This is a genomic window from Brevibacterium sp. K72 (assembly GCF_050562175.1).
Lineage (GTDB): Bacteria > Actinomycetota > Actinomycetes > Actinomycetales > Brevibacteriaceae > Brevibacterium > Brevibacterium casei.
On sequence record NZ_CP191582.1, the window covers coordinates 2,950,596 to 3,005,696 of the forward strand.

At 68.7% G+C, this 55,101-nt stretch carries 56 protein-coding genes and 1 tRNA gene (2 of these 57 running past the window's edge); 21 read left to right on the forward strand and 36 right to left on the reverse strand.

The annotated features are described in order from the left end of the window. Window positions 1-1,235: the 5' portion of a M20/M25/M40 family metallo-hydrolase gene (locus ACQ1RG_RS13360; protein WP_009375853.1), read on the reverse strand. Its footprint begins 73 nt before the window's first position; only the first 1,235 of its 1,308 coding nucleotides appear in the window; the start codon lies at window positions 1,233-1,235; its stop codon lies off the left edge, out of view. 197 nt (window positions 1,236-1,432) lie between these two features. Between ACQ1RG_RS13360 and ACQ1RG_RS13365 the strand changes: the two genes are divergently transcribed. After that, window positions 1,433-2,563: an IS1249 family transposase gene (locus tag ACQ1RG_RS13365; protein WP_144589524.1), complete on the forward strand. Its 1,131-nt coding sequence runs from the start codon at window positions 1,433-1,435 to the stop codon at window positions 2,561-2,563. 114 nt (window positions 2,564-2,677) lie between these two features. Here the strand turns inward: ACQ1RG_RS13365 and ACQ1RG_RS13370 are convergent. From ACQ1RG_RS13370 to ACQ1RG_RS13385, 4 genes are all read right to left on the reverse strand, one after another. Then, a tRNA-Leu gene (locus ACQ1RG_RS13370) sits at window positions 2,678-2,765 on the reverse strand. A gap of 181 nt (window positions 2,766-2,946) precedes the next feature. Further along, window positions 2,947-3,792 (reverse strand): MaoC/PaaZ C-terminal domain-containing protein, encoded by an 846-nt coding sequence (locus ACQ1RG_RS13375; protein WP_009375856.1) that lies wholly within the window; start codon window positions 3,790-3,792, stop codon window positions 2,947-2,949. Further along, window positions 3,792-5,147: a 3-oxoacyl-ACP reductase gene (locus ACQ1RG_RS13380; RefSeq protein ID WP_063250905.1), complete on the reverse strand. Its 1,356-nt coding sequence runs from the start codon at window positions 5,145-5,147 to the stop codon at window positions 3,792-3,794. The genes ACQ1RG_RS13375 and ACQ1RG_RS13380 overlap by 1 nt, the downstream gene beginning before the upstream one ends. Next, on the reverse strand, window positions 5,144-6,433 hold the full coding sequence (locus ACQ1RG_RS13385) for an acetyl-CoA C-acetyltransferase (RefSeq protein WP_009375861.1): 1,290 nt from the start codon (window positions 6,431-6,433) through the stop codon (window positions 5,144-5,146). Before ACQ1RG_RS13385 ends, ACQ1RG_RS13380 begins: the two co-directional genes overlap by 4 nt. 58 nt (window positions 6,434-6,491) lie before the next feature. On the opposite strand from ACQ1RG_RS13385, the gene ACQ1RG_RS13390 reads away from it, so the two are divergent. Both ACQ1RG_RS13390 and ACQ1RG_RS13395 read left to right on the forward strand, forming a co-directional pair. Continuing rightward, a complete protein-coding gene (locus ACQ1RG_RS13390; protein WP_101623749.1) occupies window positions 6,492-7,139 on the forward strand; it encodes a TetR/AcrR family transcriptional regulator in 648 nt (215 codons plus the stop codon). Between the two features lie 50 nt (window positions 7,140-7,189). Further along, window positions 7,190-9,223, forward strand: coding sequence for an acyl-CoA dehydrogenase (locus tag ACQ1RG_RS13395; RefSeq protein ID WP_131247655.1), 2,034 nt, complete (start codon window positions 7,190-7,192; stop codon window positions 9,221-9,223). 91 nt (window positions 9,224-9,314) lie between these two features. Here the strand turns inward: ACQ1RG_RS13395 and metX are convergent, their stop codons facing one another. The 8 genes from metX to ACQ1RG_RS13435 all read right to left on the reverse strand — a co-directional run bounded on the left by metX (window position 9,315) and on the right by ACQ1RG_RS13435 (window position 21,580). Then, window positions 9,315-10,349: a homoserine O-acetyltransferase MetX gene (gene metX / locus ACQ1RG_RS13400; RefSeq protein WP_009375871.1), complete on the reverse strand. Its 1,035-nt coding sequence runs from the start codon at window positions 10,347-10,349 to the stop codon at window positions 9,315-9,317. 1 nt (window position 10,350) lies between these two features. Beyond that, entirely contained in the window at window positions 10,351-11,673 is a 1,323-nt protein-coding gene (locus ACQ1RG_RS13405) for a bifunctional o-acetylhomoserine/o-acetylserine sulfhydrylase (protein WP_131247657.1), read from the reverse strand. Between the two features lie 125 nt (window positions 11,674-11,798). Then, complete coding sequence (locus tag ACQ1RG_RS13410) at window positions 11,799-15,218, reverse strand: error-prone DNA polymerase (RefSeq protein WP_430600161.1); 3,420 nt, start codon at window positions 15,216-15,218, stop codon at window positions 11,799-11,801. After that, complete coding sequence (locus ACQ1RG_RS13415) at window positions 15,218-16,861, reverse strand: DNA polymerase Y family protein (RefSeq protein WP_131247661.1); 1,644 nt, start codon at window positions 16,859-16,861, stop codon at window positions 15,218-15,220. The genes ACQ1RG_RS13410 and ACQ1RG_RS13415 overlap by 1 nt, the downstream gene beginning before the upstream one ends. Continuing rightward, window positions 16,851-17,510 (reverse strand): hypothetical protein, encoded by a 660-nt coding sequence (locus tag ACQ1RG_RS13420; protein WP_009375879.1) that lies wholly within the window; start codon window positions 17,508-17,510, stop codon window positions 16,851-16,853. Before ACQ1RG_RS13420 ends, ACQ1RG_RS13415 begins: the two co-directional genes overlap by 11 nt. Before the next feature lie 39 nt (window positions 17,511-17,549). Continuing rightward, window positions 17,550-19,322 carry an HNH endonuclease signature motif containing protein gene (locus tag ACQ1RG_RS13425; protein WP_259800997.1) on the reverse strand — a complete coding sequence of 591 codons (1,773 nt, stop codon included), beginning with the start codon at window positions 19,320-19,322 and terminating at the stop codon, window positions 17,550-17,552. 236 nt (window positions 19,323-19,558) lie between these two features. Next, the gene (locus tag ACQ1RG_RS13430; RefSeq protein ID WP_259800996.1) at window positions 19,559-20,488 is read right to left on the reverse strand and encodes a cation diffusion facilitator family transporter; all 930 of its coding nucleotides are present in this window, start codon (window positions 20,486-20,488) and stop codon (window positions 19,559-19,561) included. A gap of 141 nt (window positions 20,489-20,629) precedes the next feature. Continuing rightward, complete coding sequence (locus ACQ1RG_RS13435; protein ID WP_232252584.1) at window positions 20,630-21,580, reverse strand: SDR family NAD(P)-dependent oxidoreductase; 951 nt, start codon at window positions 21,578-21,580, stop codon at window positions 20,630-20,632. A gap of 84 nt (window positions 21,581-21,664) precedes the next feature. Here ACQ1RG_RS13435 and ACQ1RG_RS13440 point away from each other — a divergent pair, with 84 nt between their 5' ends. The 4 genes from ACQ1RG_RS13440 to ACQ1RG_RS13455 are packed head-to-tail and all read left to right on the forward strand — an operon-like array spanning window position 21,665 to window position 24,161. Then, on the forward strand, window positions 21,665-22,093 hold the full coding sequence (locus ACQ1RG_RS13440; RefSeq protein ID WP_009375887.1) for a MerR family transcriptional regulator: 429 nt from the start codon (window positions 21,665-21,667) through the stop codon (window positions 22,091-22,093). Window positions 22,094-22,102: 9 nt separating this feature from the next. Next, window positions 22,103-22,789 (forward strand): class I SAM-dependent methyltransferase, encoded by a 687-nt coding sequence (locus ACQ1RG_RS13445; RefSeq protein ID WP_009375889.1) that lies wholly within the window; start codon window positions 22,103-22,105, stop codon window positions 22,787-22,789. Between the two features lie 47 nt (window positions 22,790-22,836). Next, window positions 22,837-23,301, forward strand: coding sequence for a tRNA (cytidine(34)-2'-O)-methyltransferase (locus tag ACQ1RG_RS13450; RefSeq protein ID WP_063250289.1), 465 nt, complete (start codon window positions 22,837-22,839; stop codon window positions 23,299-23,301). Window positions 23,302-23,336: 35 nt separating this feature from the next. Further along, complete coding sequence (locus tag ACQ1RG_RS13455; protein WP_131247667.1) at window positions 23,337-24,161, forward strand: PfkB family carbohydrate kinase; 825 nt, start codon at window positions 23,337-23,339, stop codon at window positions 24,159-24,161. 141 nt (window positions 24,162-24,302) lie between these two features. Here ACQ1RG_RS13455 and ACQ1RG_RS13460 read toward each other — a convergent pair whose 3' ends face one another. Next, window positions 24,303-24,557 carry a type B 50S ribosomal protein L31 gene (locus tag ACQ1RG_RS13460; protein ID WP_009375892.1) on the reverse strand — a complete coding sequence of 85 codons (255 nt, stop codon included), beginning with the start codon at window positions 24,555-24,557 and terminating at the stop codon, window positions 24,303-24,305. A 196-nt stretch (window positions 24,558-24,753) separates the two neighbouring features. Here ACQ1RG_RS13460 and ACQ1RG_RS13465 point away from each other — a divergent pair, with 196 nt between their 5' ends. Continuing rightward, entirely contained in the window at window positions 24,754-25,317 is a 564-nt protein-coding gene (locus ACQ1RG_RS13465) for a YbaK/EbsC family protein (RefSeq protein WP_131247669.1), read from the forward strand. Between the two features lie 11 nt (window positions 25,318-25,328). On the opposite strand, the gene ACQ1RG_RS13470 is transcribed toward ACQ1RG_RS13465, so the two are convergent. After that, on the reverse strand, window positions 25,329-26,135 hold the full coding sequence (locus ACQ1RG_RS13470; protein WP_131247671.1) for a phosphatase: 807 nt from the start codon (window positions 26,133-26,135) through the stop codon (window positions 25,329-25,331). A 258-nt stretch (window positions 26,136-26,393) separates the two neighbouring features. On the opposite strand from ACQ1RG_RS13470, the gene ACQ1RG_RS13475 reads away from it, so the two are divergent. Further along, window positions 26,394-26,912, forward strand: a complete 519-nt coding sequence (locus ACQ1RG_RS13475; RefSeq protein WP_131247673.1) for a hypothetical protein — start codon at window positions 26,394-26,396, stop codon at window positions 26,910-26,912. A 3-nt stretch (window positions 26,913-26,915) separates the two neighbouring features. On the opposite strand, the gene ACQ1RG_RS13480 is transcribed toward ACQ1RG_RS13475, so the two are convergent. The 3 genes from ACQ1RG_RS13480 to ACQ1RG_RS13490 are packed head-to-tail and all read right to left on the reverse strand — an operon-like array spanning window position 26,916 to window position 29,434. After that, a complete protein-coding gene (locus tag ACQ1RG_RS13480; protein WP_131247675.1) occupies window positions 26,916-27,815 on the reverse strand; it encodes a TrmH family RNA methyltransferase in 900 nt (299 codons plus the stop codon). Next, window positions 27,812-28,624: a sulfite exporter TauE/SafE family protein gene (locus tag ACQ1RG_RS13485; protein WP_259801175.1), complete on the reverse strand. Its 813-nt coding sequence runs from the start codon at window positions 28,622-28,624 to the stop codon at window positions 27,812-27,814. The genes ACQ1RG_RS13480 and ACQ1RG_RS13485 overlap by 4 nt, the downstream gene beginning before the upstream one ends. A 24-nt stretch (window positions 28,625-28,648) precedes the next feature. Continuing rightward, window positions 28,649-29,434, reverse strand: a complete 786-nt coding sequence (locus ACQ1RG_RS13490) for an ABC transporter ATP-binding protein (protein ID WP_131247679.1) — start codon at window positions 29,432-29,434, stop codon at window positions 28,649-28,651. A 43-nt stretch (window positions 29,435-29,477) separates the two neighbouring features. On the opposite strand from ACQ1RG_RS13490, the gene ACQ1RG_RS13495 reads away from it, so the two are divergent. Both ACQ1RG_RS13495 and serB read left to right on the forward strand, forming a co-directional pair. Then, a complete protein-coding gene (locus tag ACQ1RG_RS13495; RefSeq protein WP_144587557.1) occupies window positions 29,478-30,212 on the forward strand; it encodes a hypothetical protein in 735 nt (244 codons plus the stop codon). Beyond that, entirely contained in the window at window positions 30,209-30,859 is a 651-nt protein-coding gene (gene serB, locus ACQ1RG_RS13500) for a phosphoserine phosphatase SerB (protein ID WP_131247683.1), read from the forward strand. Before ACQ1RG_RS13495 ends, serB begins: the two co-directional genes overlap by 4 nt. 1 nt (window position 30,860) lies before the next feature. On the opposite strand, the gene ACQ1RG_RS13505 is transcribed toward serB, so the two are convergent. From ACQ1RG_RS13505 to ACQ1RG_RS13515, 3 genes are all read right to left on the reverse strand, one after another. Then, window positions 30,861-31,349, reverse strand: a complete 489-nt coding sequence (locus tag ACQ1RG_RS13505; RefSeq protein WP_131247685.1) for a SixA phosphatase family protein — start codon at window positions 31,347-31,349, stop codon at window positions 30,861-30,863. Window positions 31,350-31,359: 10 nt separating this feature from the next. Then, window positions 31,360-32,118: an enoyl-ACP reductase FabI gene (gene fabI, locus ACQ1RG_RS13510; protein WP_131247687.1), complete on the reverse strand. Its 759-nt coding sequence runs from the start codon at window positions 32,116-32,118 to the stop codon at window positions 31,360-31,362. A 65-nt stretch (window positions 32,119-32,183) separates the two neighbouring features. Continuing rightward, window positions 32,184-32,894, reverse strand: coding sequence for a beta-ketoacyl-ACP reductase (locus ACQ1RG_RS13515; RefSeq protein WP_259788489.1), 711 nt, complete (start codon window positions 32,892-32,894; stop codon window positions 32,184-32,186). A gap of 117 nt (window positions 32,895-33,011) precedes the next feature. Here ACQ1RG_RS13515 and ACQ1RG_RS13520 point away from each other — a divergent pair, with 117 nt between their 5' ends. From ACQ1RG_RS13520 to ACQ1RG_RS13530, 3 genes are read left to right on the forward strand one after another with little or no spacing between them, the layout of a single operon-like run. Beyond that, window positions 33,012-33,584, forward strand: a complete 573-nt coding sequence (locus ACQ1RG_RS13520) for a DUF3099 domain-containing protein (RefSeq protein WP_131247691.1) — start codon at window positions 33,012-33,014, stop codon at window positions 33,582-33,584. Then, entirely contained in the window at window positions 33,581-33,793 is a 213-nt protein-coding gene (locus ACQ1RG_RS13525; protein WP_111473056.1) for a hypothetical protein, read from the forward strand. Before ACQ1RG_RS13520 ends, ACQ1RG_RS13525 begins: the two co-directional genes overlap by 4 nt. Further along, window positions 33,793-34,683 (forward strand): SURF1 family cytochrome oxidase biogenesis protein, encoded by an 891-nt coding sequence (locus ACQ1RG_RS13530; RefSeq protein ID WP_009375917.1) that lies wholly within the window; start codon window positions 33,793-33,795, stop codon window positions 34,681-34,683. The genes ACQ1RG_RS13525 and ACQ1RG_RS13530 overlap by 1 nt, the downstream gene beginning before the upstream one ends. 40 nt (window positions 34,684-34,723) lie before the next feature. On the opposite strand, the gene ACQ1RG_RS13535 is transcribed toward ACQ1RG_RS13530, so the two are convergent. From ACQ1RG_RS13535 to ACQ1RG_RS13580, 10 genes are all read right to left on the reverse strand, one after another. Then, a complete protein-coding gene (locus ACQ1RG_RS13535) occupies window positions 34,724-36,322 on the reverse strand; it encodes an ABC-F family ATP-binding cassette domain-containing protein (protein WP_009375919.1) in 1,599 nt (532 codons plus the stop codon). Further along, window positions 36,319-36,966, reverse strand: coding sequence for a ribonuclease H family protein (locus tag ACQ1RG_RS13540; RefSeq protein ID WP_201670956.1), 648 nt, complete (start codon window positions 36,964-36,966; stop codon window positions 36,319-36,321). Before ACQ1RG_RS13540 ends, ACQ1RG_RS13535 begins: the two co-directional genes overlap by 4 nt. A 203-nt stretch (window positions 36,967-37,169) precedes the next feature. Beyond that, the gene (locus ACQ1RG_RS13545) at window positions 37,170-37,505 is read right to left on the reverse strand and encodes a metal-sulfur cluster assembly factor (protein ID WP_063250279.1); all 336 of its coding nucleotides are present in this window, start codon (window positions 37,503-37,505) and stop codon (window positions 37,170-37,172) included. Further along, window positions 37,505-38,023 (reverse strand): Fe-S cluster assembly sulfur transfer protein SufU, encoded by a 519-nt coding sequence (gene sufU, locus ACQ1RG_RS13550; protein ID WP_236586861.1) that lies wholly within the window; start codon window positions 38,021-38,023, stop codon window positions 37,505-37,507. Before sufU ends, ACQ1RG_RS13545 begins: the two co-directional genes overlap by 1 nt. Beyond that, window positions 38,020-39,297: a SufS family cysteine desulfurase gene (locus tag ACQ1RG_RS13555; RefSeq protein WP_201670958.1), complete on the reverse strand. Its 1,278-nt coding sequence runs from the start codon at window positions 39,295-39,297 to the stop codon at window positions 38,020-38,022. Before ACQ1RG_RS13555 ends, sufU begins: the two co-directional genes overlap by 4 nt. Continuing rightward, window positions 39,297-40,055 (reverse strand): Fe-S cluster assembly ATPase SufC, encoded by a 759-nt coding sequence (gene sufC / locus ACQ1RG_RS13560; RefSeq protein ID WP_009377232.1) that lies wholly within the window; start codon window positions 40,053-40,055, stop codon window positions 39,297-39,299. The genes ACQ1RG_RS13555 and sufC overlap by 1 nt, the downstream gene beginning before the upstream one ends. A gap of 11 nt (window positions 40,056-40,066) precedes the next feature. Next, on the reverse strand, window positions 40,067-40,390 hold the full coding sequence (locus tag ACQ1RG_RS13565; protein WP_131247697.1) for a non-heme iron oxygenase ferredoxin subunit: 324 nt from the start codon (window positions 40,388-40,390) through the stop codon (window positions 40,067-40,069). Next, window positions 40,387-41,562: a Fe-S cluster assembly protein SufD gene (gene sufD, locus ACQ1RG_RS13570; RefSeq protein WP_201670961.1), complete on the reverse strand. Its 1,176-nt coding sequence runs from the start codon at window positions 41,560-41,562 to the stop codon at window positions 40,387-40,389. The genes ACQ1RG_RS13565 and sufD overlap by 4 nt, the downstream gene beginning before the upstream one ends. Before the next feature lie 33 nt (window positions 41,563-41,595). Next, window positions 41,596-43,026, reverse strand: a complete 1,431-nt coding sequence (gene sufB, locus ACQ1RG_RS13575; protein ID WP_009377226.1) for a Fe-S cluster assembly protein SufB — start codon at window positions 43,024-43,026, stop codon at window positions 41,596-41,598. Beyond that, window positions 43,023-43,742 carry a helix-turn-helix transcriptional regulator gene (locus ACQ1RG_RS13580; protein ID WP_009377224.1) on the reverse strand — a complete coding sequence of 240 codons (720 nt, stop codon included), beginning with the start codon at window positions 43,740-43,742 and terminating at the stop codon, window positions 43,023-43,025. The genes sufB and ACQ1RG_RS13580 overlap by 4 nt, the downstream gene beginning before the upstream one ends. A gap of 118 nt (window positions 43,743-43,860) precedes the next feature. Here ACQ1RG_RS13580 and ACQ1RG_RS13585 point away from each other — a divergent pair, with 118 nt between their 5' ends. From ACQ1RG_RS13585 to ACQ1RG_RS13600, 4 genes are read left to right on the forward strand one after another with little or no spacing between them, the layout of a single operon-like run. Then, window positions 43,861-44,796 carry an ABC transporter ATP-binding protein gene (locus ACQ1RG_RS13585; RefSeq protein ID WP_009377222.1) on the forward strand — a complete coding sequence of 312 codons (936 nt, stop codon included), beginning with the start codon at window positions 43,861-43,863 and terminating at the stop codon, window positions 44,794-44,796. Continuing rightward, a complete protein-coding gene (locus ACQ1RG_RS13590) occupies window positions 44,793-45,554 on the forward strand; it encodes an ABC transporter permease (RefSeq protein ID WP_009377220.1) in 762 nt (253 codons plus the stop codon). The genes ACQ1RG_RS13585 and ACQ1RG_RS13590 overlap by 4 nt, the downstream gene beginning before the upstream one ends. A gap of 8 nt (window positions 45,555-45,562) precedes the next feature. Beyond that, window positions 45,563-46,456, forward strand: a complete 894-nt coding sequence (locus tag ACQ1RG_RS13595; RefSeq protein ID WP_009377218.1) for a COX15/CtaA family protein — start codon at window positions 45,563-45,565, stop codon at window positions 46,454-46,456. After that, on the forward strand, window positions 46,419-46,883 hold the full coding sequence (locus tag ACQ1RG_RS13600) for a VOC family protein (RefSeq protein ID WP_131247703.1): 465 nt from the start codon (window positions 46,419-46,421) through the stop codon (window positions 46,881-46,883). The genes ACQ1RG_RS13595 and ACQ1RG_RS13600 overlap by 38 nt, the downstream gene beginning before the upstream one ends. Window positions 46,884-46,940: 57 nt before the next feature. Here the strand turns inward: ACQ1RG_RS13600 and ACQ1RG_RS13605 are convergent, their stop codons facing one another. Beyond that, window positions 46,941-47,927: a heme o synthase gene (locus ACQ1RG_RS13605; RefSeq protein WP_131247705.1), complete on the reverse strand. Its 987-nt coding sequence runs from the start codon at window positions 47,925-47,927 to the stop codon at window positions 46,941-46,943. 10 nt (window positions 47,928-47,937) lie between these two features. Further along, window positions 47,938-48,384: a hypothetical protein gene (locus ACQ1RG_RS13610; protein WP_201670963.1), complete on the reverse strand. Its 447-nt coding sequence runs from the start codon at window positions 48,382-48,384 to the stop codon at window positions 47,938-47,940. 243 nt (window positions 48,385-48,627) lie between these two features. Here ACQ1RG_RS13610 and tkt point away from each other — a divergent pair, with 243 nt between their 5' ends. From tkt to ACQ1RG_RS13625, 3 genes are read left to right on the forward strand one after another with little or no spacing between them, the layout of a single operon-like run. Next, entirely contained in the window at window positions 48,628-50,709 is a 2,082-nt protein-coding gene (gene tkt / locus ACQ1RG_RS13615) for a transketolase (protein ID WP_201670965.1), read from the forward strand. Continuing rightward, on the forward strand, window positions 50,706-51,809 hold the full coding sequence (tal, locus tag ACQ1RG_RS13620) for a transaldolase (RefSeq protein WP_430600162.1): 1,104 nt from the start codon (window positions 50,706-50,708) through the stop codon (window positions 51,807-51,809). The genes tkt and tal overlap by 4 nt, the downstream gene beginning before the upstream one ends. Then, the gene (locus ACQ1RG_RS13625; RefSeq protein WP_430600163.1) at window positions 51,806-53,425 is read left to right on the forward strand and encodes a glucose-6-phosphate isomerase; all 1,620 of its coding nucleotides are present in this window, start codon (window positions 51,806-51,808) and stop codon (window positions 53,423-53,425) included. Before tal ends, ACQ1RG_RS13625 begins: the two co-directional genes overlap by 4 nt. A gap of 93 nt (window positions 53,426-53,518) precedes the next feature. Here ACQ1RG_RS13625 and secG read toward each other — a convergent pair whose 3' ends face one another. The 3 genes in view from secG to ACQ1RG_RS13640 are tightly spaced (at most 44 nt apart) and all read right to left on the reverse strand, a layout consistent with a single transcriptional unit that may run on beyond the window. Next, complete coding sequence (secG, locus tag ACQ1RG_RS13630; RefSeq protein WP_009377208.1) at window positions 53,519-53,764, reverse strand: preprotein translocase subunit SecG; 246 nt, start codon at window positions 53,762-53,764, stop codon at window positions 53,519-53,521. A 44-nt stretch (window positions 53,765-53,808) separates the two neighbouring features. Next, window positions 53,809-54,594, reverse strand: coding sequence for a triose-phosphate isomerase (gene tpiA / locus ACQ1RG_RS13635; RefSeq protein ID WP_236586862.1), 786 nt, complete (start codon window positions 54,592-54,594; stop codon window positions 53,809-53,811). Between the two features lie 12 nt (window positions 54,595-54,606). After that, a protein-coding gene (locus ACQ1RG_RS13640; protein ID WP_236586863.1) for a phosphoglycerate kinase crosses the window boundary here: on the reverse strand, window positions 54,607-55,101 show its 3' portion. Its footprint extends 726 nt past the window's final position; only the last 495 of its 1,221 coding nucleotides appear in the window; the start codon falls outside the window, past its right edge; it ends in the stop codon at window positions 54,607-54,609.

Here is a 55,101-nt window from a genome sequence, read left to right on the forward strand (position 1 = left end):
ACCCCGTGGAACATCGCGGGGAAGTCGAGGTCGCCGGTCAGGCGCAGCGGCGCGAAGCCGTAGCCGGCGATGCCGAGCTCGGACAGCGACTTGTTGTCGGTGCCTCCGGAGAGCGTGTACGGCAGGATCGCCGCCTCGGGGTCGGCGCTGCGCAGGCTCGCCTGCATCTGCGCGACGAGGGGAACCTCGAACGGGGCTTCGAGAGCGGGACCCTCCTCGTTGACCTCGATGTCGATGCCCTCCCCCGCGAGCTCCTTGATCGTGAGCATGACGTCCTCGTGCTGACCGGGCAGCGTGCGGCAGTCGACGTAGCCGGTCGCAGTCCCGGGGATGACGTTGTGCTTGTAGCCGGCGTCGAGGTAGGTCGGGTTCGACGTGTTCTGCAGGGTCGGGGCGACGAACTTCTCGACCGAGCCCAGTTCGGCGAGCAGTTCACCGATCGTCTCTGCGGTGAAGGGGATGCCGGTCATCTCGGAGACGCCTTCGAGCAGCTGTCGGGTCGCGATCGGGATCTCCTGCGGCCACTCGTGTTCGCCGATGCGCGCGATCGCCGCGGCGAGACGGGTGACGGGGTTGTCGTCGTTGCGCTGCGACCCGTGCCCGGCGGAGCCGTGGGCGATGAGGTTGAGCCAGGCGAGGCCCTTCTCCGCGGTCTGGATGAGGTAGACCCGCTGACCGCGGATGTCGACGGAGTAGCCGCCGACCTCGGAGACCGCCTCGGTGGCACCGCGGAAGAACTCGGGATGGTTGCGCACGACGTACCGGGCACCGTACTCACCGCCGGCCTCCTCGTCGGCGAAGAACGCGACGATGATGTCACGGCGCGGGGTCAGACCCTGGCGGACCATGTCACGCACGGAGGCGATGATCATCGCGTCCATGTCCTTCATGTCCACGGCGCCGCGGCCCCAGAGGAGCCCGTCCTTGATGGTGCCGGCGAAGGGGTCGACGCTCCAGTCCTCGGCGGCGGCCGGGACGACGTCGGTGTGACCGTGGACGACGAGCGCGGGAGCGGTCGCATCGGCACCGGGGATGCGCGTGACGAGGGACGCCCGGCCGGGAGCGGATTCGACGATCGTCGAGTCCAGCCCCACCTCGGCGAACCAGGACTCGATGAGCTCGGCGGCCGGCCGTTCGGGGTTGGCCTTGTTCCCGCCCCAGTTCTGCGTGTCGATGCGGATGAGCTGCTGGCACAGGGAGGTCACCTCGGCCTCGGCGGTGCTGAAGTCGAACACTGTCGATCCCCTTCGTTGCGGCGTGCTGGACAGGATCCACGTTATCCCACACGCGACCGGACGCGAGGACCGGGGGGCTATAGGACAGAAAGTGTGTCTCGGATCAGGCTCGTGCCCAGCAATCCCAACGGCAATACCCGGTTTGCTTAGCTGATCGGGCTTAGCATCGATGGGGTGCTTGCAATCGACGTACATGCGTGATCTGTCAAACAAGGCTGAAGAAGAACGGCACGACCAGTGCTGGTACACCGAGGTACCGGTGCCCGAACTGCGGGGCCAGCAGCACCGGTACACGGGCCGTATCGACACGAAGAACCGAGCTGCGGGTCTTCCTCGACTGGCTACTCGGTCCCGCACCACAGACGGCTGTCGATCACTTCGGGTCGACCCGAACCTTCCGCCGCCGCACTCAATGGTGCTGGCGAATCGCCCCGACCGTGTCAGCGACTGGGGAGATCCATGACCAGATCATGCTCGATGGCACCTATTTCAACGGGTGGTGCGTCCTCATCGCCTACACCGGGGAGAAGGTCATTCACTGGCAGTGGTGTGATCGGGAGAAGACCGCGTCCTGGACGGCGTTGATCGCCCGTATCCCTGCCCCGAGATACGCCGTCGTCGATGGCAACGGTCCTTTGACCACTGTGATCGAGACGCTGTGGCCAGATACCCGCATCCAACGGTGTTTCTTCCATATCCGGCAGGCCGGACACCGGCACCTGACCCGGAATCCGAGCTTGCCGGCCAACCAGGAACTGTTGCGCCTGTACCAGGCGCTGCCGCGGGTTGACTCCCGCGATCAAGCAGCAGCGTGGTTGGCGGCGTTCGCGTCGTGGGAGGCGAAGTGGTCAAGGTTCCTCAAACACCGCACCAGGGCCAAAGACGCTGGTGCGAGGCCGGCGCATGTCCGTCGTGGACAGTCGTGGTGGTACACGCATCTGCGGACCCGTCGAGCGTATTTCTTCCTCTCACGGATCATCGCGAAAGGACACTTGTTCACCTGGTTGGATGCCGCTGACGAGGGTATCGAGCTCGCGCGGACGACGAACGCGTTAGAAGGCGGGATCAATGCGGGCATCAAAGGACTGCTGCGGGCACACCGCGGGTTGAGTGAGGGGCATGCCCGGCGTGGGGTGGACTGGTTCCTCTTCGAGAGGTCTCATCAGGCCGGGACGGGGTGGTCCTTGGTCGGGCCGGAGCATTGGGCACCGCCGAAGCGTGTGCGTGCTCCTCGTGAGGAGCCGATCGGACCGGTGGAGTACGGGACAGGGTTCTCGTGGGAAGACGGCATCGGCATCCAGAAGGGGTGGGGAGGACGACGCGGGTGACGCGCCCGGAAAAGACACACTTTCTGTCCTATAACCCCCGGGTGCGTGAGGACCGACAGTCCTGTGAATGACGGAAGGCCCTCCCGGATCTCTCCGGAAGGGCCTTCTCTGTTGTGCGCGAAGGGGGACTTGAACCCCCACGTCCGATAAGTTGGACACTAGCACCTCAAGCTAGCGCGTCTACCAATTCCGCCACCCGCGCTGGCAACAGGAATTACTCTACACGCCATCTCCGGCGACGCAAAATCGAATCGGCACTATGTGAGCGACCCCACATGACGAGGCCCCTGACCACGGCGTTCATGCCGTCGTCAGGGGCACGTCATGGGGCGTTCACCGGCGGGCTCACCGGTGCCGGTCACCGACGGGCTCGCCGGTGCCGGTCAGCCCTCGATCGCCTCGACGGAGGAGAGGACGTGCGGCTTGCCCTTGGCCGGGTCGAAGACCGCGAACCGGGCGCTCTCGTGCCGGTGGCCTGCGGTGAAGGCGAACCCGACCGTCGAGGGCAGGAGGATCGGCTTGGCGAACGAGACGTCCCACCGGTAGGCATCGAGCCTCGGGTCGGCGACCGCGAGTGCCCGGGATGCCGTGTACATGCCGTGGGCGATGACGCGGGGGAACCCGAAGCCGCGGGCGGCGAGCCCGTTGAGGTGGATCGGGTTGTAGTCCCCGGAGGCCTTCGCGTAGCGCTGTCCGATGATCGGGTCGAGCCGCCACAGCGCGGTCGGCCGCGGAGCGACGAAGTCCTCGCGCTCGGGCTGCTCCTGGGGTTTCGCCCCGTCGAGGTGCTTGCCCTTCGCGAGGTACGTCGTCGTCTCCGTCACGGCGAGTTCGCCGTCGACCGAGGCGCGCATGACGACGTCGATCGTCGTGCCCGCCGGGTGGGTGAAGGGTCCGGCGAGGGAGACGTTGAGGTCGACGACGTCACCGATGCGCACCGGCCGGTGGACGTCCATCCGGTTGCGCACATGGACCATGCCCACCAGCGGCAGCGGCACCGCCGGGTCGGCGAGGAGCTGCATGCTCAGCGGGAACGCGAGGATGTGGAGGTAGCCGGGGTGGACGGTGTCGGTCAGCGGCGCTTCGACGACCCGGGTGAACCCGGCGTACGCGGTCGCCTCGAGGGCGACGCTGCGCCCGATCTCCCGGTCCGGGAGTGAGGCGCCCGGCTGCGGACCGAACGGCAGGGCCTTGACGAGGGCCTTCGCATAGACGGGAAGCATGCTCATCACGCACCCACCATGTTCTGACCGCACACCCGCAGGGTCTGTCCGTTGATCCCGCGCGCCGAGGCCGAGGCGAGGAACGCGATGGTCTCGGCGACGTCGACGGGCAGTCCGCCCTGCTGGAGGCTCGAGAGGCGACGGGCGACCTGACGGGTGAGCGCGGGCATCGCCGCAGTCATGTCGGTCTCGATGAACCCGGGGGCGACCGCATTGGCCGTGCCCCCGAGTGCCGCGAAGTCCCTCGCCGAGGCGGCCGTGAGTCCGATGACCCCGGCCTTCGACGTCGCGTAGTTCGTCTGCCCGCGGTTGCCCGCGATCCCCGAGGTCGAGGCCAGGGAGACGACCTGCGCCCCCTCGGCGAAGCGGCCCTCATCGAGCAGGCGGGCGTTGATCCGCGCCTGGGAGGCGATATTGACGGCGATGACGGAATCCCACCGGGAGGCGTCCATGTTCGCCAGCAGCTTGTCCCGGGTGATCCCCGCATTGTGGACGAGGATGTCGACGCGACCCCCGGCCGCCTCGGCGATGGCGTCGGCGGCACCGTCTGCGGTGATGTCGAGCTGCAGGGACTTCCCGCCGACGGCGTTGATCACCTGCGCCAGGGCCTGCCCGGCCTGGGGCATGTCGACGCCGATGATGTGGGCGCCGTCGCGGGCGAGGACACGGGCCACCTCGGCGCCGATGCCGCGGGCGGCACCGGTGACCACGGCCGTGCGCCCCGCCAGAGAGCCGTCCGTGCCGGTGGCGAGGAACTGCGCATCGGTGGCCGCGGTACCGGCACCGGATCCGACGGTGAGGAACTGCCCATCGACGTACGCGGACTTGCCCGAGAGGAGGAACCACAGGGCGGCGGTGACCGAAGGGGCGTCGATGCCGACGCCGGGTCCGAGCAGGATGCCGTTGGCCGTCGCACCCCGGCGCATCTCATGGGCGAGCGACCGGGTGAAGCCGGTCAGCCCCTGCGCGGTCGCGGCGAGCTGCGGGTCCTGCTCGTCCGGGTCGAGGGCCGGTGAGATCGTGACGACCCGGCCGCACTTCGCCAGCGAACGCAGCGCGCCGCCGACGGCGAGGACGGTCTCCGAGAGCCCCTCGGGGGTCGCTGCCTCGTCGAGGACGGCGATGATCGCCCGCAGCGATTCGCCCGCTACCGCGTGCCTGCGGACCTCGAAGCCGTTGTCGAGGAGCAGGTCGGCGATCGTCTGTGCTCCTGAGCCCGGACCGAGCACGAGCACGGGCTTGCGCCGGTACGACTCCGGAGTGGAGTCGAAGCGCTGGAGTTCGACGGGCTGGGGCAGCCCGAGGGTCTTGGCGACCTTGCCGAGCGGTCCGCTCATGAGGTCGAGGTAGGTGTCCTTCATGCTGCCTCCACGATCGCGGTGAGTCCCTGTCCGCCTGCGGCGCAGATCGAGACGAGGGAGCGCTTCTTTCCGGTGAGCTTGAGGTACTTCGCCGTCGTCGCGATGATGCGCCCGCCGGTGGCGGCGAAGGGGTGCCCGGCGGCGAGCGACGAGCCGAGCGGGTTGAGCTTCGTCCTGTCGATCGTGCCGAAGGGTCCGTCGAGGCCGAGCTTCTCGCGGCTGAACTCCTCGGACTCCCAGGCCGCGAGGTGGCAGAGGACGGTCGAGGCGAAGGCCTCGTGGATCTCGAAGACATCGAAGTCCTCGAACGTGAGCCCGTTGCGCGCGAGCAGGCGGGGCACCGCGTAGGCCGGGGCCATGAGGAGGCCCTCGGCGCCGTCGACGAAGTCCACGGCGGCGGCCTCGGCGTCGACGATCCGGGCCAGCGGGGTGAAGCCGTGGTCGGCGGCCCACTCCTCGCTGCCGAGCAGGACGGAGGCTGCGCCGTCGGTGAGCGGCGTCGAGTTGCCTGCGGTCATCGTCGCCGGCTCCGGCAGGCGCTTGCCGAAGACCGGGGAGAGCTTCGCGAGGGACTCGAGGCTCGAGTCGGCCCGGAGGTTCGTGTCCCGGCTCACCCCGAGGTAGGGGGTGACGAGGTCGTCGAAGAAGCCCTCGTCCCACGCGCGGGCAAGTCCCTGGTGGGAGGCCAGCGCGAGTTCGTCCTGCGCTTCCCGGCTGATCCCCCAGGCGGCGGTCGTGATCGCCTGGTGCTCACCCATGCTCAGGCCCGTCCGCGGCTCACCGGTCGACGGGGCCTGCGGAGCGAGGTAGGCGGGCCGGATCTGGGCGGCGATGCGCATCCGCTGGGTGAGCGTCTTAGCGCGGGAGAGTTCGAGGAGGATCTCGCGCAGCGAGTCCCCGACGACGATCGGGGCGTCGGAGGCGGAGTCGACGCCCGCGGCGATGCCGGACTCGATCTGTCCGGCGTTGATCTTGTTCGTCAGGCTCACGACGGTCTCGAGTCCGGTCGCACAGGCCTGGCCGATGTCGAAGGCCGGAGTCGTCGGGGACAGTGCCGATCCGAGCACGGCCTCACGGGTGAGGTTGAAGTCCTTCGAGTGCTTGAGCACGGCACCGCCGGCGACTTCGCCCATCGTCTCCCCGGCGAGGCCGAAGCGGGCGACGAGGCCGTCGATCGTCGAGGTGAGCATGTCGAGGTTGCTCGCCTTCGCGTACTGCTTGTTCGAGCGGGCGAAGGGGATGCGGTTGCCGCCGAGGATGACGGCGCGGTGGGTGGGAGCGGACATTGGCACCTCCGTTGAGTGGAATTAGCTGATACCGACAGTACCTGATACCGTCTGTAACATGAAATCGCTCACAGACGGCCGCTCGACGAGGTGGCAGGAGCACCGCGACTCCCGCCGGCGCGAGCTGCTGCGCACCGTCCGCCACGTCGTCGACGAACGCGGCGACGACCTCTCGATGGAGCAGATCTCGGAGTTCTCCGGGACGACGAAAGCCGTGCTCTACCGCTACTTCACCGATCGTGCGGGTCTCCAGGAGGCGATGGGCGACTGGGCGATGCAGGTGATCGCGAACTCCCTCGACGAAGCCAGCACCACCGTCGCCGACTCCGACGACGCACGACCCGTCGACCGCCGGGACACCCTCGAGGCGATGATCCGCGCCTTCGTCGGCCTCGCCGCGGGAGCACCGAACGTCTACCGGTTCTGCGACCAGGCCGTGGGCCGCTTCGATCCCGGCGAGCAGGGCGGTTTCTTCTCCGAGGTCGCCGACCTGCTGGCCGAACGCCTCGACCTCGACGTCACCGACTCTCGGTTCGACGGCGACGACGGCAGGCTCTGGGCGGCCGGCGCCATCGGCTTCGTCCGTGCCGCGACGGAGACCTGGCTCAAGTCACCGGGCTCCCCCGACGCCTTCGCCGCCTCGGTGAGCACGTGGCTCTGGGCCTCGCTGCCGCCCGAAGCCGGGGCGGCACTCCCAGCCCCCTGACCCCCTCAGCCCATCCACTCGTCCGCACCCATCAGATCAGGAGCATCCGCATGAACGACTTCGCCCTCGACCTCGATCCGACAGCCATCCAGACCATCCTCGACGGCGACTGGGCCGACGCCCGGCACCTCGGCAGGCAGCTCGCCCTCGATGAGACCACCCATCTCGACCCGGCCGACGACCTCGAGACGACCCGGGCGACGACGCTCACCGCCGTCGGACTCATGGCCGCCACCGAACTCCCCATGGCCGCGCTTCCCGCCGCCCTCGGCGGGACGAACGAACATGCGCGCACTGTCGCCGGGTTCGAGGAGACGGTGACCGCCTCGCCGAGCCTCCAGATCAAGGCCGGCGTCCAGTTCGGCCTCTTCGGCGGGGCGATCCTTCACCTCGGCAACCCCGACCAGCACGCGCAGTGGCTTGTGCCCGCCCAGAAGGGCCAGCTGCTCGGCTCGTTCGCGATGACCGAGATCGGCCACGGCTCCGACGTCGCGGCGATCGGCACGACCGCGACCTTCGACCCGGAGACCGACGAGTTCGTCATCGACACGCCCTTCACGGCGGCGACGAAGGAGTACATCGGCAACGCCGCGCGCGACGCCCGTGCCGCCGTCGTCTTCGCCCAGCTCATCACCGCAGGCGTCAACCACGGGGTGCATGCGCTCTTCGTACCCGTGCGCACCGAGGCCGGAGAGCCGATGCCGGGCGTGAGCATCTCCGACGACGGCTTCAAGGGCGGACTCAGAGGCGTCGACAACGGACGCTTCGCCTTCGACGCGGTCCGCGTCCCGCGCACGAACCTCCTCGACCGCTACGGCGCTGTCGACGAGACCGGCGCCTACACCTCGCCGATCGACTCCCCCGGACGCCGGTTCTTCACGATGCTCGGCACCCTCGTCCAGGGCCGGGTCTCCCTCGACGGCGCCGCGGTCGTCGCGAGCAAGCTCGCCCTCGACATCGCCGTGCGCTACGGCCTCGAACGCAAGCAGTTCACGACCGTCGACGACTACACCGAGACGACCCTGCTCGACTACCAGCAGCACCAGCGCCGACTCATGCCCGCGCTCGCCGCGACCTACGCTTCGGCACTCGCCCACGAGAAGCTGCTCACCTCGTTCGAGGAGGTCTTCTCCGGGGCCGACGACAGCGAGGAGAACCGTGCCCTGCTCGAGACCCGAGCGGCGGCCTTCAAGGCCGATTCGACGTGGATGGCCCTCGACGTCATCCAGGAGTGCCGCGAGGCCTGCGGCGGGGCCGGCTTCATGGCCGAGAACCGCCTCGTCGGCCTCCGGGCGGACATGGACGTCTACGTCACCTTCGAGGGCGACAACACCGTCCTCCTCCAGCTCGTCGCCAAGCGCATCCTCGGCGACTACGCGAAGGAGTTCGCGCACATCGACGTCGGCGGCGCCGCCCGCTACATCGGCACTCAGGCCGCCGAACACACGCTCTACCGCACGGGTCTCGCCAACGCCGGACTCGCGATCTCCGACGTCTTCACCCCCAATCTCTCAGAGCGGCGGATCCGTTCGGGTCGTCTCCAGCGCACCCTCCTCGAATCCCGCCTCGAGGTCATGGTCTCCGGGCTGGCCGCTGCACTGCGCCCGGCGGCGAGGCTGTCCCCGGAGAAGGCCGCCGAGCTCTTCAACTCCCAGCAGCACGAACTCGTCGAGATGGCCCGCGCGTATGTCGAACTCGAGAAGTGGAAGGCCATCGACGAGGCGATGAAGGAGCAGAAGGACCCCGCGCAGGAGAAGATCTTCCGTCGCCTCCGCGACACCTACGGCCTCAGCCTCATCGAGAAGCACATGGGCTGGCACCTCATGTACGGTCGCCTCCCGATGTCGCGGGCCCGGCAGGTCGGCGAGACCCTCAACCGGCTGTGCGCGAAGCTCGCGGCCAACGCCCTCGACCTCGTCGACGCCTTCGGCTACGGCGATGATCACCGACGCGCGACGATCGCCACGGGCGTCGAGGCCGAACGTCAGGCCGAGGCCGCCGCCTACTACCGTCGCGCCCGCGCCCAGCGGGACTACCCGGTCCCGGAGAAGCAGCTGCGGAAGACCGGTTCCCGCACCGCCTGAACCCGGACGCACCCGCACCCCGGGCTGGGCCCGTCCCGCTGAGTCCGCCCACACTGAGCCCGCCGCACAGCGCTTCTGCGCCGCGGCGGGCTCAACTGGTGAGGAAGTCCCGCAGCGCCGCGGAGACGGCGACCGCCTCGGTGAGGAACCCATCGTGACCGACCGCCGAGTCGATGGTCCGATGCTCGACCCTTCCGGGCAGGTTGGCGGCGAGCTGCGCGACCTGGCTCGGCGGGAAGAGCCGATCGGAGGAGACGGAGATGACGAGGCTGTCGGTGCAGGCCTCGGCCAGGGCCGTCCGGAGGTCGGCGGAGCGTCCGGTGCGCACATCGTGGTCGCGCAGGGCCCGGGTGAGCAGGATGTAGCTGTGGGGGTCGAAGCGAGCGGTGAGCTTCTTCGCCTGATGGTCGAGGTAGGAGGTGACCTCGTAGTAGTCCGCCGACCGCAGCCGGCGGGAGAAGCGGTCGTTGAGGTCGGCGTCGTTGCGATAGGTGAGGTGGGCGATCTGCCGGGCGAGTCCGAGACCGGCGGCCGGGAAGCGCCCGATCGCCTGGTAGTCGCCCGAACAGTAGTCGGGATCGAGCTCGATCGCCCGCTCCTGCATCATCGCCCACGCGATCTGGTCGGCGTCGACGAAGGCCGGGGCGGCGATGATCGCGCACTTCGCGGTCTTGCGCCGATCGAGGAGACCGAACTCGAGGGCCCTGGCCCCTCCCATCGAGCCCCCGATGACGGCGTGCCAGGTCTCGATGCCGAGGATCTGGGTGAGGTTGTGCTCGAGGCGGGCCATGTCCCTGATCGTCACCGTGGGGAACCTCGACCCGTAGGGCAGACCGTCGGAGAAGGGCGACTGCGGGCCCGTCGTGCCCGAACAGCCGCCGAGAGCGTTCGCGCAGACGACGAAGTACTCATCCGTGTCGACGGCCTGACCGGGGCCGACGACCCCGGACCACCAGTCGGTGGCCCGGGTGTCGCCGGTGAGCGCATGCTCGATGAGGATCGCGTTCGACCGGTCGGCGTTGAGCGTACCGAAGGTCTCATACGCGATCTCGACGGTGCCGAACGTGTGCCCGGAGTCGGTGGTGAAGCCGAGGATCCGCTCGACGGAGGTGCTGCGAATGGTCATCTCAGGCGGCGGTGGACTGCGTCGCCGCGGCCGCGGCGAAGCCGGCGTCGAGGTCGGCGATGATGTCGTCGATGCCCTCGAGTCCCACCGACAGGCGCACAAGCGCGGGGTTGACCCCGGCCGCGGCCTGCGCGGCCTCGTCGAGCTGCGAATGGGTCGTCGAGGCCGGATGGATGACGAGCGAGCGGACATCGCCGATGTTGGCCACGAGAGAATGGAGCTCGAGGGCGTCGACGAAGGCGACCGCGGCATCGAAGCCGCCGGCGATGTCGAAGGCGAGGACCGAGCCCACACCCTGGGGCAGGTAGGTCTGTGCGCGCTCGTGCCACGGGCTCGACTCGAGGCCGGCGTAGGCGACGCGGGTGACCTGGTCGTGTCCCTCGAGGTAGGCGGCGACCTTCTCGGCGTTGGCGACGTGGCGTTCGATGCGCAGGCTCAGCGTCTCCAGGCCCTGGGCGATGAGGAAGGCGTTGAACGGGCTGATCGCCGGACCGAGGTCGCGCAGCAGCTGGACGCGCAGCTTGAGCCCGTAGGAGACGTTCGCCCCGAACGGCGAGTCCGCTCCCAGGTCGCGGGCGTAGACGAGTCCGTTGTAGGAGGCGTCCGGGGTGGTGAAGCCGGGGAACCGGTCCGGATGGGCACCGTAGTCGAAGGTGCCGCCGTCGACGACGACCCCGGCGATCGAGGTGCCGTGCCCGCCGAGGTACTTCGTCGCCGAATGGACGACGACGTCGGCGCCGTGCTCGATGGGCCGCACGAGGTACGGGGTGGCGAGCGTGTTGTCGACGACGAGGGGGACGCCGGCGGTGTGGGCGATGTCGGCGACCGCGGTGATGTCGAGGATGTCGGAGCGGGGGTTGGAGACGACCTCGGCGAAGAAGAGCTTCGTGTTCTCCTGCACCGCGTCCCGCCACGCGTCGAGGTCGTCGACGTCGACGAAGGTGGTCTCGATGCCGAGCCTGCGCAGGGTGACGTCGAGGAGGTTGTACGTGCCGCCGTAGAGGCTCTTCGAGGCCACGACGTGGTCGCCTGATTCGGCGATGTTGGCGATGGCGAGGAACTCCGCGGACTGTCCCGAGGCGGTGAGGACGGCGTGGACGCCGCCTTCGAGATCGGCGATGCGGTTCTCGACGACCTCGGTCGTCGGGTTGGTGATGCGGGTGTAGATCGGTCCGAGCTCGGCGAGGGCGAACCGGTTCTTCGCCTGGTCGTTGTCGGCGAAGACGTACGAGGTGGTCTGGTGGATGGGCAGGGCGCGCGCGCCCGTCGCAGGGTCGGGGACCTGTCCGGCGTGGATCTGGCGGGTTTCGAATGACTGGGCCATGGCTTCTCCTTCGCAGCGGGTGGTGATCCCACTCTCACCCGCTCCTGGCGCTCGCCTCGGCGAACTCGTCATGAACCCGTCACCGACCGTCATGTTTCGTCACGGTCACCTGGCTCCCCTCCCGGTCACCGGAAGTTGCGGGCCTTCGTCGGCAGCTGCACCTCGAGGGGGACGAGCTTGTGCGCGTAGAGGCTGACGACGTCTCCCCCGCGCTGGATGAGGCCGGTGACGACGAGGGCGTTGCGAGTCGTCGCCACGGACCGGAACCGCTTCATCAGCCCCGCTGTGGCGACGACATTGAGCATCCCGAACTCGTCCTCGAGATTGATGAACGTGATCCCCGAGGCGGTCGCCGGCCGCTGCCGGTGGGTGACGAGGGCGGCGACGGTGAGCCGCTTGCCGTCCGGGGCAGCCGCCGCATCGGCCGTCGAGGCGTAGCCGCGCTCGGTCAGGGCCTGCCGGAGGATCTCGGTGGGGTAGCCGTCGACGGTGATCCCCGTGGAGAAGAGCTCGGCGAGGGTCGTCTCGAACGCGTCCATCGTCGGCAGCGCGGGAGCGTGGGAGACCGTCCCCGTGCCCGGCAGCACTCCCGGGTGGGCGCCGGCGACTCCCCCGGCCAGCCACAGCGCCTGCCTGCGGTCGAGGTCGAAGCCGGCCAGGGCGCCTGCGGTCGCGAGCGATTCGAGGGCCTGCTTGCCGATCCCGGTGCGTTCGGCGAGGTCGGCCACCGAGGCGAAGGGAGCGTTCGCGCGTTCGGCGACGATCACCTCGGCGAAGGAGCCGACGTGGGAGACCTCGGTGAGCCCGAGACGGATCCCCAGCTCCCCCGTCTCGGTGCGCTCCAAGTCGCTGCCGGAGTTCGAACGCGCGACGTCGACGGGCAGGATCGGCACGCCGTGCCGGCGGGCATCGGCGATGAGCGACTGCGGGGAGTAGAAGCCCATCGGCTGGGCGCGCAGGAGACCGGCGGTGAACGCCGCATGGTGATGGAACTTGAACCACGCCGACTGGTAGACGAGGTTGGCGAAGCTGATCGCATGCGATTCGGGGAACCCGTAGTTGGCGAACGCGGCGATGGTCGAGAAGATCGCCTCCGCGGTCTCGGCTTCGACCCCCTTGGCCCGGGCGCCGGTGCGGAACTTCTCCGCGAGTTCGGCCATCCTCCTCTCCGAGCGGCGTGAGCCCATCGCCTGCCTCAGCCGGTCGGCATCGGCTCCGGTGAAGCCGCCGACGTCGATGGCCATCTGCATGAGCTGCTCCTGGAACAGCGGCACCCCGCACGTCTTCTCCAGGGACTTCTCGAGCAGCGGGTGGAGGTATTCGATCGGGTCGAGGCCCTGCCGCCTGCGGATGTAGGGGTGGACGGATCCACCCTGGATGGGCCCGGGACGGATGAGGGCGACCTGGACGGCGAGGTCGTAGAAGTTCTCGGGTCTCAGCCGCGGCAGGGTCGCGAGCTGGGCGCGGGACTCGACCTGGAAGACGCCGACGGCGTCGGCGCGGCGCAGCATCGCGTAGACCTCCTCGTCCTCGTCGTCGATGAGCGCCCGGTCGATGCGCTCTCCGGTGTGCCGGGCGACGAGGTCGACCATCTCGTGGAGGGCGGTGAGCATGCCCAGGCCGAGGAGGTCGAACTTGACGAGGTCCATCGCCGCGCAGTCGTCCTTGTCCCATTGGACGACGGTGCGGTGGTCCATCGTCGCGTGCTCGATGGGCACGACCTCCCCGATGGGACGGTCGGCGAGGATCATCCCACCCGAGTGGATGCCGAGGTGGCGGGGTGAGCCGAGCAGGTCGCCTGCGACGTCGAGGACCTGCGCGGGCACCGGGGAGTCCTCGGCCTCGGGCAGGGTCGACCAGCGGTTGCTCGACTTCGAGAACGCGTCCTGCTGGCCGGGGGCGAAGCCGAGGCTGAAGGCGGAGTCCCGGATCGCCGACTTCGCCCGGTAGGTGATGACGTTGGCGACCTGGGCCGCCCGGTCCCGCCCGAAGTGGTCGTAGACGTACTGGATGACCTCTTCGCGCCTGCCCGATTCGATGTCGATGTCGATGTCGGGATACCCCTTGCGGTCCGGGGAGAGGAACCGGTCGAAGAGGAGGTTGTGCTTGACGGCGTCGACGGCGGTGATGTCGAGGACGTAGCAGACCGCGGAGTTCGCCGCCGAACCCCGGCCCTGGCAGAAGATCGACTCCCGGTGGCAGAAGCTCGTGATGTCGTGGACGATGAGGAAGTACCCGCAGAAGCCGAGCCGGGCGATCATGTCCATCTCCTTCTCGAGCTGCTCCCAGGCCCGGGGGTGCTGGGCGCGGGTGCCGTAGCGGCGCAGACCGCAGTCGGTGACGAGTTCGCGCAGGTACTCCTCGGCCTCCCGGTCATCGGGCATCGGAGCGCGCGGCAGGTCGGGACGCGCGGTCTCGAGGGTGAAGGCGCAGTCCGTGCCGATCCGCACCGCGGTCTCAAGCGACTCGGCGGGGAAGCGTGCGGCCATCTCCTCCCCTGAGTGGATGCGGTGCTCCGCGGTCGTCGGCAGCCAGCCGGCGAGGTCGTCGAGGGGACGCCGGGAGCGGATGGAGGCGCGCACCTGTGCCGAACGCCAGTGCGCCCGGGTCGCGAAGTGGACGTTGCTGCTCGCCATCGTCGGCAGGCCCGTCCGAGATGCCAGTTCGCCGAGGTGGCGCAGCCTCTCGTCGTCGTCCGGGGTGCCGTCGCGGCTGAGTTCGACGGCGAGGGAGTCGGCGCCGAAGAGTCCGATGAGCCGGCGTAGGGCGCTCAGGCCGCCGTCGGGGTCGCTCAGCGCCCGGCGCAGCGGTCCCTTGCGGCAGCCGGTGAGGATCATCCAGTCCGCACTCCTGGCCCCGAGGTCCTCGAGGTCGAAGACGGGACGGTTCTTCTCCCCGCGCAGGTTGGCCTCGGTGATCGCGGCCGAGAGGCTGCGGTAGCCCTCGACCCCGCGGGCGAGGACGAGCAGGTGGGTCGCCTCGGGGTCGGTCTGTCCGGGGATCTTCTCGGTCAGGCCGAGGGAGAGTTCGGCGCCGAAGACGGTGGGCAGCCCCACCGAGGCTGCGGCATGGGCGAAGCGGACGGCACCGTAGAGGCCGTTGTGGTCGGTCAGGGCCATCGCGCTCAGGCCGGCGGCGGCCCCGGCGGTCACGAGATCCTCAGGGTCGGAGGCCCCGTCGAGGAAGCTGAACTGGGAGTGCACATGCAGCTCCGCCCACGGGCGGGTGCGCGAGGGCAGGAGGATCGGACCGGGGGTGCCGCTGCCGAGGGACCCCGGGTAGCGGGAGATGGAGTCGGGGCCGCGCGGGCCCACGGAGACCGGGTAGCGGTCGGGGCGGGAGAAGGCCGGAGCGTCGGAGCCGTCGGCGTCCTTGTCGACCGGGCGGGTGTTCGTCCCCGCCCGGTTCCCGGCGGGGGCGTCCGCCACGGGGCTCTCGGGCGTGCCCTCCGGCGCTGTGCCCGCAGGCGTGCCCTTCGATGCTGTTCTGCCCTCGAGGCGGCGGGCGAGTTCCGACCACGGGGTGCGCGGATTGTTGAATCCCATCAGCGGTACTCCCCTGTGAGATACCACTGGCCGGACTCCTTGCTCAGCAGCAGCGCACGCCCGGACTCGGTGACGACCTGCAGACGGGTCCGGTACGTCGCCCGCTGGGGATCCCACCACCCGGATTCGATGGGCCACGATCCGGAGAAGTCGACGATCGCCTCGGTGGTGCCGGTGGGGAACCGGATCGCGCGAGGAGGCTGCGCGAGCCCGGACGGACGGGCGTCGACCGGTCCTCCCCCGGCTGAGAACACGTCGACGGCGACATGGTCGACGGTGGTGGGCCGGGGTGCCCCGAGGGAACCCGGCCACGGCGCCTGCGGGTTGCGGGTCGGGCACGCCGTCTGCTGCCAGGGGGTCCAGAGGTTCGTCTCCGCCGGATCCCACCCGCCCTGGAGTCCGGGCACGAGTACGGAGTCGGGGCCGAAGAGTCCCTGCAGACGCTCGAGGGTGTGCGTGATCTGCCCGGTGTTCTCATCGAAGAGGCTGCGCGTCGCCCCGATCGGGGTCGTCAGCTCGGCGGCGGTGAGGCCGAGCGCGGTGATTCCCTCCTCGGAGAAGTCCTCGGGATCCGGGCCCGGGTCGTCCGCGTCTTCCCCGGTGCTCCCGCGTCCGACGGCACTGCCGCCGCCGGCGGTGCTGCCGACCCCACCGCGTCCGGAATTCCCGCTGCCCACACTGGCCAGCCACCCCTCGGCCTGCCAGCGCAGGCGGTCGGCGATGGCGTTCTCGCTCATGTCCTCGATCCGCCAGGTCCGGCTCGAGGACTGTCCACCGGCGGCGAGGAGGTCGATCGTCACCTGCGTGCACACGAGTCCGCTGCCGCGGACGCGGCCGAGCAGGTCGGCGGCGAGCTGTCGGGCGAGGAAGCCGAGTGTGTCGCTGCGGGTCGTCGGGGTCTCCAGTGCGCTCTCGACGCACAGGTCCTCGGCCCGGGTGTGGTCGCGCAGCGGTGCTTCGTCCCGTCCCGAGGCGAGGTCGTGCGCGCGCCGTCCCTGCGGGCCGAACCGGGAGAGCACGTCGACCGCGTCGAGTGCTGCGAGCGCCCCCAGAGTGCGCAGCCCGAGGTGGGTGAAGACGTCGATGAGCTCCGCCCAGTCCCCGTCCGCTGACTCGAGGGCGGTGATCGGCTGGGCGGCGAGGAACTCGACGGTCTCCCCCGGTTCGATCCGGCTCGCCTGGGAGGCGGCGATGCGGGCGGCGAAGACGGTGTCGGCGATGCCGGGGAAGAACTCCCAGCCGGTCGCCGGCACGAGGGCGGAGACGAGGGCTTCGACGGCGGCGGCCTCATCGGGGTAGCCGTGCCGGAGCGCATCGAGGGGAATCGCCAGGGTTCCCGGGCTGAGCAGTGTGAAGCGGGCGACGAGGTCCTCGAGCGCGCCCACCCCGGCGGAGAAGTGACGGTTGTCGACGTCTTCGTCCCACGGAAGGACCCGGGCCTCAGGGCAGCGGTATCCCGCGGCCCGCTTGTTGTTGCCGATGGCGATGCCCGCGGCCCGGGCCGGGGCGTTGGCGGCGATGACCCGGCCCGTGTGGAGGACGGCGACCGGGGCGCCCGGGCTGAGTTCGTGCTCGACGGCAGCGGCGACCGCCGGCCAGTCGGGAACGGTGAGGACAAGGGTGCGCGTGGGATCAGCCGACACTGCGGATCACCGGCCTCTCCGTCTCCGACACCTCAGCGGGGGTTCCGTCGGGACCGGGCAGGAGGAAGCGGTGGACGCCGGTCTGCGAGCGGGCTTCGACGAGGCACGAGCGCAGCCGTCCGCGACCGTGATCGGTGCCCGACCAGCGCAGACCGGTGATCTCGATCTGCTCGGTGCTGCCCGACAGCGGGCTGAGGCTGATGACGCTCATCTTCCTCTCGCGCACCTTCGCGAGCAGTCGGGCACGCTCCCCCGGGCTCGGGAGGTAGGCAGGGTCGATGAGGAGGATGTCGAAGGACTCGATGAGGATCGAGGCCACCCGCAGCCAGTCCTGAGGCGGGGTCGCAAGGTTGACGAAGTGGCCGAGGTCGATGCCGAGGTCGGCGATCGAGGACACTGCGGGCTCACCGAGGCCGATCCCGGCGCACCACTTCTGCTCCTGGGTCGACGCGGCGATCGCTGCCAGAGCACAGGTCAGCGACTGTCCGCCGGTGAAGGAGACGATCTCTCCACGCGGCAGGCCGCCACGCCGGAACATCGGCGCGAGCACAGGATGCACGGGTCGAGGCGGATGGCCGTCGAACAGGGACGTTGCCGTGGAGATCCCCATCTCCCGGCTGAGCTGTTCGATGAGTGGTGCTGCGGACATGACATCTATTATCGAACTGGTGTTCGAAATAGGCAAGATTCAGGCGACCTTTTCGTTCGCTCGGGCGTGTCGCGCTTCCGCTTCGAACATCCATGCCAGACAATTGCCCAGGTCAAAACCGTAGCCCCCGCCGAGGGTGCTCGGATCGGCATTCTCGGTCGCCTTCTCAACCGCCTCGACGACCTCGCCGAGCCGCGCGGTATCGAAGACCCGGTGGAAGGGATCCTCCTCCTCACACGCGAGGAGCTGAGCGCCGTCGGGCAGGAGGAACGCGAACGCCGGCGCCCCTTCGAGCGCTCCCGAGAACGAGGCTGTCGTCCGCACGATCCTCAGGCCGTGCTCATGGACGGCGATGTGGTGGGAGCGGCAGAGCAGGATGAGGTTGTCGAGATCGGTCGCCCCGCCCTGCGACCACGGCCGGATGTGGTGGGCCTCGCAGCCTCTCCGGGCGAGGCAGCCGGGGAACTGGCAGCCGACGTCGCGCGCGCTCAGCGCCATCCGCTGCCGCCTGCTCGCGAGCCGCTTCGATCGGCCGAGCCTGAGCACATCGCCTGACTCGTCCTTGATGATCCCGCTGACAAGTGCTTCGCAGGCCAGACGCTGGGCCGTGGCGGCGGTGATGCCGCCGAACCCGTCGATCCGACACGTCTCGTCGGCACGGCCGGGGTCGTCAGCGTCCGGATCGAACCCTTCCGACGTCCCCGCGGGGACGTCGTCGTCATCCGGCGTCCCCGCGGGGACGCTGTCGGGACAGTCGGACTCGGACGCGAGGAGGGCGGCACCGGAGCGGACGAGCACCTCGGCGGAGGTGTGGACGAGCATGCGCGCCCGATCGAGGTCGACGGCACCCGAGGGCTGCGCGTGCGGGAAAGCGCGGACGATCTCCATGAGGCACGCGGTCTGCGGGATCCGCTCGCGACGCCGGGGCGCACCGCCGCCATCAGCGGCCTCGTCGGCGCGGCGCTGCGCCTCGGCGTCTCTGCGCTCGATGATGCGCCGGACGGCCGCGAGCATCGTGACGATCTCGGCCGCATCGTCTTCGGGGAGGTCGATGACGATGCGGGTCCGACCGGGGCCGGCCGTGCAGATGAGAACGTCGTCCTGCGGCAGGCACCGCGGAAGCTCACCTGTCTCCTCGGCAGCGCTGAGCTTCCGATAGTTGCGTGAGACGACGCTGACCTGCGCGCCGGTGCCGACCTTCGCCAGGCGCGCGGCATCCTCATCGGGGATCCGGTCGACGAGGCGGGAGACCTCCCGCACCTTCGAGTAGCTGAGGTCTCCCTCGCTCAGACCCTTCTTGACGCGCGGCATCCTGCGCAGGGCGTACATCACCCTGACATACTCCCGTGCGGTGTGGGCGCTCACCGAGGCGATGTGCATGACCCAGCCGGGCAGGCTCTTCACCCCCACCCACTGCGCCCAGAGGTCTCTGCGCTCGGCCTCGTCGATGAGGGCGATGATCCGCGCCTGGCAGTGGGCGACGCAGGCGATGTTGGCCTGGATGTCGGAGACGATCTCACTGCCTGTGAGCGCATGGAGGCCGTCGTTGGACTCCGCGGGATCGGCGTCGTCGGCGACCGGTCGCGGATCGAAGGGGTTGATGACGGGTTTGCCCGGCGACGTCGATCCGCCGAATACGGTAGATACGGAATCTACGGGCTGATACGGTTCACTGTGCTTCCGACCGCGGCCTCCCTCGGGATACCCCGCACCGACTCCCCCGCCTTCCTTCCACGCCGTCCGGTCTGCATTCGGCTCTGTCGTCGACGCCGCTGTCGACACCGTCTGATCCAATCCGATCGCCTCGTCCATGTCGGCACCTTCCCCTCGGCCGCTGCGGTTCATTCGCCCCCGTGGCGGTCGAACCTTGCATCCACGGTAGAGGTCGGCACTGACATAGAAAGCCCGATCGTCGAAAGATCAGCGCACTCGAAGGAGACACTTCTTCGATTCATCTTCGTTTGTGCAGGTGAGGAGACGCGGCGTCCCGGCGGGGACGCTCTCGCATCGCGGTCGCACGTCCCCGCAGGGACGCGCCAGCCGCAGTCTTACGTCGAAACGGCCGGAGCGTCCTTCGTGGTGAAGGACACGGTGATCCACGCATGGGGATCGTCCCCGCCGAGGCGGCCTTCGACGGTGTCGCGGATGCGGTCCCAGTCCTCAAGTGCCCGCGGCGGCAGGCCCTTGGGCACGTAGAAGACGATCTCGACCGTTCGGGACCGTCCCTGTGCCGCGGCATAGACCCGGTAGTCGTCGAATCCTTCGGCGGCACTGACGTCCTCAGCGACCGCCTCGGCGTCCTTCCGCAGTCCTGGAGGGGTGACGAGCGAGACTTCGGACAGTGCCTTGCGCAGCGTCGAGAAGGGAACGGGGATGAGGACGAGGGCGACGACGGTGAGGACGGCCGGGTCGACGTAGGGCATGAACCATTCCGCCTCGGTGCCGTCGATGATCATGCCGATGACGAAGGCGATGAGCAGGGCGCCGGTGACTCCGCCGGCCATGATCCAGCCTTTGACGTCCATGGCGACGAACTCCGAGCCGATGCGCCGGTTCGCCCGGTGTTCGAGGACACCCATGACCACGGTGATGACGACGACGACCGCGGCGTAGACGACGGCGGGGCCGAAGTCGACCTCCCGTCCCCCGCTCAGCAGCGCCGAGACCGCCTGGAAGAGCGCGTACGCGGCCACCCCCATCATGAGCACGGAATTGACGAGGAGGACGATCGGCTCGAAGTGCCAGAAGCCCATCGTGAACGCGTTCTGGGTACGCACCGAGAGCCGATTCGCCACGGACCGGGAGATGAGGCCTGCGACGGTGAGGGAGACGACGGACATCACCGCGTCCATGAGTGAGAACACCCCGTCGAAGAGGATCGCGAACGACCCCGAGACGAGACCGAACCCGATGCCGAGCACGGAGACGAGGAGGATCGCTGCGAGGGAGACCTTGAGTGCCTGCTGTTCGGTGCGCATGTGACGGTTGGGTCCCTTCACCTCGGCGGATGTCCTCGAACCATCCTATCGATCTCGCCGAGGCGCTCGCCCGGTCCCACACATCACGACGCGTCCCCGCGGGGACGCATCAGGGGATCTGACGTCCCCGCCAAGACGCGTTCAGCGCGCACCGGTGCCGAAAGCATCGACTCCGGTCAGTCTCGCCGACTCACGCCACAGACGTTCCGCGGCGTGAGCATCGAGTGCGTACTCGCGCACTCCGCCGTCCTCGATCGGCGAGCCGGGGGCAGCCACAGGCGCGACATCGCAGTCTTCGCAGTAGAGCCCTCCACGGCCCTCGAGCGCGGGTGACGTCGCCGCCCACAACCCGGTTGCAGCTCCTTGCGCGGCAGATTTGAATCCCGCGCCGATGACCGTGCCGTTCTCATCGATCCATCCGCGTTCGACCTGCTCAGCACGCGTCATGTCCCTCTGCAGGCCGGTGATGATCGAACCCGGATGCAGGGAGAACGCCCGGACACCACTCGTGCGACCGAGAGCATCGAGGTGGACGGCGGTGAGCACGTTCGCGGTCTTCGCCTGACCGTAGGCGAGCCACTTGTCGTAGCCGGTCCCAAAGTACATGTCGTCCCACCGGATGTCAGAGAGGTGATGGCCGACCGAGGAATAGGTGACGACGCGCGCGTCATCGGCGTCTGCCAGAAGGGGAAAGAGACGGTTGATGAGCGCGAAATGCCCCAGGTGGTTGATCGCGAACTGGCTTTCCCAGCCCGGGCCCACCCGTCGTTCCGGCGACGCCATCACTCCGGCTGCCGTGATGAGCAGCTCCAGCCGCTCGGTCTCGGCGGCCACCCGTTCGGCGGCGCTCCGGACGCTGTCGAGGTCGGCCAGGTCCATGGGGATCACCGTCACACCACTCAGAGCGCCGACAGCCGATAGGGCTGCGTCCATACGCCGTGCAGGGACGATCACGCGGGCGCCCGCCCTGGCCAGCGACCGTGTCGTCTCCAAACCGAGACCGGAATAGCCACCGGTGACCACCGCAGTCGTTCCGCCCATATCGATACCGTCAAGCACCTCGTCGGCGGTGGAGGAGGCGCCGAATTCCACTCCGATCGGAGTCTGTTCACTGTGAGTCATGCCACGACACTACGAGCTAGAGTGAACTCGAGGTCAAGGGATGGGAGCACGACGATGAGTGACCACGGCGAAGCGACGACGTACACGATCGGCGACGTGGCCGAGCAAACGGGAATGAGTGTGCACGCCCTGCGGTACTACGAGCGGATGGATCTTCTCATCGCCCCCGTCGACAGGTCGCCGAGCGGTCGACGCATCTACACCGCTGCCGACCTCGAATGGCTGCAGGTCTGTGTCCGCCTCCGCGAATCCGGCATGCCACTGACCGAACTCCAGCGCTTCGCCTCCCTGGTCCGCCAGGGACCGGGCAACGAACACGACCGTCTCCGGATCCTCAACGACCACCGCGAACGAGTCGACGCTCAGATCCGCGCGCTCGAGGAGTGCCGAGAGGTCATTGAGTGGAAGACGAACGTCTACGCCGCGCATGTTGCCGACGGTTCTTCGGCCGGATCGTGGGACAGAGAGCCGGGCACCGTCTAGGCTCATCCCATGAGCACCGCCGACTACGAGACCCCGACCCGCGACTCCTACGATGCGATCGCGCAGGCCTACACCGATTGGGTCTCCGCCGAACTCACCGCCAAACCCCACGACCGCGCCGTCCTCGGCGCCTTCGCCGAGCTCGTCCTCGCCACCGGACACACCGAGGCGATCGACCTCGGGTGCGGCCCCGGCCGGATCACGGCCTTCCTCACCGGCCTCGGCCTCGACGCGACCGGGCTCGACCTCTCCCCGGAGATGATCGCCCAAGCCTCCCAGCTCTACTCCGACCTCAGCTTCACCACCGGATCGATGACGTGCCTGCCCTACCCGGAGAACAGCTTCTCCGGAGCACTCGCGTGGTATTCACTCATCCACATCCCCGATGACCGTCTCGACCGGGTCATCGCCGAGGCGGCGCGGGTCCTGCGCCCCGGCGGGTACTTCCAGCTGGCGTTCCAGCTCGGCGACTCGGTCGACCACTTCTCCGACCTCGCCGGCTACGACGTCGACCTCGACTTCCACCGCCGCAGCATCGACGACGTCGTCGCTGTCCTCACCGCCCACGGGTTCTCACTCGTCACCCGGATGGAGCGCGAACCCGACACAGCCGGCCGCTACCCGGAATCGACCCCGCAGGGGTACGTGCTCGTGCGCCTTGAGACGAGCGACCGCCTCGGCGAGGATCACTACTGACACACGAGGACGGAGTCGACCCGAACGGATGAGATGATGGTCGACATATGAGCATCGACATCGTCTTCCACACCCCGGAGATCCCCGGCAACACCGGCAACGCGATCCGGCTCGCCGCCGTCACCGGCGCGCACCTCCACGTCGTCGAACCCCTCGGCTTCGACCTCACGGACGCGAAGCTGCGTCGCGCCGGACTCGACTACCACGACCTCGCCCACGTCACCGTCCACCCGGACCTCGATCACCTGTGGCAGACCCTGGGTCAACGTCGGGTCATCGCGTTCACGACGCACACGACCGACTCCTTCGCCGAGGTTGCCTACGAGGACGGGGATGTCCTCCTCTTCGGGCAGGAGTCGACGGGTCTGCCCGCCGAGGTCGTCGACGACGACCATGTCGACCTGCGGGTGCGGATCCCGATGCTGCCTGGCCGCCGCTCGCTCAACCTCGCGAACTCGGCGTCGATCGCGATCTACGAGGCATGGCGCCAGCACGGATACGCGGGCGCGTAGACTTCTCGCGAGAAGTCTCCCGTGAAAGGACCACCATGACCGCCAAGCTGCTCACGATCGCCGGTTCCGACGTCTCCGGCGGTGCCGGACTCGAAGCCGACCTGAAGATGTTCGAGGAGTACGGTGCCTTCGGCACCGCCGTCGTCACCTGCATCGTCACCTTCGACCCCGACAACGAGTTCGGTCACGCGATCGACTTCATCGAGCCCGAGGTCGTCAACCGTCAGCTCGGCTCGGCGCTCGCCATCCACGAATTCGACGCGATCAAGTCGGGCATGCTCGGCTCCGTCGAGTCCGCCCTCGTCCTCGCCGAGGACCTCAAGTCCAACGAGCTCCCCTACGTCTTCGACCCCGTCCTCGTGTGCAAGGGCTCAGGGTCGATGGTCGACCTCAAGGACCTCTTCGTCGACAACCTCGTGCCTCTGGCCACGGTCATCACCCCGAACCTCGAAGAGGCGGCCGTCCTCGCAGGTCTCGAGCCCATCGACTCGGTCGAGGGCATGATCGAAGCCGCGAGGATCATCCACGGTCAGGGCGCGAAGAACGTCGTCGTCAAGGGCGGTGCGCGCCTGGCCGGTGAGGACGCGATCGACATCCTCTTCGACGGTGAGACGGTGACGACGCTGCGCTCGCGCAAGGTCAACGAAAAGCTCGTCAACGGCGCAGGATGCTCGTTCGCCTCGTCGATCGCCGCCGGCATCGCCACGGGCCTGTCGATCACCGACGCCGTGGTCAAGGCGAAGGAGACCGTGGCGCATGGGATCGCTGCGAGCCTGGACAACGCCACCGGCGTCTCGTCCCTGTTCCACCCCGCCGCCCGGACGTCTCCGTCCGCCGAGGTGGTCGTCTCTCTCAGCTGATCCACGCGTCCCCGCGGGGACGCGGAGACACGGTCGTCGGCCAGGCGTCCCCGCGGGGACGCCTGGCAACACACAACCGCCCCGCGCACCTTTCGGTGCGCGGGGCGGTTGTCAGAGCTGTGCGGTCGGGACCGCGGGTGATCAGCGCTTGCCGAAGCCCTTGTAGCGGTCCTTGAACTTCTCGACGCGACCGGCGGAGTCGAGGATGCGCTGCTTGCCCGTGTAGAACGGGTGCGAGGCGCTGGAGATCTCGACGTCGATGACGGGGTAGGTGTTGCCGTCTTCCCATTCGATGGTCTTGTCGCTCTTCGCGGTCGAGCGAGTGAGGAACTTGGTTCCGGAGGCGAGGTCGTTGAACACGATCGGCGCGTATTCCGGGTGGATGTCCTTCTTCATATTCTTACCTTTGCTGAATCCGCTCAGGCGCCTGGTATGGGTCCAACCCATCTGCCAGTGCCCGAATTCGTCTGCTGAAAACGCTTCACGCCGTAGGAACCGGACGCGAACCGACAGTCCAGTCTAACCGACGCGGGCACGCAAAGCGATTCGACACCCGGCCCTCCGACTCACCGGTGTCTCCTAGACTGCTTCCATGACCACTGGTTCACCCACGCGGGCGCGTCTGAGCGCCCAGTTCGATGTCCGTCCCGCCTCTTCCGCGCCCGAGCTCATGGCCGCCTCCACCGCCGCAGCTCTGCCCACCGTCACGGGTGAGGTCGAGGTCTTCGCGATCGATCCGGAGATCGCCGACACCGCGGCACTCCTCGATGCCACGGGCCTGGGGCCGGAGACCTCGGCGAACTGCGTCCTCGTCGCCGGTGCCCGCAGCGGTGAGGAGCGGATCGCTGCCTGCCTCGTCCTCGCCGATACGCGGGCGGACGTCAACAAGCGGGTGAAGAAGCTCCTCGACGTCCGCAAGGCCTCGTTCCTGCCGATGGACCGCGCGGTCGGCGAGTCGGGCATGGAGTACGGCGGCATCGGCCCGATCGGTCTGCCGGAGGACTACCGCGTCCTCATCGACTCCCGCGTCGCCGCAGCCGATGAGATCATCATCGGCTCCGGCATCCGCGGGTCGAAGCTGTTGCTCTCTGGGCCTACGCTCGCGTCCCTGCCCGGCGCCGAGGTCATCGACGGTCTCGCCGTCGAGATCGGCTGAGACGCCGGGTCTCAGCGCGCGGCGACCGTCGTTTCCCGACTGGGCGCACTGTCGAGCCCGGCCTGTTCGAGGACGAACTCGATGAGCGGTCCGTAGAGGTAGGGGTTGACGTCGTCATCGAGGGGCACGGTCGTCTCGATCGCGCCCTGATCCTCGGCGACGAAGAGCGCCGGATCGTTGCAGTCGGCGTAGCCGACGGTCCGCAGTCCCCGCGCCGAGGCGGCACCAGCCCACCCGTGATCGGCGACGATGAGGTCGGGGCGGGGTTCACCGCGACGGTCGAGGTCATCGAGGAGGGCGTGCATCGGCTCGGCGAGGTGGGTGTGCGGGGTGCCCCCGTGGAGGTGCCACAGCCACACCCGGTTGAGTTCGCGGCAGTCCCCGCCGATCCCGGGCACGGAGACCTGCCCCACCTGGCGGACGATGCGGGCACCGTGGGCTTCGGCCGCCTCGGCGATGGCCATATGGACGGGGAGGAGGCCTGCGGGGTGACCGGTCGCGAAGAGGATGGTCCCTCCTGCCCGGGCGACGTCGCCAATGGCGCCGGCAAGCCGGGCGAGGGCGGCGATGCAGGACTCGGTGGAGATCGTGTCGACACCCGAGGTGAACTCGGGGTCCGGACGGAGACCGGCACGATCGACCATGAGGGCGAAGACGGAGTCGAAGTCCCACTCGCGGGTGAGTTCGACACCGAAGTCGAACTGCCTCTCCCCGGCGAGGAAGCGGCGGATGTGCTCGAGGTTGTTCTCCCTCGGTGTCGCCACCTCCCCCGTGATGCGTCCGGTCTCCAGGGCCTGGGCAAGTGTCGTGCGGTCCACTGATCTCCTCATTCGGGGCGCCTGTGCTGCCACAGCGCCGGTCTCTCCGCCATCGCCGGTACGGTCCCGGCGACGGCTCCCCACCACTGTATACAGTCCCGGGTCTGCGCCCTTGCTCACACTGCCTGAGCACGGCGGCGGCTGACGAGTGTTCGCACCCTGTTCACGCACCCGTCATTCCCGCCTCCGCCGTTTCGGCACTCGGCTGGGAGGATGTGAGGTCTCCCCATCGACGACGAGCGAGCGTACGCTGGTGACATGAGCTCAACGATGCGCCTCATCACCGATCCTGCGGCCTGGATCGAGCGTGCCTTCGCCGATCCCGATGAGGACGTCATTCTCGCCAGTCCGCGCTTCGTCCACGCGTTCAGTCAGCGCATCGCCGAGGCGGCCGCCGGATCCGCGCGGACGTGGGCGGTGGTGACGACGATCGATCCCGTCGCCGTCGTCCGCGGGAGTCTCTCGATCGACGGCCTCCAACTCCTCCTCGATGCCGACGTCCAGGTCCAGCACGTCGACCGGCTGCGTACCCACTGCTTATTCGTCGGTCGGCGGGCGCTCCTCGGATCGGCGAACCTCGGCAGAGCCGACGAGAGAGCGGTCTACCTCGACGGTGAGGAAGCTGCGGCCGAGAACTTAGCATCGCCGATGGAGCTCGCCGTCGAACTCACCGAGGATCACCTCGCCGAGGCGTGGGCGCAGATCTCCCGGCGTCGCTCCGTCGTCGTCGACGCCCAGGACCTCGACTGGCTGCGGGCTCAGGTCCGGGAAGCCTGAGGCTCACGCCCCCTGGAGGGCGAAGCACGTGACCGCCGAGGCGGCGGCGACGTTGAGGGAGTCGACTCCCCCGCTCATCGGGATCATCACCGTCGAATCGCTCGCCGCGATCGTGCCCCGCGCGAGTCCGTCTCCTTCGGTGCCGAAGACGACAGCCGTGCGCGCAGGCGCCGCGGCCGCGAACTCCTGGATCGAGACCGAGTCCTCGTCGAGGGCGAGGGCCGCGACGTGGAAGCCGAGCTGCCGCAGGGTCTCGACCCCGCCGGGCCACGGGTCGATCCTCGTCCACGGCACCTGGAACACCGTGCCCATCGACACCCGGATCGCCCGCCGGTAGAGCGGATCGGCACACCGCGGGGTGACGAGCACCGCATCGACGCCGAACGCGGCGGCCGACCGGAAGATCGCCCCGACGTTCGTGTGATCGACGACGTCCTCGATGACGACGACGCGCTTCGCCTCGGCGAGGAGATCGGTGACGAGCGGCAGCGAGGGCCGGTGCATCGCGGCCAGCGCCCCGCGGTGGAGGTGGAAGCCGGTGAGCGCCTCGACGGCGGCATCGGAGCCGATGTGGATGGGTGCGTCGTTCGTCGCGATGAGGTCGGCTAAGTCGAAGAGCCATTTCGGGCTCGTCAGATACGACCGCGGGGTCATCCCGGCGGCGTGGGCGCGGCGGATGATCTTCGAGGACTCGGCGATGAAGAGCCCCTCCGCGGGTTCGCGGACGCTGCGCAGGGCGACGTCGGTGAGCGATGTGTAGTCGGCGAGCACGCCCCCGCTCGCAGTCGCCTCGGCGAGGTCATCGGGTTCGAAGAAGCGGAGGCGCTCGGCTGCGATGCCGAGCTCGACGGCGCGGGCGATGATCTGCTCACGGGTGAGCGGGGCTTTGGCGGGGGTATTCACAGGGTGAGGATCCTCACGATCGCGACGAGGCCGAGGACGACGATGACGGCGCGCAGCAGTCCGGGTGAGAACTTCCGGCCGATCCGCGCGCCGAGGTAGCCGCCGATGAGCGAGCCGACGGCGACGCAGACCACCGCGGTCCAGTTGATCCGGTCGTGGCCGACGATGATGTACGTCGTCGCCGAGACCGTGTTGACGACGAGGACGAGGACGTTCTTCAGCCCGTTGAGCCGCTGCAGGTCGTCGGAGAGGACGAGGCCGAGGAGCGCGACGAGGATGATCCCCTGCGCCGCGGCGAAGTAGCCTCCGTAGATCGCGGTGAGGAAGATGATGACGAACGCGAGCACGGTCTTCCCGACCGAGAGACCCCCGGACTCAGCCTCGGCGAGGTCACCGTCGTGGTCCTCCCCGCGTCGGCGCAGCGCCCGCCGTTTGAGGTAGCGGGAGAGGGAGGGCTGGCCGACGACCATGATGAGCGCGAGGACGAGGAGGATGGGGACGATCGTCTCGAAGGCATCCTCGGGCAGGTGGAGGAGCAGGTAGGCGCCGATGAGGGAGCCCGCCAGGGAGGCGGGGATGAACCCGGCGAACCGCTTCCACTGGCCCCGCAGCTCCTCCCGGTACCCGAAGGACGAGGCGATGTTGCCGGGGACGAGGCCCACGGCGTTGCTCATCGTCGCCACCACCGGGGGCACCCCGAAGGCGACGAGCACGGGGAAGGTGATGAGGGTGCCCGAGCCGACGACGGCGTTGATCCCGCCGGCCCCTACCCCGGCTGCGACGATGAGGGCGATCTGCCAGAGTTCCATGGCCTCCATGCGCTGCGGCCGGACCTAGGACTGCGAGCGGGCGTGGAAGCGCTGTCCGTCGCGGCTGAGCTTGACGTCGATGCCGAAGGTCTCCGACAGGTTCTCCGCCGTGAGCGTCTCATCGATCGGACCGGCGGCCACGGGGGTCCCGTCGCCGAGGAGGAGGGCATGGGTGATCCCGGCCGGGATCTCCTCGACGTGGTGGGTGACCATGATCGTCGCCGGAGCCCACTTCGAGGAGAGGATCTCGGTGAGTGCGCTGAGCAGCTCTTCCCGACCGCCGAAGTCGAGCCCGGAGGCGGGTTCGTCGAGGAGGAGGAGCTCGGGGTCGGTCATGAGCGCGCGGGCGATCTGGACGCGCTTGCGCTCGCCCTCGGAGAGCGTGCCGAACGTGCGGTCGGCCAGGTGCATGATGTTGAACGCGGAGAGCAGGTCCTTGGCACGGTCGATGTCCGTCGCCTCGTACTCCTCGACCCAGCGCCCGGTCACTCCGTAGGCCGCGGTGAGGACGGTGTCGAGCGCGGCCTCCGAGTTCGGGATCCGTCCGGCCAGCGCCGTCGAGGCGTAGCCGATGCGCGGGCGCAGTTCGAAGACGTCGACGCGTCCGAGGCGCTCCTCGAGGATGCCGACCTTGCCCGTCGTGGGATGCATGCGCCCGGCTGCGAGTTCGAGCAGCGTCGTCTTGCCGGCACCGTTGGGTCCGAGCACGACCCAATGCTGGCCTTCGGAGACGGTGAGGGAGAAGTCGCGGAGGAGGAAGTTCGTCCCCCGGCGCACGGACACATTATCCACAGTCAGGACATCACTCATATCTCCCAACTCTATCTCAGGGGTGGGTCTATTCTGGTCCGACATGGACGCACAACTCGACTCACTCCTGCTCGCCCTGGCGGTCAACCATCGGCTGGCCGGAACGCTCGCCCCCGACGAGGTGAGCGCAGCGTTCCTCGACGCGGGACGTGAGGTTCCCCTCATCGTCGCCGACGCCGTCCTCGGCACCGACACCCCCACCGGTCTCCTCCTCTTCGCCGCCGCGGCACAGGCCGCCGGGATCACCCACGCCCGGCTCGCCCTTCAGCATCCCTCGCTGCCGCACACGACTCCGCCGGTGGACAAGGCCGACCGTGCCCGGGTCGGCCGGCACCCCGCCCCCGTCGTCCTCCACCGCGGGGCCCATCAGGCGGGGATCATGCTCATCGGCGCCGAGGAGAATGTCGAGGTCATCGCGTGCCGGGACTCGGTCTTCCGCCCCGTGAGCGTCGACACCCCCGCCGAGGCGCTGCGACGCCTGCGCCTGCTCGTCATGGAGGGTCTGGGCCTCATCGAAACGGTCGAGGTGCCCGAGGAGTGGCGCTCGGCCCCGTGGCGCGACTGGCAGTCCGATCTCTCCGACGACCATCCGCTCATGACCCTGCTGCCCGTCGACGCGGATTCGCGGGCGATCTTCGCCGCCCTCGACATCCACGAACGGATGCGCACCGTCCTGGCACCTGCCACCGTCGCCCCTCCGGTCTTCGGGGACCTGCTGTCTCGCCTTCACCCGGCGTCCGCCGCCTACGTCATGGCTGTGGCTACGATGAAGGGGTGAGAGACTCCCGCGCACTTGCCGCCCCTGTCCAGCTGCTCGTCATGGACGTCGATTCGACGTTCATCAACGAGGAGGTCATCGACCTCATCGCCGAGCATGCCGAGGTCGGCGACCTGGTCGCCGACATCACGGAGCGGGCGATGGCCGGTGAGCTCGACTTCGCCGCCTCCCTGGCCGAGCGCGTCGCCCTCCTCAAAGGGCTGCCCGAAAGCGTCATCGACGAGGTCCGTGAGCGCATCACGCTGACCGAGGGCGCACCCGAGCTCGTCGCAGCCGTCCACGAGGCAGGCGGTGTCGTCGCGCTCGTCTCCGGCGGCTTCACCTCGATCATCGGGCCCCGCGCGGGGGCGCTCGGCATCACCGAGGTCCATGCGAACGGCCTCGAGGTCGATCAGGGGCGTCTGACCGGGCGGACCGAGGGACGGGTCGTCGACCCGAGCGCGAAGGCCGCGATCCTGGCCGAGCTCACCTCCCGATACGACTGCGACCCCGAGCGGACCGTGGCGATCGGTGACGGTGCCAATGACATCGCCATGATCACCCGGGCCGGGCTCGGGGTCGCGTTCTGCGGCAAGCCCGCGCTCGTCGCCGCCGCCGATGTCGCCATCGACCGGCGGGACCTGCGCGAGGTGCTCAGGTTCCTCTGAGTCAGATCCCTCGGAACGAGCGGATCTCGGGGACCGGGAAGCTTCCGGGTTCGACGTTCCACGAGGACACGTCGAAGACGGCGATCGAGGAGGGACGGAACCCGTCGGGCACCCCCGCGTCCGCGGAGAGGTGGCCGATCACCTCGGCGACGGTGGGCTGATGGCCGACGATGTACGCGCACTGGGCACCCGCCGGGATCGACCGGATCGCGTCCATCCAGTCCTCGACTCCCCCTCCGTAGAGGGACTCGTCGACGGTGAGCTCGAGGTCGGTCCCCGACTGTCGATTGACGGCTTCGACGACGGCCTGACCGGTCTGGACGGTGCGCTTGGCCGCCGAGGCGATCGCCACCTCAGGCGTCCATCGCTCGGCGATCTCCGCGCCGGCCTCGACCGCCTGGGCGAGTCCCGTCGCATTGAGGGTCCGCTCGAAATCGCTGGGGCCGTCAGCCTCCGCCTTCGCGTGGCGGGCGAGGATGAGCACTGGCATGGCGCGGTCCTCAGGCTCCGGTGGAGTGGAAGCCGCCGTCGACGTGGACCATCTCGCCGGTCGTGGCGGGGAACCAGTCGGAGACCAGCGCGACGATCGCCTTGCCGGCGGCCGACGTGTCCTTCTGGTCCCAGCCCAGCGGTGCGCGATCGCCCCACATGTCCTCGAGCGTCTCGAAGCCGGGGATCGAGGTCGCAGCGGTCGTCTTGAGCGGGCCGGCGGAGACGAGGTTGACGCGGATGCCCGTGTCCCCGACGTACTTCGCGAGGTAGCGGGCGGTCGACTCGAAGGCGGCCTTGGCCACTCCCATCCAGTCGTAGACCGGCCACGAGATCGTCGCGTCGAAGGTGAGGCCGACGATGCCGGCGCCCGGGTTGAGCACGGGCAGGGCTGCGACGGTGATCGCCTTGAGCGAGTAGGCGGAGACGTGGATGGCCGCCTGCACCGACTCCCACGGGGTGTCGAGGAAGACGCCGCCGAGGGCGTCCTTCGGGGCGAAGGCGATCGCGTGGACGATGCCGTCGATGTTGCCTTCGAGGCGCTCGGGCAGAGCCGCGAGGTCCTCTTCGTTCGTCGCATCGAGTTCGATGACGCGCGGGGTCACGGGCAGGCGCTCGGCGATGACCTGGGTGATCTTCATCTGCCGGCCGAAGCTCGAGAGGATGACCTCGGCTCCCTGTTCCTGCGCGATCTTCGCGGCGGCGAAGGCGATCGACGCCTCCGTGAGCACACCGGTGACGAGGATGCGCTTTCCCTCAAGAATTCCCATTGCGGTCCTTTCTCAGTTCAGTACTCCGCGAACGCGATTCGTCGCGCCGCAGAGGAGGTTGGTTGTCAGTGTCCCATGCCGAGGCCGCCGTCGACGGGGATGACGGCTCCGGAGATGTAGGACGCGTCGTCGGAGGCGACCCAGCGGACGACGCGGGCGACCTCGTCGGCTTCGGCGAAGCGCTTGGCGGGGATCGTCGCCAGGTACTCCTTCCGCTGCTTCTCGTCGAGTTCATCGGTCATGTCGGTGCGGATGAAGCCGGGAGCGACGACGTTGGCGGTGATGCCGCGGGAGCCGAGCTCACGGGTGATCGAACGGGCGAGGCCGACGAGGCCGGCCTTCGACGCCGAGTAGTTGGACTGTCCGGGCACTCCGTAGAGGCCGGAGACCGAGGAGATGAGGACGATGCGTCCCTTCTTCGCCCGGATCATGTTCGTGATCGCCCGCTTGACGGTGCGGAAGGCCCCGGCGAGGTTCGTGTCGAGGACGGCGTCGAAGTCGTTCTCGCTCATCCGCATGAGCAGGTTGTCCCGGGTGATGCCGGCGTTGGCGACGACGACCTCGACGGGTCCGAGCTTCTCCTCGACCTCGGTGAAGGCGCGGTCGAGGGATTCGGCGTCGGTGACGTCGGCGGCCACGGCGAGTGCGCCGTCGGGGGCGTCGCCGTTGCGCGAGGTCACGGCCACCGTGTCTCCGGCGGTGAGGAACTCCTCGGCGATGGTGCGGCCGATTCCGCGGTTGCCTCCGGTGACGAGGACTACTCGGGGTTCTGACACGGGACTCTCTCCTGTAGGTCGACGATACAGACCCAACCTATCGTGTTTGGTCCGACCTCGACATGCTCACACAAAGCAAGCGTATGATTTTGTAGGTAGACCCGAGTGAAGAAGGTTATGTCCAGGCACCCGCAGCAGATCACGACAGCAGACACTGCTCTCGACGACGACATGAAGTCGCGGATCATCAAGTACTCGATCACGATGACGATCCGCACCCTCTGCTTCGTTGCCGCCTATTTCGCATTCGCAGCCTCGCAGCACGTGCTCATGTGGATCTTCGTCGCCGGCGCGGTCCTTCTGCCCTACCCTGCTGTGATCTTCGCCAACGCGGGACGTGAGCGCACCCGCGACGACCGCTCGGCGCTCATCGACTCGGCCCCGCTCACCCAGCTGCCTCCCGGACGCGGGGAGACGATCAGCGAGGACGGGACGACCGTCATCGACGGCGAGACGGTCGTCGATAGCGAGACGGTCGTCGACGGTGCGACGGTGGCCGGGGACGCTGAGGCGGGTCCAGCGGCGTCGCAGCCCTTCCGCGGCGACGACGGGCGCGAGCACCTCTTCACCGCCGACATCGACGGCGAGGTCGTCGACGAGGGCGACCTCGACGACGCGCGCGAAACCGGCGACGGGCGTGGACGCGACGAGAGGCCCGGATCCGGCGACGCCACGGGTGGGCGCCGATGACGGAAGCACTGCGATGCTCGGCCAAAGGCTGCCGAGCCGATGCCGCACGGGCGATCCTGTGGAACAATCCGAGCCTGCACACGCCCGAGCGGCGGAAGGTCTGGCTCGCGTGCGACGAGCACCTCGACCGTCTGCGTGAGTTCCTCACCCTGCGCGGTTTCTACCGCACCGACGTGACCATCGACGAGATCCCGGAGGGCGCCGGCTGATGTCCCGCTATTCGTTCCTGCTCAGCAGCCGCTGGCTCAAGTACATCGCGATGACGATCGTCGTCGTCGTCGCCTGCGTGTTCCTCGCACTCTGGCAGAAGGACCGCCGCGCCGAACGCCAGCATGAGATCGACACGATCAATGCGAACTACTCCGCGGCCCCGGTCGACATCGGAGCGATCCTGCCGACCACCTCGGCGACTCTCGATGCCGACGACGAATGGCGTCCGGTCAGCCTCACCGGGCAGTACCTCACCGCGGACACCGTGCTCGCCCGCAACCGGACGGTGAACGACAAGGTCGGCTTCTACGTCGTCGTTCCCTTCCGGCTCACCAGCGGGGAGACGATCGCCGTCGTGCGCGGGTGGGTGCCCGAGGCCGAGTCCGTCCCCGAGGCCCCGAGCGGCGAGCAGACGATCACCGCTCGGCTCAAGATCGCCCAGGACGGATCCGAGGACACCAACCCCGCCGGGATGATCAAGGCGATCGATCCCGCCCGGATCCCCGGCATGGACGACGCGTATGCCAACGTCTACGCCGAGGAGGCCGACGTCGACGCGACCGCGGGGCTCACTCCCCTGCCCGAACCCGACGTCAACCCCGGCAACCACCTCTCCTACATGCTCCAGTGGTTCGCGTTCGGGATCATGATCATCATCGCCGTGTCGATCTCGGCCAGGCGTGAGCGCCGGGCGACCGCTGAGGCGCTCGGCACGGATGCCGGGGAGGCCGAGTACGTCGTCGTCGACAAGGCCGCCCTCGATGCGGGCGCGAAGATGACCCAGCCCGGGTCACGATACGGTCGCGGCCGCTTCGTCACCCCGAGTGCGCGCGGACGCGACGAAGCCGACGAGGACGAACTGCTCGAGGAGCGCTTCCGCAGCCGGTGAGACCGCGCAGCCGGTGAGCCGGCTCAGCCCGTGAGATCGCTCAGGTGAGGGTGACGAGGTCGAGGTAGCTGTCGTTCCACAGGTCCTCGTCGCCGTCGGGCAGGAGGAGGACCCGGTCCGGGTCGAGGGCCGCGACCGCTCCCTCATCGTGGGTGACGAGGATGATCGCCCCCTCGTACCGGCGGATCGCGGAGAGGATCTCCTCACGCGATGCCGGATCGAGGTTGTTCGTCGGCTCGTCGAGGAGGAGGACGTTGGCACTCGAGACGACGAGCGTGGCGAGTGCCAGGCGCGTCTTCTCCCCGCCGGAGAGGACCCCGGCCGGTTTGTGGACGTCGTCTCCGGAGAAGAGGAACGAGCCGAGGACGTTGCGCACCGCGGTGTCGTCGAGGTGCGGGGAGTTCCGGCGCATGTTCTCGAGCACGCTGAGTTCGAGGTCGAGGGTCTCGTGCTCCTGCGCGTAATAGCCGAGCTTGAGTCCGTGACCGGGGACGACCTCACCCGAGTCGGGTTCGTCGAGACCGGCGAGGAGACGCAGCAGCGTCGTCTTGCCGGCACCGTTGAAGCCGAGGATGACCACGCGTGAGCCCTTGTCGATTGCGAGGTCGACGCCGGTGAAGACCTCCGTCGACCCGTAGCTGCGGGAGAGACCCGAGGCGGTCAGCGGCACGCGACCGCAGTCGGCGGGGGCCGGGAATCGGAGGTTCGCGACCTTCTCGGCGCTGCGTTCGTCCTCGAGGCCCGCGAGCATCCGCTCGGCGCGTTTGACCATCTGCTGGGCGGCGACGGTCTTCGTCGCCTTGGCCATCATCTTGTTCGCCTGGGCGGTGAGCGCTGCGGCCTTCTTCTCGGCGTTCGCGCGCTCCCGCCGCCGGCGCCGCTCGTCGTCCTCCCGCTGCTTGAGGTAGAGGCGGTAGCCCATCGAGTAGATGTCGATGGTCTGTCGCATCGCATCGAGGAAGAAGACCTTGTTGACGACTTCGTCGATGAGGTCGAGGTCGTGGCTGATGACGATGAGTCCGCCCGAGTACGCCTTGAGGTAGTCGCGCAGCCAGAGCACGGATTCCGCGTCGAGGTGGTTCGTCGGCTCGTCGAGGATCATCGTGTCCGGGGCGGAGAAGAGGATCCGGGCGAGTTCGACCCGCCTGCGCTGACCGCCGGAGAGCGTCCCGATCTCCTGGTTGACGAGGTCCTCGTCGAGGCCGAGGTTCGCGGCGATCGCATAGGCCTCGGATTCGGCGGCATAACCGCCGGCGGCGACGAACTCGGCTTCGATGCGCGGGTAGCGGTCGATCGCCTTCGCGGCGACGTCCGCATCGGGTGAGGCCATCTGCCTCTCGGCCTTCCGCAGCCGCTTGACAAGGACGTCGAGGTCGCGGGCCCCGAGGATGCGCTCCTTGGCCGTGGCCTGCAGGTCGCCGCTGCGGGGATCCTGAGGCAGGTACCCGACGGTGCCGGAGACCGAGACGGATCCGGCATTGGCGGGGTGACCGCCCATGATCACCTTCGTCAGGGTCGTCTTCCCTGCGCCGTTGCGTCCGACGAGTCCCACCCGGTCGCCCTTGTCGACGCGGAAGGAGACATCGGACATGAGGGTGCGGGCGCCGACGGCGACCTCGAGGCCGGAGGCCTGGATCATTCGCTCTCCAAACTGCGGCCGATGAGCTCGGCCAGGTATTCCTGTGGGTGGATTCCCCGGGCCCGGGCCCGGGAGACGAGGGCGTCGGCGACGTGGGCGGGCACGCGTGTTGAGACGACGGTCGTCGCGGACTCAGCGGTCGCCTCGGCGAGGGCGGCACCGACGCTCACCGGCGTCCCCGCGGGGACGTATCCCGGACCCTCCGGGACCGGGGTGCCCTTCTGGAACGCGGTCGCAGCGGCCCGCGCGCGGTCGTCGGCGGCTTCGTTCATCGCATGGTTGCTGTGGCCTTTGACCCATTCGAACTCGACCTCGCGGCCGGTCAGCGCCGCGTCGAGGGATTCGAGGAGGTCGCGGTTGAGGACCTCCCTGCCGTCGGCCTTCTTCCAGCCCTTGCGCTTCCAGCCGGGCATCCACTTCGTCAGCGCGTTGATGACGTACTGGGAGTCGCAGAAGACCTTGAGGTCCTCACCGGTGTCCGCGGTCGCGTCGAGGAGGTCGAGGACGGCCATGAGCTCACCGCGGTTGTTCGTCGCGTTCTTCCATCCGCCTGCCCGCCAGCTCTCGTCGTCGATGTACCACGCCCACCCAGCCGGTCCGGGGTTGCCGAGGGCGGAGCCGTCGGCGGCAGCGATGATCGTCACAGAGTTCTCCTCGATGTCTGAGCCCGGGCAGCAGAGTCTCGGTCCCGCCGGTCGGCGGACCCGGACCATTCTTTCATGTCCGCTCCGGGCGCGCAGACAGGACCGCTCGTGCGCTCCCCCACACGCACATCGCCGAGGTGGGACGCCCGGTTCCGGGGTCCCACCTCGGCGGTGGTCTCAGACGTCCCCGCGGGGACGCGTCCTCAGATGTTGAAGCCGAGCGCCCGCATCTGCTCGCGGCCATCCTCGGTGATCTTCTCGGGACCCCATGGCGGCATCCACACCCAGTTGATGCGGTAGGCGGGCACGATCCCGTCGAGGCACTGGGCGGTCTGGTCCTCGATGACGTCGGTGAGCGGGCACGCCGCCGAGGTGAGGGTCATCTCGATGACGGCGGTGCCGTCGTCCTCGACGGTGAGTCCGTAGACGAGTCCGAGGTCGACGATGTTGACGCCGAGCTCGGGGTCGACGACGTCCATCATCGCTTCGCGGACCTCTTCGACGCTGGCGTTCTGCGGTGCGTCTATGACTTCGGGCATCACTTCTCCTCGTTCTCTGCTGAAGCGCTGTCAGCTGTCGCATCTGTCCCGGCCTGCGCCTGGCCGGCCTGCGCCTGGCCAAGCGCGTCCTTGAACGCCATCCATGCCAGGAGGGCGCACTTGATCCGCGCCGGGAACTTCGACACTCCCTGGAACGCTGCGGCGTCGCCGAGTATTTCCTCGTCGGCCTCCCCGGTTCCGCGGGAGTGCATGAGCTCGTGGAAGGCGGCTTCGATCTCGAGCAGCTCCGGGACCGTCGCCGAGGCGGCGAGCTCGGTGAGCACGGACGCCGAGGCCATCGAGATCGAACACCCGTCGCCCATCCAGCGCACGCTCACGGTGCCGTCGGCGCCCAGCTCCGCTTCGAGCTCGATCTCGTCCCCGCACGTGGGGTTGACCTGGTGGGAGTACCCATGGGGTCCGGTCGCCGAGTCCCCGAGCAGGGCCGAGTTGCCGATGCGCGAGCGCGAATGGTCGAGGATGACCTGCTGGTAGAGCTGCTCCATCTGCGTGGTCATGACGCCTGCCTTCCCGCGCTCTCCTCCGTGAGCCCGAAGAACGGGCGCACCTCGGCCAGGGCCGTGAGGAAGCGGTCGACGTCGTCGGTGTTGTTGTACAGGTACGTGCTCGCCCGCGTCGAGGCGGTCACCCCGAAGCGCCGGTGGAGCGGCTGCGCGCAGTGGTGTCCCACCCGCACGGCCACACCCTTGGAGTCGAGGTACTGTCCGACGTCGTGGGCGTGGACGCCGTCGACGTCGAAGGCCACCGTCCCGATCCGCTCCTCGGCATCGCCGAGGATGCGGATCCCGGGGATCTCCCGGATCCCCTCGAGGAGGCGGCGACCGAGCTCCCGCTCATGGTCGAGAACCTTGTCGAGGCCCACCTCGGCGAGGTAGCCGATGGCCGTGGCGAAGGCCGCGACCTCGGCGACCGGCTGGGTGCCGGCCTCGAAGCGCTGGGGGGCGGACATGAACTCGGCTGAGTCCATCGTCACCGTCGTGATCATCGACCCGCCGGTGAGCACGGGCGGCAGCGCGTCGAGGAGCTCCGACTTCCCCCAGAGGACGCCGAGACCGGTGGGCCCGAGCGCCTTGTGGGCGGAGAACGCCGCGAAGTCGACGTCGAGGGCAGCGAAGTCGACGGGCATGTGCGGCACGGACTGGCACGCGTCGAGGACGACGTACGCACCGACCTCGCGGGCACGGGCGACGAGCCGGTCGACGGGGTTGATCGTGCCGAGGACGTTGGAGACATGCGTGAACGCGAGCACCTTCGTCGTCTCATCGACGATCGTCTCTAGGTCGGCCAGGTCGAGCTCTCCGGCGTCGGTCACCGGGATCCACCGCAGCTGCGCGCCGGTGGCCTCGGCGAGCTGCTGCCACGGCACGAGGTTCGCGTGGTGCTCCATCTCGGTGACGACGATCGAGTCGCCCTCGCCGAGGGCGAAACGGCTGGCGGCCTCACCGCCGAAGCCGTGGCTCGCCCGGTCCATGCCGAGTGCGACGATGTTGAGCGCCTCGGTGGCGTTCTTCGTCCACACGACCTGGTCCGGGGCGCCCCCGACGAGCCCGGCCACGGCCGCGCGCCCGTTCTCGAACGCATCGGTGGCCATGACGGCCAGCGAGTGCGCGCCCCGGTGGACGGCGGCGTTGCGCTGCGTGAAGTACTCCGTGAATGTGTCGATGACGCATTCGGGCTTCTGTGAGGTCGCCCCGGAGTCGAGGTAGGTCAGCGGTGACTCCCCGACCCTCGTCTCGAGGATCGGGAAGTCACCGCGCAGCCGGGAGAACATCAGACCGCGGCGGAGAGGAAGCGGTCGTAGCCTTCGTTCTCGAGGCGCTCGGCCAGTTCCGGTCCGCCCTCCTCGGCGACCTTGCCCTTGACGATGACGTGGACGAAGTCGGGCTTGATGTAGCGGAGGATGCGCGTGTAGTGCGTGATGAGGAGCACGCCGACATCGGTGGTCTCACGCACCCGGTTGACGCCTTCGGAGACGATGCGCAGGGCATCGACGTCGAGGCCGGAGTCGGTCTCGTCGAGGACGGCGAACTTCGGCTTGAGCATCTCCATCTGGAGGATCTCGTGGCGCTTCTTCTCACCGCCGGAGAAGCCCTCGTTGACGTTGCGGGTCGCGAACTCGGGGTCGACGCGCAGCTGCTCCATCGCCGACTTGAGGTCCTTCGTCCAGTTCCGCAGCTTCGGCGCTTCGCCGTCGATGGCGGTCTTGGCCGAGCGGAGGAAGTTCGTCACGGTGACGCCGGGGACCTCGACGGGGTACTGCATGGCGAGGAAGAGACCGGCCTTCGCCCGCTCGTCGACGGTCATGTCGAGGACGTCCTCACCGTCGAGGGTGACGGATCCGGAGGTGACCTCGTACTTCGGGTGACCGGCGAGGGAGTAGGCGAGGGTCGACTTGCCCGAGCCGTTGGGGCCCATGATCGCGTGGGTCTGGTTCGAGTCGATCTCGAGGTTGATGCCGTTGAGGATCGGCTTCTGGCCGGCCTCGGTGTTGACGCTGACGTGCAGGTCGGAGATCTTGAGCTTGGACATGGTTATCCTTTTCAGTTCACAGTCGTGTTCGGGTCGATGAGGATGCGGCCGGCGACCTCTTCGCAGGCATAGACCGCAACGGGTTCGAAGGCCGGGGGGCTCAGCGGGGCGCCGGTGTTGAGGTCGAACTGCGAGCCGTGGAGCCAGCATTCGATGGCGCAGCCCTCGACGTCGCCTTCGGCCAGGGACACCTCGCCGTGGGTGCAGAGATCGTCGATGGCGTGGATGACGCCGGCGGAGTCGCGGGCCAGGCAGATCTCCCGGCCCACGACGTCGACCCGCACGGCTTCTCCCGCGGCCACGTCGGCGGCGGCCGCGACGTCGATCATGCTCACAGGACGCTCCGGGCGAGTTCGTCCTCGATGCGCGCGCTGAGGACGTCCTCGATCTCGGGGACCTGGATCTTCTGGATCACCTCGTTGAAGAAGCCGCGGACGACGAGCTGCCGGGCGACGTCCTCCGGGATCCCGCGCGACATGAGGTAGAAGAGGTGCTCCTCGTCGAAGCGGCCCGTCGAGGAGGCGTGGCCCGCACCCTCGATGTCGCCGGTCTCGATCTCGAGGTTGGGCACCGAGTCCGCGCGCGCCCCATCGGTGAGGATGAGGTTGCGGTTGAGTTCGTATGTGTCGATGCCGAGCGCTTCGGGGCGGATGAGGACGTCGCCGATCCACACGCTGCGCGCATCCTTGCCCTGCAGAGCGCCCTTGTACATGACGTTCGACGTCGCCTTCGCGGTGTTGTGGTCGATGTACGTGCGGTGCTCGAGGTGCTGTCCGGCATCGGCGAAGTAGAGGCCGAGGAGCTCGGCCTCCCCGCCGGTGGCGGAGTAGCGGACGTTGGCGTTGAGGCGGACGACGTCGCCGCCGAGGGTGACGACGATGTGCTTGAGCTTCGCGTCCTTGCCGACGATCGCATCGTGCTGGCCCAGGTGCTGGGAGCCGTCCTCCCACAGCTGCAGGGAGACGAAGGTGAGGTCAGCGCCGTCGCCGACGACGAGGGAGACGAGCTCGGAGTACCGGGTCAGTCCCTCGTGTTCGACGACGATCGTCGCCTTGGAGTTCGCTCCCACGGAGACGACGACATGGCCGTGGACGAGGTCCGTGCCCGCGCCGTCGGCGTGGATGATGACTGCCTCGTCGAGTTCGGTGTCGGCGGGCACAGAGTAGTGCGTCACGGTGCTCGTGCGCTCCGCGGCGACGGCTGCGGCGCGGTCCTCGGGCTCGAGGATGCCGAGCTCCTGGGCGGCGTCGAGCGAGATCTCCTCGACGGTCACGCCGGCCGGCAGGTCACCGGTGACGGTGAGCTTCGCCTCGGTGGGGGCGTCGGCGAAGAAGTCGCTCAGCCTGCGCACGGGCGAGAACCGCCACTCCTCCTCGCGGCCGGACGGGACCGGGAAGTCGGCGACAGAGAAGCTGCGCGTGCGTGCGTCGCGCTTCGCGTCGGGCACGTGGACGCCGGCACCGTGCGAGTGCTCGGAGACGCCGAGCGGATTGGTCGTATCAGTCACAAATTCTCCTTGAAGGTCAGGTCGCAGTCGGGCTCAGCCCACTGCGCCTTCCATCTGCAGTTCGATGAGGCGGTTGAGCTCGAGGGCGTACTCCATCGGCAGCTCACGGGCGATCGGCTCGACGAAGCCGCGCACGATCATCGCCATCGCCTCGGTCTCCTCGAGGCCGCGAGACATGAGGTAGAAGAGCTGGTCCTCGCTCACCTTCGACACGGTCGCCTCGTGGCCGAGCGTGACGTCGTCCTCGCGGATGTCGATGTAGGGGTACGTGTCCGAACGGGAGATGTTGTCCACGAGCAGGGCGTCGCAGAGGACGTTGTTCGACGATCCCTCGGCACCCGGGTAGACGTGGACGAGTCCGCGGTAGCCGGCCCGACCGCCGCCGCGGGCGACGGACTTCGAGACGATCGAGGACTGCGTGTGGGGGGCGGCGTGGACCATCTTCGCCCCCGTGTCCTGATGCTGTCCCTCGCCGGCGAAGGCGACGGAGAGCGTCTCGCCGCGGGCGTGCTCGCCGGTCAGCCAGATCGCGGGGTACTTCATCGTCACCTTCGAGCCGATGTTGCCGTCGACCCATTCCATCGTCGCGCCCTCTTCGGCGATCGCGCGCTTGGTGACGAGGTTGTAGACGTTGTTCGACCAGTTCTGGATCGTCGTGTAGCGGACGCGGGCGTCCTTCTTCGCGATGATCTCGACGACCGCCGAGTGGAGGGAGTCCGTCTTGTAGATCGGGGCCGTGCAGCCTTCGACGTAGTGGACGTAGGAGCCCTCGTCGGCGATGATGAGCGTGCGCTCGAACTGGCCCATGTTCTCCGTGTTGATCCGGAAGTAGGCCTGCAGCGGGATCTCGACGTGGACGCCCTTGGGGACGTAGATGAAGGATCCGCCCGACCACACGGCGGTATTCAGCGCGGAGAACTTGTTGTCGCCGGCCGGGATGACCGAGCCGAAGTACTCCTCGAAGATCTCCGGGTGCTCCTTGAGACCGGTGTCGGTGTCGAGGAAGATCACGCCCTGGCTCTCGAGCTCCTCGTTGATCTTGTGGTAGACGACCTCGGACTCGTACTGCGCGGCGACGCCGGCGACGAGGCGCTGCTTCTCGGCTTCGGGGATGCCGAGGCGGTCGTAGGTGTTCTTGATGTCCTCGGGCAGGTCCTCCCACGACTGGGCCTGGCCCTCGGTGGAGCGGACGAAGTACTTGATGTCGGCGAAGTCGATGCCCGAGAGGTCGGCGCCCCAGTTCGGCATCGGCTTCTTCTCGAAGAGGCCCAGCGCCTTGAGGCGGCGCTGGAGCATCCATTCCGGTTCGCCCTTGAGCGTCGAGATGTTGCGCACGACGGCTTCGGAGAGCCCGCGCTCCGCTGCGGCGCCTGCGTCGTTCTCGTCGTGCCAGCCGTACGCGTACTGCCCGAGGTCTTTGAGCTCGGGGTTCGCTTCGATGATCGGATTGCTGGTGTCAGTCATCGTGAACCTCCTTGAGGTCGATCGTTTGCGTGGATGGGTGGCCTGGTGAGTTCCGAGGTCGGGATGTGGGTGGTGCAGACGTGGTCGCCGTGCGCCAGTGATGAGAGACGGCGGACGTCGACCCCCAGATACTCCGAGAACATCGCGAGCTCTGCTTCGCAGATCTCGGGGAACTCAGCCGCCACGGATTGGATCGGACAGTGCCCTTGGCACAGCTGCATCGCCTCGAGCGGGGTTCCGGCGGCCACCGGCGTCGCCGAGGCGGCGTAACCCTCCCGAGTCAGTGCTGAGGCCAGCGCGCGGGACCGGGAGGCGACGGAGCGTCCGCCCCGCTTCTCCAGCTCCCCGCCGAGCCGCTCGCGCAGCTTGGCGACGAAGTCGTCGGAGAAGGCGCCCACCGCGTCCGCTCCCATCCGGCCCTGGAAGAACCGGAGGATGTTCACCGCGAGCTCGTCGTAGGAGCGGCTGAGCTCGTCATGTCCGCGGGAGGTGACCACGTAGTGCCTGGCGGGTCGTCCCCGACCTGCCTGCTTTCCGGCGAAGCCGCGGACTTCGATGAGCCCCTCGGCTTCGAGCGCGTCGAGGTGACGACGGATCGCCGCCGGGGTGAGCTCAAGCCCTTTGGCCAGAGCCGAGGCGGTGATGGGTCCGTCGTCGAGCACGGAACGGAAGACCTTCTGCCGGGTCCGGCTGTCGTCCGCGTCGTTCGCACTCATGCTCCACCTCCTTGACTAACACAACACTATTGTTGCGTAAATTGTTTCGTAAAACTAGGTCAGCCTAACTCCCCGGCCCGTTTAGGCAGGACCATTCGACGGGTCGTAGAATGTACGGGTGGTTCAATCGGCTCTCACCATCCGTGGACTCCGCTATGCGTACGGGGCACACCAGGTCGTCGACGGCATCGACCTCGAGGCGAGCGTCGGGTCGGTGCTCGGCGTCCTCGGACCCAACGGTGCGGGCAAGTCGACGACGATCTCGCTCGCGGTGGGCACGAGGCGGCCCGATGCGGGAACCGTCGAGATCTTCGGTCTCGATCCCTACCGGCGCCACGAGGAGACGTCCCAGCTCGCCGGCGTCATGCTCCAGGACGGCGGGCTGCCGATGAGCGCGAAGCCGATGGCCGTGCTGCGCCACCTCGCCTCCCTCTACGCCGATCCGCGTCCGCTGAGCGAACTCGCAGGCGTCCTCGGCATCCCGGAATTCGCCGGGCGGTCGATCCGCCGCCTCTCCGGCGGACAGAGACAGAGGGTGGCACTGGCCGCGGCTCTCATCGGCCGTCCCCGCATCGTCTTCCTCGACGAGCCGAGCGCCGGTCTCGACCCGCAGGCCCGTGAGGTGGTCCACGACGTCATCAGGGATCTCGCCGCCTCCGGTGTCGCCGTCGTACTCACCACCCATGACCTCGCCGAGGCGGAGCTGCTTGCCGATGACATCGTCGTCATCGACCGCGGTCGGATCATCGCCCGCGGCGCCCCTGAGGAGCTGCGCAGCTCCTCGGGCGTCGGCCGCCGCCTCGTCATCACCGTCCCCGACGCCCCCGATCCGCTCTCCGAGGCGGGCAGGCACCTGTCCGAGTCGCTCAGCGCCGTCGCCCCGACCACCGTCCAAGGAACCCTCGTCATCGCCTCGGGCAGCCTCGACAGCACCCGCATCGCCGGCCTGTGCGCGGTCATCGCCGAGGCGGGACTGACGATCGGGGACATCGCGATGCAGTCGCAGTCGCTCTCCGACGTCTTCTTCGAACTCACCGGGAGGCCCCTGCGATGAGCACGCTCGAGATCCCCCGCGTCCGAGGCATGCGGGCACGCCGTGTGCTCTCCCAAGCCCGCTTCGAGACGGTCGCGGTGCTGCGCAACGGCGAACAGCTCCTCCTCGCCCTCATCCTTCCGCTCGGTCTGCTCGTCTTCCTCACGACGACCCCGCTGCTCGAGGCGCTCGGCGCGATCCCCGCGGGTGGGGACCGGCTGAGCATCGCCCTGCCGGGCACGCTCGGACTCTGCCTCGCCTCGACGGCATTCACCGGGCAGGCCATCGCCACGGCCTTCGACCGCCGCTACGGAGTCCTCGCCCAGCTCGCAACGACGCCGCTGGGCACGACGGGCCTCATCCTCGGCAAGCTCGGCGCCGTCATCGTCGTCGTGCTCATCCAGTACGCCCTCGCCTTCGCCATCGCGTGCATGTTCGGCTTCACCGGCCCCGTCCACGTCCTCCCGCTCATCGTCGCCACCGTACTCGGCACGGCCACCCTGCTCGCGCTCGGACTGCTCATGGCCGGGACCCTGCGCGCGGAGGCGACGCTCGGGGCGGCCAACCTCGTGTGGGTGCTCATGGCCGGCGGCGGCGGACTCGTCCTGCCCGGGACCGGGGAATGGGGCACCGTCGTCGGCTACCTGCCCTCCGGGGCGCTCGGCGACGCGCTGCGGGCGAGCGTGGGCGGCGGCTGGGATGTCAAGGCATTGATCGTGCTCCTCGTCTGGGGCATCGTGGGAGCGCTTGCCGCACGCAGGTGGTTCCGTTTCGAATGAGGAGAGAAGTGAACAGGATCCGCATCGCCGCCTGGGCCATGCTCATCGCCCAGGCAGGCATCATCTTCACCGGCGGCATCGTCCGCCTCACCGGTTCGGGCCTCGGCTGCACCGACTGGCCGAAGTGCACCCCGGACTCGTTCGTGGCGACGAAGGCGATGGGCATCCACGGCGCCATCGAATTCGGCAACCGCACCCTCGCGGTTCTTCTCGCACTCCTCGGCGTGGCCATCCTCGTCCTCCTCTGGAAGCACCGCAAGGCCCGCCCGGACCTCTTCTGGCTCAACATCGGACTCACTGCCATCGTCCCGGTCCAGGCGGTGATGGGCGGGATCACCGTATGGACGAAGCTCAACCCGTGGGTCGTCGCCGGCCACTTCGTCCCCTCGGCCATCGCCGTCGGCGTCGCCGCCTACTTCGTCCGTCGCACGTACGACACCGGGGTGCGCACCGGTGAGAAGGCGCCGAACCCGCTTCCGGCGCTCGGCTGGATCATCCTCGTCCTCACCGCGGTCATCGTCCTCTTCGGCGTGCTCACCACGGGTGCCGGGCCGCACTCAGGATCGACGATCTCGACCCGCAACGGACTCGACAACGTCTGGGTCACGCGTCTGCACGCCCTGCCCGTGTGGCTGCTCGTCGCCGCGACGATCACGGCACTGCTCTATGCGCGCAGACGGTGGGCCCCGATGGTCGCCCCGCTCGTCGTCCTCCTCGTCGTCGAGATCGCCCAAGGCGTCATCGGCTATGCGCAGTACTTCCTCGGCGTCCCCATCGTCCTCGTGGCATTCCATATGATCGGACTCTCGGCTACGATCGCAGCCAGTGTCGCTGTGCTCGACAGCGCCTACCCGAGGAGAGTCCATGCCGACGCCGATCGTTCCGTGTCTCTGGTTCACTGACCGCGCCGAGGAGGCGATGGAGTTCTACTGCTCCGTCTTCCCGAACTCCCGCATCGTCTCGATCGAACGCTACCCGGACGAGAGCCTCGACGAGCACTTCGCCGGGATGAGCGGCAAGGTCATCACGGGGGTCTTCGAACTCGACGGCAACCGCTTCATCTGCCTCGACGGCGGACCCGCCTTCACCTTCAACGAGGCGATCTCGCTCACCGTCGAATGCGCGGACCAGGCGGAGATCGACCACTACTGGCAGGCGCTCTCGGCCGTCCCCGAGTCCGAGCAGTGCGGCTGGCTCAAGGATCGCTACGGGATCAGCTGGCAGATCGTGCCGAAGAACCTCGACGAGCTGATGACCGGCGACGCACAGGTGCGCGCTCTCATGGGGATGAAGAAGATCGTCATCGCCGACCTCGTCGCGGCCGGCTGAGACCCATCACCGGGGGATCAGCCCCAGGCAGGGGTGGTCAGCGCGGCCCGCGGCCCGTCACCAGAGACTGGGCAGCAGCGGAGTGACGAACGGGTCGACGGCCACGGCGAGGAAGAGCAGCGAGAGGTACGTGATCGAGCCGTGGAAGACCTTCATCGCCCGCAGTGAGGTGCCGTAGAGGCCCTTCTTCGCCCGGGAGACGAGCGCGTAGCACGACCAGAGGAACCAGGCTCCGGCGAGGACGGCGACCGCGGTGTAGACCGGGCCCATCGGGGCGACCGGGATGAGTGCGAGGGAGGTGAGGACCATCGCCCACGTGTAGAGGATCATCTGCCGGCCCACCGAGGTCGGCGGCACCTTCGAGGGCAGCATCGGCACCTCGGCGGCGTCATAGTCCGCTTTGTACTTGATCGCCAGCGGCCAGTAGTGCGGGGGCGTCCAGAAGAAGATGACGAGGAAGAGGATGAGTGGCTCCCACGACAGTCCCCCGGTGACCGCGGACCAGCCGATGAGCACGGGCATGCACCCGGCGGCACCGCCCCACACGATGTTCTGCGTGGTCCGGCGCTTGAGGATGAGTGTGTAGAAGACCGCGTAGAGGAGGATCGCGCACGCGGTCAGGCCCGCGGCCATCCAGTTCGTGAAGCCGCCGAGCCAGAAGATCGAGCCGAGGCCGAGGACGACGGCAAAGATGAGCGCAGCCCTGGGTGAGATCTCCCCGGTGACGAGCGGTCGGTGCTTCGTCCGATCCATCTTCGCGTCGATGTCGCGGTCGACGTAGCAGTTGAACACCGACGCCGAGGCGGCCGCTGCGGCCCCGCCGATGAGGGTGTTGAGCACGAGCCAGAGATCCGGCATGCCACGGGCGGCGAGGAACATCACCGGCGCGGTCGTGACGAGGAGGAGTTCGATGACCCGGGGCTTCGTCAGCGCGATGTAGGCGCCGATGATCGAACGGGGCCGCTTCGAGTGTCGAGCTTCGTCGATGGTCCTCTGCAGGGGTCGTTCGCTCTGCGTGTCCGGGGTCTGACGAAGTTCACTCACTTGCCCGATTCTACCCTCTGTCGAACGAATTGCCAGTTGGGGTCCGGCGAGTCTCCCTGTCGTCCCGAACGCCCCCGCGCTCCCGTCGACGACGGCGCACGCCGACGATGACTCCCATGATCAGCGCGGCCGGGAGGAGAACGGCCCACTGGTAGGCGGGCAGGAAGAAGAGGCCGAGTGCGGCGAGGGGATCGTCGAGTGTGAGCATGTCGACATCGACCCAGACGCCGAACGCGCCGGCGAGCACCGTGAAGACCACGCCCGACCACCAGATGAGCCCCGCCGGTCGGGCGAAGACGAGGACGACGAGGACGGCGACGAAGGGGCTCGCCCCCAGCAGGACGACGGCGATCCAGCCGAGCACCGCGTCGGAGACGGAGACGGCATCGGACCACTCGGTGCCGAAGGGAGCGATGAGCCAGCCGGCGACGACGATCTGTCCGAGGATGAAGAGCACGGGCAGACCGATGCCGATGATGCGGGCCGCAAGCCCTGTACGGGGCCCGGGTCTGCGGGACCTGCGGGTATCGGGGTCGGTGGGGATGAGGTCTCCTTCTCGCCTCGCGGTGCCGCTCGTGCCGCACTGCGCATGTCGTGACCTCCAGGAATATCACAGGGTGGCGCAGGCCTGAGGACCGCGCCGGTGCGCGGTAGAGTTTGAGTGGACGCACCGCCCCGATGTGAAGGATCACTCGACGACATGACAACCCTGTCCTGGACAGACCTCGACTCCCGCGCAGTCGACACCGCCCGCCTCCTCGCCGCCGACGCCGTGCAGAAGGCCGGCAGCGGTCACCCCGGCACCGCGATGAGCCTCGCTCCCGTCGCCTACTACCTCTACCATCACGCGCTCACCCTCGATCCGGCCGATCCGTCGTGGGCCGGACGCGACCGCTTCGTCCTCTCCCTGGGACACAGCTCGCTCACCCAGTACGTCCAGCTCTACCTCGCCGGGTTCGGCCTCGACCTCGACGATCTCAAGGCGCTGCGCACATGGGGTTCGCTCACTCCCGGCCATCCCGAGGTCGGGCACACCCCGGGTGTCGAGATCACCACGGGACCGCTCGGCTCCGGTGTCGCCTCGGCGGTGGGCATGGCCATGGCCGCCCGTCGCGAACGCGGACTCTTCGACCCCGATGCGGCTCCCGGCACCTCGCCGTTCGACCACCAGATCGTCGTCCTCGCCTCCGACGGGGACATGGAGGAGGGCGTCTCCGGTGAGGCCTCGTCGCTGGCCGGCACCCAGGAGCTCTCGAACCTCCTCGTCATCTGGGATGACAACCGCATCTCCATCGAGGACGACACGGCCATCGCCTTCGGCGAGGACACCGCAGCCCGCTACGAGGCCTACGGCTGGCACGTCCAGCACGTCGACTTCACCGCCGGCGGTGAGTACACCGAGGACATCGACGCCCTCCACGCGGCCGTCGAGGCCGCGAAGGCCGATCCTCGCCCGTCCTTCATCCGCCTCTCGACGGTCATCGCGTGGCCGGCCCCGAACGCCCAGAACACCGGAGCCTCCCATGGCTCTGCCCTCGGCGAGGACGAGGTGCGGGCGACCAAGGAGGTCCTCGGCTTCGACCCCGATGAGAAGTTCGCGATCGCCCCCGAAGTGCTCGAGCACACGCGTGCCGCCCGGGAGCGCGGACGCGAGGCGCACCTGGCCTGGAATAAGAAGTTCGAAGAGTGGAAGAACGCCAACGCCGAGCGCGCGCAGCTCTTCGAGCGCCTGTCCACTCGTAGCCTGCCCGAAGGCCTCGACGCGGACTTCCCCGTCTTCGACGCCGACGAGAAGGGGATCGCGACCCGCGCCGCCTCCGGCAAGGTCCTCAACGCGATCGCCGCACGGATGCCCGAACTCTGGGGCGGTTCGGCCGACCTCGCCGGATCGAACAACACCCTCATCAAGGACGATCCGAGCTTCCTGCCCGAGCACCGGTCGACCGACACCTTCACCGGCAACCCCTACGGACGCAACATCCACTTCGGCGTCCGCGAGTTCTCCGCCGGGCTCATCGGCAACGGCATCGCCCTCCACGGCGGCACCCGCCCGTACAACGGCACCTTCCTCGTCTTCAGCGACTACCAGCGACCGGCCGTGCGCCTGGCCGCGCTCCAGGAGCTGCCGAACATCTTCATCTGGACGCACGACTCGATCGGGCTCGGCGAGGACGGGCCGACCCACCAGCCCATCGAGCACCTCTCGGCCCTGCGCGCGATCCCGGGACTCGACGTCGTCCGTCCCGCGGACGCCAACGAGACCTCCGTCGTGTGGCGGAAGATCCTCGAGCGCACCGACGGCCCCACGGGTCTCGTCCTCACCCGCCAGAACGTCCCCGTCCTCGACCGGACGAAGTACGCTCCGGCCTCCGAGGCGGCCCGCGGCGGCTACGTCCTCCTCGACACAGCCGACGACCCGCAGGTCGCGATCATCGCCACCGGCTCCGAGGTCCAGCTCGCCCTCGCCGCGGCCGAGGAGCTGCAGAGCAGAGGCATCGCGACCAGGGTCGTCTCGATGCCGAGCCAGGAATGGTTCGACGCCCAGCCCGAGGACTACCGTGAGGCCGTCCTCCCCCGCGCCCTCAAGGCGCGCGTGAGCGTCGAGGCCGCCTCGGCGATGAGCTGGCACCGCTACCTCGGCGATGCCGGCCGCGCCGTGTCCATCGAGCACTTCGGAGCCTCGGCGGACTACCAGACGCTCTACGAGAAGTTCGGCATCACCGCCGACGCGGTCGTCACCGCGGCCGAGGAGTCCATCTCCGCAGCGAAGGGAGAAGCATGAGCGAGAACCTCACCCGCCTGTCCGAATCGGGAGTCTCCGTCTGGCTCGACGACCTGTCACGGACCCGGCTCGAGACCGGTGACCTCCAGGAGCTCGTCGAGACGAAGAACGTCGTCGGAGTGACGACGAACCCGACGATCTTCGCCACCGCGATCGCCGGCTCCGACTCCTACGACGGGGCGCTGCGCGAGCTCGCGGCCGCCGGAGCCGACGCCGAGGAGGCCATCGAGTCCCTGACGACCTCCGACGTCGCCGCTGCGGCCCGTCTGCTCCGCCCCGTCTACGACGCCACGGACGGCGCCGACGGCCGCGTCTCGATCGAGGTCCCTCCCCCGCTCGCCCGTGACACCGCGGGCACGGCGACGGCGGCGAAGATCATGTGGGAGCGCGTGGGCGAGCCCAACGCGATGATCAAGATCCCCGCGACCGAAGAGGGGCTGTCCGCGATCGCCGACACCATCGGGGCGGGCATCAGCGTCAACGTCACCCTCGTCTTCTCGCTCACCCGCTACCGGCACGTCGTCGAGGCCTACCTCCAGGGACTCGAGAAGGCGCGGGCGGCAGGCCACGACCTCTCGACCATCCGGTCGGTCGCCTCGATCTTCGTCTCCCGCGTCGATGCGGAGATCGATGCCCGTCTGGGCAAGCTCGACGATCCCGCCGCCGCGGAGCTCGCGGGCCGGGCGGGCATCGCCAACTGCATCCTCGCCCACGAGATCCACTCCCAGCTCTTCACCTCGGAGCGCTTCCGCGTGCTCGAACTCGCCGGAGCGAGGCCGCAGCGCCTGCTCTGGGCCTCGACCGGGGTGAAGAACCCCGACTACCCGGACACGATGTACGTCACCGGGCTCGTCGCGCCGGACACCGTGAACACGATGCCCGAGGCGACGCTGCGGGCCTTCGACGACCATGGCGAGGTCGGTGCCGCGATCTCCCCCGAGGACTACCGCGCCGCCGACGAGGTCTTCGATCAGCTCGCCCGCCTCGGCATCGACTACGCCGACGTGATGAGGGTGCTCGAGACCGAGGGGCTGGAGAAGTTCGACGTCAGCTGGAGCGAACTCCAGGACACCGTAAAGCGGGCATTGGAGCGCACATGAGAGTCGAGCTGAGCGTCCCCGTCTCCGCGGAGTTCGACGCCGAGATCGCCCGGCTGCTCGCCGATCGCGTGCCCTCGCGCATCGCCGACCGCGACGGGACGGTGTTCACCGACGCCGCCGTCGCCGGTGACCGCCTCGGCTGGGTGGATCTCCCCTCACGCGCCGAGGAGCTGCTCACCGAGATCGAGGAGCTGCGGGAGCGCCTCGCCGGTGCCGGGCTGCGTTCGATCAGCCTCACCGGCATGGGCGGGTCGTCGCTGGCCCCCGAGGTGATGGCCACGGCCGCCGGCGTCGACCTCGAGATCGTCGATTCGACCGATCCCAATCAGGTCGCCGAGGCGATCGGCACCGACCTCGACCACACCGTCCTCGTCATCGCCTCGAAGTCGGGGACGACGATCGAGACCGACGCGATCCGGCGGGCCTTCGCCGCGGCGTTCGAGGCCGTCGGCATCGACCCGGCCTCCCGGTTCATCGCGATCACGGATCCGGGCACCGAACTCGACGCCCTGGCGACCGAGCAGGGTTACCTCGCGACGTTCCACGGTGATCCTTCGGTTGGGGGCCGTTTCAGCGCCCTCTCCCCCTTCGGGCTCGTTCCCGCGGGTCTCGCCGGCGTCGATGTCCGGCAGATCGTCGCCTCCGCGGCCGCGATCGCCTCCGACCTCACCCTCGACAGCGAGGACAATCCGGCGCTGCGCTTCGGCACTTGGCTCGGCATCGCCCACGCGCGGGCGACGGAGAAGCTCGTCATCGCCGACACCTCACCTGCGCTGCGCGGGCTCGGGGCGTGGGTCGAACAGCTTGTCGCGGAGTCGCTCGGCAAGGACGGGCAGGGCATCCTCCCCGTCGTCGTCGACGGTCCCGGCGACATCGGCTTCGCCGACGCCCGTGCCGACGCGGTGCTCTGCACCCTCGGCTCGGATGCCGACTTCGGGGCGCCCTCGGGTTTCAACGCCGTCGTCGACGGCGACCTCGGTGAGCAGTTCCTCTTCTGGGAGTTCGCCACCGCGATCGCCGGGTACAGCATCGGCGTCGACCCGTTCGACCAGCCCGACGTCGAGGCGGCGAAGGCGTTCGCCCGCGCGGCCCTCGACCAGGGTGCGCAGAACGACGAGTACCCCGTGTTCGCCGACGGCGATGTCGAGGTCTACGGCGACGTCGACGAGGCGACCGACCTCGTCGGCGCCCTGCGCGAGCTCTTCGGCAGCGTCGACGAGTACGGCTACATCGGCGTCCAGGCCTACCTCGACCGTCTCGGCGACGCCGGGGCCGCCGATCTGCGGCCGCTCGTCTCCCGGCACGCGGGAGTGCAGACGACGTTCGGCTTCGGCCCCCGCTACCTCCATTCGACGGGTCAGTACCACAAGGGCGGGCACCCGAACGGGGTGTTCCTCCAGATCACAGCCGACCCGCGGACGGAGCTGCTGGTGCCGGGCCGCGGGTACGGCTTCGCAGAACTCCAGCGCGCCCAGGCGCTCGGGGACGCTGCGGCGCTGCGGGAACGAGGACGTCCCGTCCTCCGGCTCCACCTCACGGACCGGGCCCGTGGCCTCGACCAGGTGCGGCAGGCGATCACAGCGATCGAGCCGCACCACCACTACGGCGTCGACTGAGCCGAACTCCCCCACCGGAGACGCAGACCCAGCGGAGACGCAGACGACGGCCCTCACCGATCACGGTGAGGGCCGTCGTCGTGACGCTGCTGATCAGCTGGAGAAGCGCGTGATGAGTCCGAGGAGGATGATCGAGGCGCCCCAAACGATCGCCATCAGCGCGGTGAAGCGGTTGAGGTTGCGCTCAGCCACACCGGAGGACCCGAGGGAGGACGACATGCCGCCGCCGAACATGTCGGACATGCCGCCGCCCTTGCCCTTGTGCATGAGGATGAGCAGGGTGAGGAAGATGCTCGTGAGGACGAGCACGCCGATGAGAACGAAGGTGAGGATTTCCACGTCGAGTTCAACCTGTGTTTCTGTCAGAGGATTTGCGGTTCAGTCTACTGGCCGACGGCGGCCTTGCACAAAGCGGCGAAGTCGGGCCCGCTCAGGCTCGCTCCCCCGACGAGGGCTCCGTCGACGTCGTCGGAGACGAGGATGTCGGCGACGTTGTCGGTCTTCACGGATCCTCCGTAGAGGATCCGTGTCGATTCGGCGAGGCTGTCACCGTAGGTCTCCCGCAGCCACCCCCGGATGGCCGCAGCCATCTCTGCGGCGTCCTCGGCGGTCGCGGTCTTCCCCGTCCCGATCGCCCACACGGGTTCGTAGGCGATGACGAGTCCGGTCAGGTCCTCGGCGGAGAGTCCGGCCAGCGACTCCTCGAGCTGGGCGAGCGTGAACTCGACGTGTGTGCCGTCCTCCCGCTGGTCGAGGGACTCCCCGACGCAGAGGATGGGCACGAGGTCGTGGCCGAGAGCGGCCTTGACCTTGGCCGCGACGACGTCGTTCGTCTCGTGGTTGTCGGCGCGGCGCTCACTGTGGCCGACGACGACGTAGGTGCAGCCGAGCCGGCTGAGGAACGTCGCGGCGATCTCACCGGTGTGCGCGCCGGGCTCGTGGCGGGAGACGTCCTGGGCGCCGTAGCGCAGCCACAGCTTGTCGCCCTGGACGAGGGTCTGCACCGAGCGGATGTCGGTGAAGGGCGGGATGACGACGACTTCGCACTGCGAGTCGTCGAGCTTCGCGTCCTCGAGAGCCCATGCGAGCTTCTGCACGGTCGAGATCGCCTCGAGGTGGTCGTGGTTCATCTTCCAGTTGCCGGCGAGCAGCAGGGTGCGGTCAGTCATGGTGGTCGGTCCTCACGCGAGAGCGTCGATGCCGGGCAGGGTCTTGCCTTCGAGGTATTCGAGGCTGGCCCCGCCGCCGGTGGAGATGTGGCCGAATTCGTCGTCGGAGAAGCCGAGTGCGCGGACGGCGGCCGCGGAGTCCCCACCGCCGACGACGGTGAGCCGGTCGGCCGGAGCGCCGGGAGCCGAGGCGGTGAGCGCCGCCGCGACGGTCTTCGTGCCCTCGGCGAAGGCCGGGAACTCGAAGACGCCCATGGGACCGTTCCAGAACACGGTCTCCGACTCGGCGATGACCTTCGCGTACGCGGCCGCGGTGTCGGGTCCGATGTCGAGTCCGAGTCCAGAGTCCCCTGCCGGGGTGTCGACGAGGCGGTCGATGGGGCGGACCCAGTGCTCGGCGTCGGGGGCGAAGGATGCGGCCATGACGATGTCCGTGGGCAGCATGATCCGGGCCCCGCCGGCTTCGGCGCGCTCGAGGTAGCCCTTGACGTCGTCGATCTTCTCCTC

Excerpts from the sequence above, each read along its gene's own strand:
- ACQ1RG_RS13460 (WP_009375892.1), bottom strand. The coding sequence starts at position 24,557 with ATGAAGAAGGACATCCACCCGGAATACGCGCCGATCGTGTTCAACGAC.
- ACQ1RG_RS13385 (WP_009375861.1), bottom strand. The coding sequence starts at position 6,433 with ATGTCCGCTCCCACCCACCGCGCCGTCATCCTCGGCGGCAACCGCATC.
- ACQ1RG_RS13495 (WP_144587557.1), top strand. The coding sequence starts at position 29,478 with ATGGACGCACAACTCGACTCACTCCTGCTCGCCCTGGCGGTCAACCAT.
- fabI (WP_131247687.1), bottom strand. The coding sequence starts at position 32,118 with ATGGGAATTCTTGAGGGAAAGCGCATCCTCGTCACCGGTGTGCTCACG.
- ACQ1RG_RS13465 (WP_131247669.1), top strand. The coding sequence starts at position 24,754 with ATGACCACTGGTTCACCCACGCGGGCGCGTCTGAGCGCCCAGTTCGAT.
- ACQ1RG_RS13580 (WP_009377224.1), bottom strand. The coding sequence starts at position 43,742 with ATGAGTGCGAACGACGCGGACGACAGCCGGACCCGGCAGAAGGTCTTC.
- ACQ1RG_RS13450 (WP_063250289.1), top strand. The coding sequence starts at position 22,837 with ATGAGCATCGACATCGTCTTCCACACCCCGGAGATCCCCGGCAACACC.
- ACQ1RG_RS13525 (WP_111473056.1), top strand. The coding sequence starts at position 33,581 with ATGACGGAAGCACTGCGATGCTCGGCCAAAGGCTGCCGAGCCGATGCC.
- ACQ1RG_RS13425 (WP_259800997.1), bottom strand. The coding sequence starts at position 19,322 with ATGGACGAGGCGATCGGATTGGATCAGACGGTGTCGACAGCGGCGTCG.
- ACQ1RG_RS13420 (WP_009375879.1), bottom strand. The coding sequence starts at position 17,510 with ATGTCCGCAGCACCACTCATCGAACAGCTCAGCCGGGAGATGGGGATC.
- ACQ1RG_RS13590 (WP_009377220.1), top strand. The coding sequence starts at position 44,793 with ATGAGCACGCTCGAGATCCCCCGCGTCCGAGGCATGCGGGCACGCCGT.
- ACQ1RG_RS13430 (WP_259800996.1), bottom strand. The coding sequence starts at position 20,488 with ATGCGCACCGAACAGCAGGCACTCAAGGTCTCCCTCGCAGCGATCCTC.
- ACQ1RG_RS13375 (WP_009375856.1), bottom strand. The coding sequence starts at position 3,792 with ATGAGCATGCTTCCCGTCTATGCGAAGGCCCTCGTCAAGGCCCTGCCG.
- ACQ1RG_RS13445 (WP_009375889.1), top strand. The coding sequence starts at position 22,103 with ATGAGCACCGCCGACTACGAGACCCCGACCCGCGACTCCTACGATGCG.
- tkt (WP_201670965.1), top strand. The coding sequence starts at position 48,628 with ATGACAACCCTGTCCTGGACAGACCTCGACTCCCGCGCAGTCGACACC.
- ACQ1RG_RS13390 (WP_101623749.1), top strand. The coding sequence starts at position 6,492 with ATGAAATCGCTCACAGACGGCCGCTCGACGAGGTGGCAGGAGCACCGC.
- ACQ1RG_RS13410 (WP_430600161.1), bottom strand. The coding sequence starts at position 15,218 with ATGGGATTCAACAATCCGCGCACCCCGTGGTCGGAACTCGCCCGCCGC.
- ACQ1RG_RS13485 (WP_259801175.1), bottom strand. The coding sequence starts at position 28,624 with ATGGAACTCTGGCAGATCGCCCTCATCGTCGCAGCCGGGGTAGGGGCC.
- ACQ1RG_RS13405 (WP_131247657.1), bottom strand. The coding sequence starts at position 11,673 with ATGGCCCAGTCATTCGAAACCCGCCAGATCCACGCCGGACAGGTCCCC.
- ACQ1RG_RS13490 (WP_131247679.1), bottom strand. The coding sequence starts at position 29,434 with ATGAGTGATGTCCTGACTGTGGATAATGTGTCCGTGCGCCGGGGGACG.
- tpiA (WP_236586862.1), bottom strand. The coding sequence starts at position 54,594 with ATGACTGACCGCACCCTGCTGCTCGCCGGCAACTGGAAGATGAACCAC.
- ACQ1RG_RS13395 (WP_131247655.1), top strand. The coding sequence starts at position 7,190 with ATGAACGACTTCGCCCTCGACCTCGATCCGACAGCCATCCAGACCATC.
- sufC (WP_009377232.1), bottom strand. The coding sequence starts at position 40,055 with ATGTCCAAGCTCAAGATCTCCGACCTGCACGTCAGCGTCAACACCGAG.
- tal (WP_430600162.1), top strand. The coding sequence starts at position 50,706 with ATGAGCGAGAACCTCACCCGCCTGTCCGAATCGGGAGTCTCCGTCTGG.
- sufU (WP_236586861.1), bottom strand. The coding sequence starts at position 38,023 with ATGACCACGCAGATGGAGCAGCTCTACCAGCAGGTCATCCTCGACCAT.
- sufB (WP_009377226.1), bottom strand. The coding sequence starts at position 43,026 with ATGACTGACACCAGCAATCCGATCATCGAAGCGAACCCCGAGCTCAAA.
- metX (WP_009375871.1), bottom strand. The coding sequence starts at position 10,349 with ATGACCATTCGCAGCACCTCCGTCGAGCGGATCCTCGGCTTCACCACC.
- ACQ1RG_RS13505 (WP_131247685.1), bottom strand. The coding sequence starts at position 31,349 with ATGCCAGTGCTCATCCTCGCCCGCCACGCGAAGGCGGAGGCTGACGGC.
- ACQ1RG_RS13555 (WP_201670958.1), bottom strand. The coding sequence starts at position 39,297 with ATGTTCTCCCGGCTGCGCGGTGACTTCCCGATCCTCGAGACGAGGGTC.
- ACQ1RG_RS13625 (WP_430600163.1), top strand. The coding sequence starts at position 51,806 with ATGAGAGTCGAGCTGAGCGTCCCCGTCTCCGCGGAGTTCGACGCCGAG.
- ACQ1RG_RS13380 (WP_063250905.1), bottom strand. The coding sequence starts at position 5,147 with ATGAAGGACACCTACCTCGACCTCATGAGCGGACCGCTCGGCAAGGTC.
- ACQ1RG_RS13520 (WP_131247691.1), top strand. The coding sequence starts at position 33,012 with ATGTCCAGGCACCCGCAGCAGATCACGACAGCAGACACTGCTCTCGAC.
- ACQ1RG_RS13475 (WP_131247673.1), top strand. The coding sequence starts at position 26,394 with ATGAGCTCAACGATGCGCCTCATCACCGATCCTGCGGCCTGGATCGAG.
- ACQ1RG_RS13545 (WP_063250279.1), bottom strand. The coding sequence starts at position 37,505 with ATGCCCGAAGTCATAGACGCACCGCAGAACGCCAGCGTCGAAGAGGTC.
- ACQ1RG_RS13600 (WP_131247703.1), top strand. The coding sequence starts at position 46,419 with ATGCCGACGCCGATCGTTCCGTGTCTCTGGTTCACTGACCGCGCCGAG.
- ACQ1RG_RS13455 (WP_131247667.1), top strand. The coding sequence starts at position 23,337 with ATGACCGCCAAGCTGCTCACGATCGCCGGTTCCGACGTCTCCGGCGGT.
- ACQ1RG_RS13530 (WP_009375917.1), top strand. The coding sequence starts at position 33,793 with ATGTCCCGCTATTCGTTCCTGCTCAGCAGCCGCTGGCTCAAGTACATC.
- ACQ1RG_RS13440 (WP_009375887.1), top strand. The coding sequence starts at position 21,665 with ATGAGTGACCACGGCGAAGCGACGACGTACACGATCGGCGACGTGGCC.
- ACQ1RG_RS13535 (WP_009375919.1), bottom strand. The coding sequence starts at position 36,322 with ATGATCCAGGCCTCCGGCCTCGAGGTCGCCGTCGGCGCCCGCACCCTC.